Annotated in this window: 49 protein-coding genes and 1 tRNA gene (1 of these 50 running past the window's edge); 18 read left to right on the top strand and 32 right to left on the bottom strand. The window is 42.3% G+C overall.

All coding sequences use genetic code 11. The annotated features are described in order from the left end of the window. From FD44_RS01250 to yycF, 8 genes are all read right to left on the bottom strand, one after another. Positions 1-847: the 5' portion of a DUF2971 domain-containing protein gene (locus FD44_RS01250; RefSeq protein ID WP_225423052.1), read on the bottom strand. Its footprint begins 431 nt before the window's first position; the window shows 847 of its 1,278 coding nt (coding positions 1-847); it begins with the start codon at positions 845-847; its stop codon lies off the left edge, out of view. 106 nt (positions 848-953) lie between these two features. Further along, positions 954-1,433 carry a 23S rRNA (pseudouridine(1915)-N(3))-methyltransferase RlmH gene (rlmH, locus tag FD44_RS01245; protein WP_010619046.1) on the bottom strand — a complete coding sequence of 160 codons (480 nt, stop codon included), beginning with the start codon at positions 1,431-1,433 and terminating at the stop codon, positions 954-956. A gap of 620 nt (positions 1,434-2,053) precedes the next feature. Then, entirely contained in the window at positions 2,054-3,244 is a 1,191-nt protein-coding gene (locus FD44_RS01240) for a S1C family serine protease (protein ID WP_029327472.1), read from the bottom strand. A 223-nt stretch (positions 3,245-3,467) separates the two neighbouring features. Beyond that, positions 3,468-4,277, bottom strand: coding sequence for an MBL fold metallo-hydrolase (locus tag FD44_RS01235; RefSeq protein WP_033445153.1), 810 nt, complete (start codon positions 4,275-4,277; stop codon positions 3,468-3,470). Positions 4,278-4,372: 95 nt separating this feature from the next. Continuing rightward, positions 4,373-5,194, bottom strand: coding sequence for a two-component system regulatory protein YycI (locus FD44_RS01230; protein WP_010619043.1), 822 nt, complete (start codon positions 5,192-5,194; stop codon positions 4,373-4,375). A 29-nt stretch (positions 5,195-5,223) separates the two neighbouring features. Further along, positions 5,224-6,531 (bottom strand): YycH family regulatory protein, encoded by a 1,308-nt coding sequence (locus tag FD44_RS01225; protein WP_010619042.1) that lies wholly within the window; start codon positions 6,529-6,531, stop codon positions 5,224-5,226. Further along, complete coding sequence (walK, locus tag FD44_RS01220; RefSeq protein WP_010619041.1) at positions 6,518-8,401, bottom strand: cell wall metabolism sensor histidine kinase WalK; 1,884 nt, start codon at positions 8,399-8,401, stop codon at positions 6,518-6,520. The genes FD44_RS01225 and walK overlap by 14 nt, the downstream gene beginning before the upstream one ends. A gap of 24 nt (positions 8,402-8,425) precedes the next feature. Then, a complete protein-coding gene (yycF, locus tag FD44_RS01215) occupies positions 8,426-9,139 on the bottom strand; it encodes a response regulator YycF (protein ID WP_010619040.1) in 714 nt (237 codons plus the stop codon). A 365-nt stretch (positions 9,140-9,504) separates the two neighbouring features. Here yycF and FD44_RS01210 point away from each other — a divergent pair. Further along, a tRNA-Lys gene (locus FD44_RS01210) sits at positions 9,505-9,577 on the top strand. 374 nt (positions 9,578-9,951) lie between these two features. Further along, the gene (locus FD44_RS01205; protein WP_010619039.1) at positions 9,952-11,475 is read left to right on the top strand and encodes a ClC family H(+)/Cl(-) exchange transporter; all 1,524 of its coding nucleotides are present in this window, start codon (positions 9,952-9,954) and stop codon (positions 11,473-11,475) included. A gap of 40 nt (positions 11,476-11,515) precedes the next feature. Here the strand turns inward: FD44_RS01205 and FD44_RS01200 are convergent, their stop codons facing one another. Genes FD44_RS01200 through FD44_RS01185 form a run of 4 tightly spaced genes read right to left on the bottom strand, consistent with a single transcriptional unit; the run spans position 11,516 to position 14,960 of the window. Next, positions 11,516-12,391, bottom strand: a complete 876-nt coding sequence (locus FD44_RS01200) for a lysophospholipid acyltransferase family protein (RefSeq protein ID WP_010619038.1) — start codon at positions 12,389-12,391, stop codon at positions 11,516-11,518. A gap of 4 nt (positions 12,392-12,395) precedes the next feature. Beyond that, complete coding sequence (locus FD44_RS01195) at positions 12,396-13,346, bottom strand: glycosyltransferase family 8 protein (RefSeq protein WP_010619037.1); 951 nt, start codon at positions 13,344-13,346, stop codon at positions 12,396-12,398. 4 nt (positions 13,347-13,350) lie between these two features. Beyond that, positions 13,351-14,181: a glycosyltransferase family 8 protein gene (locus tag FD44_RS01190; protein WP_010619036.1), complete on the bottom strand. Its 831-nt coding sequence runs from the start codon at positions 14,179-14,181 to the stop codon at positions 13,351-13,353. Positions 14,182-14,186: 5 nt separating this feature from the next. Further along, positions 14,187-14,960, bottom strand: coding sequence for a 1-acyl-sn-glycerol-3-phosphate acyltransferase (locus tag FD44_RS01185; protein WP_010619035.1), 774 nt, complete (start codon positions 14,958-14,960; stop codon positions 14,187-14,189). Positions 14,961-15,192: 232 nt separating this feature from the next. Here FD44_RS01185 and FD44_RS01180 point away from each other — a divergent pair, with 232 nt between their 5' ends. Next, positions 15,193-15,741 (top strand): TetR/AcrR family transcriptional regulator, encoded by a 549-nt coding sequence (locus FD44_RS01180; protein WP_010619034.1) that lies wholly within the window; start codon positions 15,193-15,195, stop codon positions 15,739-15,741. Between the two features lie 103 nt (positions 15,742-15,844). Here FD44_RS01180 and FD44_RS01175 read toward each other — a convergent pair whose 3' ends face one another. The 15 genes from FD44_RS01175 to dnaA form a co-directional block, all read right to left on the bottom strand. Further along, positions 15,845-17,470 (bottom strand): peptide ABC transporter substrate-binding protein, encoded by a 1,626-nt coding sequence (locus FD44_RS01175; protein WP_010619033.1) that lies wholly within the window; start codon positions 17,468-17,470, stop codon positions 15,845-15,847. Between the two features lie 575 nt (positions 17,471-18,045). Continuing rightward, positions 18,046-18,315: a hypothetical protein gene (locus tag FD44_RS01170; protein WP_010619032.1), complete on the bottom strand. Its 270-nt coding sequence runs from the start codon at positions 18,313-18,315 to the stop codon at positions 18,046-18,048. Between the two features lie 62 nt (positions 18,316-18,377). After that, positions 18,378-19,550, bottom strand: a complete 1,173-nt coding sequence (locus FD44_RS01165) for an MDR family MFS transporter (RefSeq protein WP_010619031.1) — start codon at positions 19,548-19,550, stop codon at positions 18,378-18,380. A gap of 287 nt (positions 19,551-19,837) precedes the next feature. Then, positions 19,838-21,217 (bottom strand): replicative DNA helicase, encoded by a 1,380-nt coding sequence (gene dnaB, locus FD44_RS01160; RefSeq protein WP_010619030.1) that lies wholly within the window; start codon positions 21,215-21,217, stop codon positions 19,838-19,840. Between the two features lie 77 nt (positions 21,218-21,294). Then, positions 21,295-21,747 (bottom strand): 50S ribosomal protein L9, encoded by a 453-nt coding sequence (gene rplI, locus FD44_RS01155; RefSeq protein ID WP_010619029.1) that lies wholly within the window; start codon positions 21,745-21,747, stop codon positions 21,295-21,297. An 89-nt stretch (positions 21,748-21,836) separates the two neighbouring features. Further along, on the bottom strand, positions 21,837-23,861 hold the full coding sequence (locus tag FD44_RS01150) for a DHH family phosphoesterase (protein WP_010619028.1): 2,025 nt from the start codon (positions 23,859-23,861) through the stop codon (positions 21,837-21,839). Positions 23,862-23,993: 132 nt separating this feature from the next. Then, positions 23,994-24,233 (bottom strand): 30S ribosomal protein S18, encoded by a 240-nt coding sequence (gene rpsR, locus FD44_RS01145; RefSeq protein WP_010619027.1) that lies wholly within the window; start codon positions 24,231-24,233, stop codon positions 23,994-23,996. A gap of 40 nt (positions 24,234-24,273) precedes the next feature. Beyond that, positions 24,274-24,822 carry a single-stranded DNA-binding protein gene (gene ssb, locus FD44_RS01140; protein ID WP_010619026.1) on the bottom strand — a complete coding sequence of 183 codons (549 nt, stop codon included), beginning with the start codon at positions 24,820-24,822 and terminating at the stop codon, positions 24,274-24,276. A 48-nt stretch (positions 24,823-24,870) separates the two neighbouring features. Continuing rightward, positions 24,871-25,167, bottom strand: a complete 297-nt coding sequence (gene rpsF / locus FD44_RS01135) for a 30S ribosomal protein S6 (protein WP_010619025.1) — start codon at positions 25,165-25,167, stop codon at positions 24,871-24,873. 236 nt (positions 25,168-25,403) lie between these two features. Continuing rightward, positions 25,404-27,857, bottom strand: a complete 2,454-nt coding sequence (gene gyrA, locus FD44_RS01130; protein WP_413052693.1) for a DNA gyrase subunit A — start codon at positions 27,855-27,857, stop codon at positions 25,404-25,406. Between the two features lie 108 nt (positions 27,858-27,965). Next, a complete protein-coding gene (gene gyrB, locus FD44_RS01125; protein WP_010619023.1) occupies positions 27,966-29,912 on the bottom strand; it encodes a DNA topoisomerase (ATP-hydrolyzing) subunit B in 1,947 nt (648 codons plus the stop codon). Between the two features lie 16 nt (positions 29,913-29,928). Further along, on the bottom strand, positions 29,929-31,065 hold the full coding sequence (gene recF, locus FD44_RS01120) for a DNA replication/repair protein RecF (RefSeq protein ID WP_010619022.1): 1,137 nt from the start codon (positions 31,063-31,065) through the stop codon (positions 29,929-29,931). Between the two features lie 8 nt (positions 31,066-31,073). Further along, positions 31,074-31,292, bottom strand: coding sequence for a S4 domain-containing protein YaaA (gene yaaA, locus FD44_RS01115; protein WP_010619021.1), 219 nt, complete (start codon positions 31,290-31,292; stop codon positions 31,074-31,076). 266 nt (positions 31,293-31,558) lie between these two features. Then, complete coding sequence (gene dnaN / locus FD44_RS01110) at positions 31,559-32,698, bottom strand: DNA polymerase III subunit beta (protein ID WP_010619020.1); 1,140 nt, start codon at positions 32,696-32,698, stop codon at positions 31,559-31,561. 279 nt (positions 32,699-32,977) lie between these two features. Continuing rightward, positions 32,978-34,318, bottom strand: coding sequence for a chromosomal replication initiator protein DnaA (gene dnaA / locus FD44_RS01105; RefSeq protein WP_010619019.1), 1,341 nt, complete (start codon positions 34,316-34,318; stop codon positions 32,978-32,980). Positions 34,319-34,809: 491 nt separating this feature from the next. Between dnaA and rpmH the strand changes: the two genes are divergently transcribed. The 6 genes from rpmH (at position 34,810) to mnmG (ending at position 40,637) form a co-directional block, all read left to right on the top strand. Then, complete coding sequence (rpmH, locus tag FD44_RS10265) at positions 34,810-34,944, top strand: 50S ribosomal protein L34 (RefSeq protein ID WP_010619018.1); 135 nt, start codon at positions 34,810-34,812, stop codon at positions 34,942-34,944. 91 nt (positions 34,945-35,035) lie between these two features. Beyond that, entirely contained in the window at positions 35,036-35,398 is a 363-nt protein-coding gene (rnpA, locus tag FD44_RS01100; protein WP_010619017.1) for a ribonuclease P protein component, read from the top strand. Beyond that, on the top strand, positions 35,395-36,228 hold the full coding sequence (locus FD44_RS01095) for a YidC/Oxa1 family membrane protein insertase (protein ID WP_010619016.1): 834 nt from the start codon (positions 35,395-35,397) through the stop codon (positions 36,226-36,228). Before rnpA ends, FD44_RS01095 begins: the two co-directional genes overlap by 4 nt. Positions 36,229-36,381: 153 nt before the next feature. Next, positions 36,382-37,101: an RNA-binding cell elongation regulator Jag/EloR gene (gene jag, locus FD44_RS01090; RefSeq protein WP_010619015.1), complete on the top strand. Its 720-nt coding sequence runs from the start codon at positions 36,382-36,384 to the stop codon at positions 37,099-37,101. A 167-nt stretch (positions 37,102-37,268) separates the two neighbouring features. Further along, positions 37,269-38,660 carry a tRNA uridine-5-carboxymethylaminomethyl(34) synthesis GTPase MnmE gene (gene mnmE / locus FD44_RS01085; protein ID WP_010619014.1) on the top strand — a complete coding sequence of 464 codons (1,392 nt, stop codon included), beginning with the start codon at positions 37,269-37,271 and terminating at the stop codon, positions 38,658-38,660. Positions 38,661-38,723: 63 nt separating this feature from the next. Continuing rightward, complete coding sequence (gene mnmG / locus FD44_RS01080; protein WP_010619013.1) at positions 38,724-40,637, top strand: tRNA uridine-5-carboxymethylaminomethyl(34) synthesis enzyme MnmG; 1,914 nt, start codon at positions 38,724-38,726, stop codon at positions 40,635-40,637. 53 nt (positions 40,638-40,690) lie between these two features. Here the strand turns inward: mnmG and FD44_RS01075 are convergent, their stop codons facing one another. Continuing rightward, positions 40,691-43,258 (bottom strand): YfhO family protein, encoded by a 2,568-nt coding sequence (locus tag FD44_RS01075; protein ID WP_010619012.1) that lies wholly within the window; start codon positions 43,256-43,258, stop codon positions 40,691-40,693. Positions 43,259-43,381: 123 nt separating this feature from the next. After that, positions 43,382-44,290 carry a LysR family transcriptional regulator gene (locus FD44_RS01070; RefSeq protein ID WP_413052692.1) on the bottom strand — a complete coding sequence of 303 codons (909 nt, stop codon included), beginning with the start codon at positions 44,288-44,290 and terminating at the stop codon, positions 43,382-43,384. A gap of 174 nt (positions 44,291-44,464) precedes the next feature. Here FD44_RS01070 and FD44_RS01065 point away from each other — a divergent pair, with 174 nt between their 5' ends. Continuing rightward, positions 44,465-45,943: a vinyl phenol reductase gene (locus FD44_RS01065; protein ID WP_010619010.1), complete on the top strand. Its 1,479-nt coding sequence runs from the start codon at positions 44,465-44,467 to the stop codon at positions 45,941-45,943. A gap of 103 nt (positions 45,944-46,046) precedes the next feature. On the opposite strand, the gene FD44_RS01060 is transcribed toward FD44_RS01065, so the two are convergent. The 3 genes from FD44_RS01060 to FD44_RS01050 all read right to left on the bottom strand — a co-directional run bounded on the left by FD44_RS01060 (position 46,047) and on the right by FD44_RS01050 (position 48,418). Then, positions 46,047-46,547, bottom strand: coding sequence for an acyl-CoA thioesterase (locus tag FD44_RS01060; protein ID WP_010619009.1), 501 nt, complete (start codon positions 46,545-46,547; stop codon positions 46,047-46,049). A gap of 63 nt (positions 46,548-46,610) precedes the next feature. Then, positions 46,611-47,798, bottom strand: coding sequence for a multidrug effflux MFS transporter (locus FD44_RS01055; protein ID WP_010619008.1), 1,188 nt, complete (start codon positions 47,796-47,798; stop codon positions 46,611-46,613). A gap of 14 nt (positions 47,799-47,812) precedes the next feature. After that, positions 47,813-48,418, bottom strand: a complete 606-nt coding sequence (locus FD44_RS01050; RefSeq protein WP_010619007.1) for a pentapeptide repeat-containing protein — start codon at positions 48,416-48,418, stop codon at positions 47,813-47,815. A gap of 130 nt (positions 48,419-48,548) precedes the next feature. Here FD44_RS01050 and lepB point away from each other — a divergent pair, with 130 nt between their 5' ends. The 8 genes from lepB to spxB all read left to right on the top strand — a co-directional run bounded on the left by lepB (position 48,549) and on the right by spxB (position 57,617). Continuing rightward, the gene (gene lepB, locus FD44_RS01045) at positions 48,549-49,151 is read left to right on the top strand and encodes a signal peptidase I (protein WP_010619006.1); all 603 of its coding nucleotides are present in this window, start codon (positions 48,549-48,551) and stop codon (positions 49,149-49,151) included. 107 nt (positions 49,152-49,258) lie between these two features. Continuing rightward, entirely contained in the window at positions 49,259-50,593 is a 1,335-nt protein-coding gene (locus FD44_RS01040; protein WP_010619005.1) for a C1 family peptidase, read from the top strand. A gap of 543 nt (positions 50,594-51,136) precedes the next feature. After that, complete coding sequence (locus tag FD44_RS01035; protein ID WP_010619004.1) at positions 51,137-52,351, top strand: NEAT domain-containing protein; 1,215 nt, start codon at positions 51,137-51,139, stop codon at positions 52,349-52,351. Further along, positions 52,348-53,151 (top strand): NEAT domain-containing protein, encoded by an 804-nt coding sequence (locus FD44_RS01030; RefSeq protein ID WP_010619003.1) that lies wholly within the window; start codon positions 52,348-52,350, stop codon positions 53,149-53,151. The genes FD44_RS01035 and FD44_RS01030 overlap by 4 nt, the downstream gene beginning before the upstream one ends. A 13-nt stretch (positions 53,152-53,164) precedes the next feature. Further along, entirely contained in the window at positions 53,165-54,049 is an 885-nt protein-coding gene (gene isdE, locus FD44_RS01025; RefSeq protein ID WP_010619002.1) for a heme ABC transporter substrate-binding protein IsdE, read from the top strand. 4 nt (positions 54,050-54,053) lie between these two features. Then, entirely contained in the window at positions 54,054-55,016 is a 963-nt protein-coding gene (locus FD44_RS01020) for a FecCD family ABC transporter permease (protein WP_010619001.1), read from the top strand. After that, entirely contained in the window at positions 54,997-55,752 is a 756-nt protein-coding gene (locus FD44_RS01015; RefSeq protein ID WP_010619000.1) for an ABC transporter ATP-binding protein, read from the top strand. The genes FD44_RS01020 and FD44_RS01015 overlap by 20 nt, the downstream gene beginning before the upstream one ends. Positions 55,753-55,865: 113 nt before the next feature. After that, positions 55,866-57,617: a pyruvate oxidase gene (gene spxB, locus FD44_RS01010; protein WP_010618999.1), complete on the top strand. Its 1,752-nt coding sequence runs from the start codon at positions 55,866-55,868 to the stop codon at positions 57,615-57,617. The last annotated feature ends 54 nt before the right edge of the window (positions 57,618-57,671 follow it).

Genomic DNA, 57,671 nt, shown 5'->3' with positions numbered 1-57,671 from the left:
TAAAACTTTGTGCATTCTCATATGCCACTTTTTTAAACTTATGATTACTGCTATTTCCTTCAGAATCCCTTAAAGTGATTGACTCATCATTCTTATACTCTATTGCAATCCCCTCATAATTAGTATAATCATGCCACATCCGTCCGTCTGAATAATCATCTGTAAATGAAGCAATGTAGCAGTTTTCTAATGCCATATTCCTTAATCCTTCAAAAAAACTGTCCATCAACTTTTCACTTATTTGATAATTAACGAATTGCTGACTATTAACATCCAACTCATTTTGGTAACATAAAGGGTCACTAGTAAATTTTGACAAAATATCTACACGACTTGTTTCTTCGCATGGTACTTTATTGAGTGTACTTATTATCTTCTGCACACTATCCAATTTTTTCACCATTTGTTTATTCTTTTTTTCAAGTTCTGTTTTCTTATTAACAAATGCTCCAAATTGCTGCGAGTAAAAAATAGTTAAAAATAAAATATACTGAGTAATTATCTTACGCAACTGACGTTCATATACTTTTCCTGACGCTGCAAAAAGCGCTATTAAAGCCCTCACTCCGCCTATATTTAAATATCCTTTAAATTCCTCTCCATCATAATTATAATTTCTACTAGTGAGATTCGTTTTTAATGGGACCATGGCTGGTACATATTCATCAAATTTTTCGCCAACGATTCCTTGATTAAATGAAATATGTTTGTAGAACATAGCAAAGAAACCTTGCCACAATGCCTCATTTCCGTCAAAATACATTGGATATCTGCCTTCATACATATCATCTTCAACACTAGCCGGAGCAAAATAGATGGATTGTTTTTCTAACTCTTTAAATTTCAAAAGAGTATCAATATTTCTTAATCTAAAAATAACTTCACCTTCTATAACAATTTTGAATCACCAGTTTCACCATATTTCCGGTAAAGCCTTACATGTTTGCAAACCTTCACTTATGATACGGGCTTCCCTCGTTAATCATAAATGCCCGGTATACCTGCTCCGTCAGCACCAGTCTCATCAATTGGTGAGGAAGTGTGAACCGGCCAAACGAAATCTGTGTGTTGGCACGTTTAAGGACCTCTGGTGTCAATCCGAGTGATCCACCAATGACAAACGTGATATCAGAATGTCCATAAGTAGTTAATTGCGCGATCTCGGCAGCAAATTCCTCCGATGAACGTTCCTTCCCTAAGATTGCGAGTGCGTACACGTACTCGCGGTCTTTTATTTTGCCCAAAATACGTTCGCCTTCCTTAGCCATCACGTCATCCATCTGGGCCTGACTCAAAGATTCAGGAGCCTTCTCATCTGGAACCTCGACAATTTCAAACTTACAAAAACGTGATAATCGTTTTGCATATTCAGCAATTCCCTGTTTAAAGTATTTTTCCTTCAGTTTACCCACACCAATAATTTTAATATTCATCATAGACTCCTTAGCCATTATTTCTGCTTTCATTTTACGCTATCCACCGAAAAATGGAACTATCAACAAGTTATGCACAAAGTTATCCACAGACTTAATTCACACTTTATTTTAATTGTAACCGTCAACATGCTTCAAAAACGGCATTTATAATAGACCCCTAAAAATAGTTATCAACAGGTTAAACAAAACAAGCGTTCCTATGTTACAGTCAAACACTTACGGCCACAAGGGATTAAGGAATTATCCCCAGTTGTTGACAAAGTTATCCACATTAGCCTGTGGATAACTTAAAAATTGAGCAAAATAAAGTTATACCAGTATCATTTTTAAAATATACACAAATTTTGACTTATCCACAAAGTTATCCACAGGTTCCTCTGATTTATCTCACCCGAAGTTTTACCCTTATTCCACTATTTTTATTCGGACTTTTCGTCTCTTTCACGCTGCAAATACACTTGATTCCGCAAGCATTCATTTTCCTAGTTCGGAAAACAGACAAAAAAGCCCGATAGACGCGCTCGTCTATCGGACCTTTTTTATGCTAAAACCAATCGATTGTGTGACTCAAAATGCCGTCTATCGCCAGTTTTTAGAAATTTTATTTTATGCATCATTTATGAAGCAGTTTTATTAAGCGTTACCGTCTCAGTCTTCTTGTTTCCGTTGTGGTAGTAGGTCACTTTGACCTTATCGCCAACTTTGTAATTATACAGAAGATCACGTAGCGTCGTATTTTCAGTTACCTTTTTACTCCCAAGGGCCGTAATGACATCGTACTTCTTAATGCCGGCCTTGCTTGCGGGCGAATTGCTGCTTGGCGCTGCCATCACAACGGCACCGTAAGAAACGCTACTTGGTAATTTAAGCGTTGATTTTTGTTGGGTCTTAGAGATTTCCGACAAATCAACGTACTTGATTCCCAATGCTGGTCGGGTAATCTTACCACTCTTAATGAGTTGATTAATAATCTTCACAACTTCATTACTTGGAATGGCAAAGCCCATCCCTTCAACGCTAGTACCTGAGCTGTCAGAAGCTAACTTCATCGAGTTAATCCCGATAACTTGGCCACCTAAATTAATCAGTGGACCACCCGAGTTACCTGGGTTGATAGCGGCATCCGTTTGGATAACCGTTGCAGTCCCATTCGTTGTTTCAACCGTTCGCTTCTTAGCTGAAATAATTCCTTGTGTCAATGAGGTTGCGTACTCTGAACCAAGTGGCGATCCAATCGCAAGCGCTGTTTCACCAACCTTGATAGCTGATGAATCACCAAACGTGGCAACCTTATTGATATCGCTTGAATTAACCTTAATAACGGCTAAATCAGTCACGCTATCCTTACCAACAATTTTGGCTTCCTTCTTCTTACCAGAACTAGTAATGACTTCTAGCGCGTTTGAACCAGATACCACGTGGTTATTTGTGACGATGTAAGCCGAGTTCCCAGATTTCTTATAAACGATACCTGAACCCTCTGAACTTTCCTCTAAGGAGCTGCTAGAGGACGATGATGACTCACTGCTACTCTCGCCAAACAAACTTCCCAATCCATCGCTACTTGAACTTTCTTTTTGCAAATTGATAACCGAAACAACGGCACCCTTCACATTTTTGAACGCAGTTTCAGATTTAGAACTAACGTTAACCTTCACGTTGCTCGTCGATGCTGTACCACCACTGTTTGAGCCACTAGGAACTGAAGTTGTATTCACGTGATTATTAAAGTAGGTCATTCCCCCATAGGCAATGCCCCCACCAAGTAAACCGGCAATTAATGCTGTTATGGCAACCTTTGTTAGCATACCGCCGCCTCGCTTAGCACGAGTTGGTTGATCTTGGTTATCTAAGTTTTGGTTCTCATTATTATTATTATCCATATTGATTCGGCTTTCGCCTGACCTCCCTTTGGATTTAGCGCAAAAGAAAAACGCCCTTATTTAAACCTTTTACAAGTCTATATTACCGTTAACTTGTGAAAAATGTTTGAATAAAGTCGCTAAATTCTCGTTAAATTATTAAATTTTATTAAAGAGAAACAATTCCTGATGCCTTATCAGGATCCGTATCGAGTAACTGAAAGTCGTGTCCCACGCCGTAATCGTGGTTCGCCATCATTGAAGCCACCGTCAAATGGGCAAGCGTCTTGATGTTATTTTCCTGACTTAAATGGCCAAGGAAAATGCGCTTCGTATGGTTGCCAAGCACATCCATCATCACGTTAGCGCTATCCTCGTTGGACAAATGCCCCTTATCACTTAGAATCCGTTGCTTCAATGGCCATGAATAGCTTCCCTGACGTAACATTTCAAGATCATGGTTACATTCCAGCAAGTAGCCATCTGCGTCCTTAATCGTGCCCTCAACGTGCTCTGAGACCATTCCCGTGTCCGTCAAGATGACAAACGACTTCCCATTATGATGAAATGAGTAAAATTGAGGTTCGGCTGCATCATGAGACACGCTGAAACTTTCAACGTCCAGGTCACCCATTGATAGAGTGGTATCTGGTGCAAATAGGTTCTTTTGGTCAGCAGCAACTTCCCCGATTCGGTTAGCCATCGCATCCCAAGTTCCCTTGTTGGCGTACACGTTTAGTTGTGGATAGCGTCGTGCTAAAATGCCAACTGCTTTGCGGTGATCACTGTGTTCGTGGGTCACAAACAGAGAATCGACATCATTCAGACTTTTGCCAATTGATGCCATTAATCCTTCAATTTTCTTGCCGCTTAATCCGGCGTCAACCAATACCTTGTGCTGACCCGTTTCAATGTATGTGCAATTGCCAGTACTACCGCTGGCTAATACGCTGACTTTTAGTCCATCATTCATTGTCATTAAGTGCTCCCTTTTATGTAAAAAGCCGGGACAATGGTTCTGCCACCAGCTCTTATTCCGTTATCTTTAATTATGGCTCGATTATACACTATTTTTTAATCAGTCGTTACCGATTTGGCTGACGTTTCACTTTTAAGAATGGCACCAGTAAACGCATTAACACGTCTCAGGTACGTCCCCGTCGTGTTATTGGTCTTCATCGCAATAATCCAAGTTGGCACGTACACGCTACTTTCCTGAATGGACAGTAGTTTTGTATATCCAAGTTTCGTCCACTGAATCTGTGCCCCGTTTGGAATTTCATTATATTGATACAACCAAATTAAGGCCCGTTGTTCGGAAATTGTGTCGGTTTTTTCACGTAAAGACTGGACGTCACTCAAATATCCTTGAGTATATCCGGTGATTTCGTTATTGCTAACTTTAAAGCGAACTTCACCCATTTGAGAATAAATGGAACCATTGGTCACATCTTGCACGTAAATTATCTGATTTTTGGTCGATAATTGCTTGCTGTAATGGTATTCCTTCCCATGAGAAACCTGACTAGAATCCTTCATCATGATGTCAGTTGCCTTTTCTGCCGTTGAATTACTGATGGCAACTGGGGTCTTGAACGTGCTGGTCAACTGGTCATCACTGTAACTCGTTGATTGACCAAGCAGTGAACCGGCCTTATCTTCCAAATCATTATTATTACTACTCGAAATGTAGTATCCATCAGAACTTTTTGCAGATGGTTGGCTAAATTTAATTTGATCACTTTTCATTTCCTTGATGATGGTCCCATTTGAATCGCCAGTTTGGGCACTGCCACTTGTTTGAACAGTCCCACTTTGCCTAAACGACACAAATAAGAAAATATCAATCGCAACAAAGATCACTAAGAATATCCATTCAATTCGTCGAAAATCCACACAATTTCCTCCTTTCCTGATTGCTCAAATTAGTTACTCAACAATGACTCGTAAGTCCGCCATTTTCCCTGATATCTCACGTACCAAGTTGGGTTTAAGTCAACGACTTCACTTGACGCTTTATTCTGCTTCCATTCATAGCCTAGTTGAATATTATCAACATCCGCTTCCTTAATACCCGCCTGTTTCAGCTGATCCAGCATCGATTGGGTTGTCGGCAGGTCCTTATCTTTCTGTCTTGAAGGAACCGGCACCTGTAATCCGTACAGCGAGAAGTTGTAACGTTTGATGCTTTGACCCTGCAACTGAATGCGTGCAGTCCCATATTCTGCTTGATTAAAGATTGGGAAGCCTTCAACGAAGCCACGGTAGGCAACGCTACTCGTTTTTTTATTGTAATAGTAGAATCGCGTGTTATCTAACGGAATGCCAATCTTTTTCAGGTCACCATATGATCGCAGCAACATGTTTGTATACGTATTAATCGACTTCATTGAGCTGTAATCACCGTAAGTGACAAATCCCGTTTTCGTATTCACTTGCAAACGATGGTAAGAGCCATCATCATACGTTGTCACATTTTGACGTTTCTTAATTGAAATGTTGTCATTATCTGAACTCATCAGCCGGTTAACAAAGTTATTGGCATCCTGTTTGTTAATCATGTAGCTATACCGCGGCATTTTTAGGCCTTTGTTAATGAAAACAGTTGGTTGATCACTGACCATCTTGAGATTAATTGGATACTTAATTAAGTTTGTTTTTAAAACGCTGCGTAATTTACTCAATTTTTGACCACTAACAGTAACCCGATAAATTCGATAACCGTTATCGTTTAGAAGATAAATGTGCTTCGCATCGTCCATTTTGATTTGAATTCGGTTAAATTTTCGATTGCGAACACCCTTCAACTGGTTCTTAAAGACGCGATTGAAAACCTTCACGGTAATGCTACTATCGTAATTCATCATCACGGTGTCCGGCCGGCGCAATTGCGCTAAATAGTCGGACTTAGAGCGTGATTTAACTAAAACCATTCGATTCGATTTCCAAGTACTCATTCGGTCCCGAATTTCAGTCACTAAATTAACCTTGTGATTATTCACCAAATTTTGATTGCCACCAACATCCGTTGTGATGACCTGAACTGGCAAATAAATATCACGAATTGATTTCGTACTCAAATCCCGTTGGGTACTCGTACTCGTCACGGTATCTTCCTTGTTACGTTCATACCTCACTGGATTATTTGTCCAAATAAACCACGACAAAATCATGCTAAGAACGACCGCAACCAGGAGCGCCACTGGTAAAAATATTTTTCTAGTTACTTTCATCCCAAAGGTCCCCCTCGTACGGTTCATAAGGTAGCGTAATGTAGAAAGTTGAGCCTCGGCCTTCGTGACTATCAACCCAAATTCGGCCACCCAGCATTTGGACAGTTTCTCGTGAAATTGCCAACCCTAGTCCAGTTCCACCTTGTGCTCTAGCCCGGGCCTTATTAACTCGATAGAATCGATCGAAAATGTGGGTCTGATCCGCCCGCGGAATTCCCAATCCTTGGTCACTGATACTGATGATGACGTTGTTATGGGTTTCCACCAAACGGCAGGTAATGACGCCACCATCTGGCGAATACTTGATGGCGTTATTCATGATGTTATCAAGAACCTGAGTAAATCGGTCCGTGTCAATTTCTACCCATAAATCGCGTTTGGTAAAATTACGCTTGATTGAGTAGTTCTTTTCCGGTTCTTCCTCATCGCTCTTCTTTTCGTTACTCGTAATAATCATGTCGAAGCGATCGAGGACATAGTTAAATAGCTCGTTCAAATTGACGAGTTCTAAATTCATCTTTTGTGTTCCGGAATCCATTCGTGACAGCGTTAATAGGTCATTAATCATTCGAATCATTCGGTCAGTTTCTTCCTGGGTCACCTTTAAAAACTTGGGTGCAATCTTCGGATCCTTCCAGGCACCGTCAGATAAAGCCTCGACGTAAGAACGCACGCTTGTCAGCGGTGTCCTTAACTCATGAGAAACGTTTGACACGAATTGTTTTCGATCCTGATCAATCTTTTGCTGCTCAGTGACATCATGAAGGACACAGACGAGTCCGCTAATGAAGCCAGATTCCCTTTGAATCAATGAGAAGTAAGCCTGCAAAATTAAGTCATGTTCATCAGTTGAAAAATCGAGAATAATTTCGTCTGGATTTTCGAGGAGATCTCGCAATGAGTATTCCTTGCGAATATCCAGGATATCTAGGATTGATTTGCCAACAGCATCATCATTTTCTAGATCCAAGAAATCATTCGCCATTTCATTAATCGTGATGACGTTTCCTCGTCGATCGGTTGCTAAAACACCGTCAGTCATATGGGACATAACGGAATCCAAACGACGTCGCTCTGATTCAGTTGATTCCTGAGCTTCTTCAACTCTGACAGACAGGTTATTAACGGCGCCAGCAAGTTGTCCGAGTTCATCATTTCCATATACGTGAACTTGGCCAGAGTAGTCCCCTCTCGCAATTCGCAAAGTCTGTTTCTTCATTTCATCGATGGGCCGGGTAATTGCTCGCGAAATAACGATTGCCAGCATTAAGCCAAGGACAATCGCAATCAGTGCCGCAAAGACGTAGATCAACGTAATTGTATTGATGTTGCTATAAACGCTATCTAAACTAGCCCGCATGTAAATAACCCCGACAGGCGTGTTGTTATTGCTGCCGGCAGTTTGGCTCCGAATAATCGGTTTTACCGTCATATAGTAGTGATTGTCCCCACTATCAACGGTCGTCCGGTCAATTCCCGCACTTCTTGTATTATAAATAACGCTCTTAATCCCACTATCAGTCGTTTTCTGGCCGACAACGGATTGATCGTTAATTTCATTTGTTCCACGGATGGTTCCCTTACTATCAATGACCTCAATTTGCGCGTTATTAGGCGCATTCACGTCTTGCAAAATAATTCTAATTCGCTTATTTGCGGCACCAGAATTACTGCGCACTAACTGATCTGCCAACGAAGTGCTAACGTACGGCGGTAAGGTCATCTGTGATTTAAATGTATTAATATTTTGTCGTTCAAGCTGTTGAACGAAAATTGCCCCAACAATTTCCAGGGTCACTATCAGCATTAGCGCAAATACGAGCGCAATTTTATAATGAATGGACTGATACCAACGCAGTTTTGTATTCACGCTTTTTTGACTCCTCCGTGCAAATTAGCTTTGTTCGTTATCTGGGTTGCGTAAGTAATACCCTACGCCCCGGCGAGTCACCAACCATGTTGGGTGACTCGCATTATCTTCAATCTTTTCTCGTAAACGTCGAACCGTCACATCAACCGTTCTGACATCGCCAAAGTAGTCGTAGCCCCAAACTGTTTGCAGTAAGTGCTCACGGGTCATTACTTGACCTAGGTGTAATGCCAAATAGTGTAGTAGTTCAAATTCACGATGGGTTAATTCGATATTTTCGCCACGTTTTGAAACGGAGTAGGCGTCTGGATGAATAACTAAGTCCCCAACTTCAATATCTTGGGTTTCATTATCATCTGCCTGAGCGTTAGAAACCGTATTTTGACGACGCAAATTAGCTTTAACACGCGCAATCAATTCACGATTTGAGAATGGCTTGGTAACATAATCATCAGCACCAAGTTCGAGTCCTAGCACCTTATCTAACTCAGAATCTTTTGCAGTGACCATGATAATTGGCATGTCGTGGTTCTTTCTTACCTGACGGGCAACTTCTAGTCCATCAATCTTTGGAAGCATTAGGTCTAAAATAATGAGGTCTGGGTTAACATCCTCAACTTGTTGGATTGCTTCTTCACCGTCAGAGGCAACATATACCTCGTAACCTTCTTTAGTTAAATTAAATTTCTCAATATCAGTAATTGGTTTTTCATCATCGACAACTAGAATTTTCTTCATGGATGTTCCTCCTTAAAGGATTTTCATTTCTCGTTTTAAATTTTTAATTTCAAATTATCGTTTCGCTCATTCCGATTAAGTCACTCTGCCAGGAGCGTCCAGCTAGAATGAATAAACATCCCTAGATCACCATTTTCGGCCATTTAGGATAGATTTTTATTCCAATTTTTAAAATAATTAGAATTAAAGTCATTATAGCACAGACTACCTACTGACGCATAAACTCGGCATTTCTTGGGTCATTTGTCGTCAAATTGTACGGAGATTGTAAATGAATTTTTAAAAAAAGGTGTTGCGTTGCTAAAAGCTACATGGTAATATTATTATCGTTGTTAACGAGCAAGTTTTGTTAACGCAAATTATATGGGCAGTTAGCTCAGCTGGCAGAGCAACGGACTCTTAATCCGTGGGTCCAGGGTTCGATCCCCTGACTGCCCATCATATAAAAACACTAAACAGTAATCACGCTGCGTTAAATCGCCGTGATTGCTGTTTTTTTATTTCAGCTACTTTGAGTTTAAGCCCATCAGATTAATTTTGGGTTAAATAATCCACTTACAAGTTATATACTACAATCAGAAAGAGGTGTTTATGATGAATGAAACCAAGAACCCGTATTGTCACGAAGGAATGGTTTGTGAACCCGGCTGTGGTTGCGCCAGCTCTGATGGTATTTGTCACTGCCCCATGATCAGTGAAGATAAGTGCGCCTGTGACGGCTATTGTGGAAATCCAAATAAGTCCTAATCAGCTTCCACGCGTGTGGTAAACTTATTTATAAGCTTATTCACGAAACGGACTTGACTATAGTTATGGAACGAAAAAAAATTGATCGATCAAAAATTAAAATTGTGGCCGACAGCTTCTTAGTCGGTCTTTTTGCCGGAATTGTGGTGAGCTCCTTTCGCTGGCTCATTCAGCACGGCCTCCTCATTTGGAAAAGAATGTACCAACTATCTGTTAATTGGCCAAACGCCCTATTCCTCTTAGTTGTGATTTTGCTAGTTGCTGGTATCGTTGGGCACCTCATCAAAGGTCATTCACACATTATGGGTTCAGGAATTCCGGAAGTGGAGTTGCAACTATCAGGGCAACTTTCACTCAAGGCTTTCCCCTTACTCTGGCGCAAATACATAGCGGGGGTCCTTATGATCAGCTCTGGCGGCATGCTGGGACGAGAAGGACCCTCAATTCAACTGGGTAGCCTGGTTGGACAATGGTACGCAGAAGGCCGCCATTTAGATGAACAACGGTGGCGGTTAATGATTGCTGCAGGTGCCAGCGCTGGTTTGTCAGCCGCATTTGGAGCTCCTTTGGCGGGGGCCATGTTTATTTTGGAAGAAGTCGCGCATAGCTTTTCACTTTTACTTTGGTTGAGCGCACTAAGTAGTGCACTTGCTGCTGACCTAGTTTCCGAGCAAGTCTTCGGTCTAAAACCCGTCCTAGATGTCGTTTACACGCACACCCTGCCCCTTCAATACTTCTGGCTTCTAATCCCCTTAGGAATTCTGTTGGGTCTTTTAGGACGTCTCTATCAAGTTGTGACGTTAAATATGCCACGTCTCTATTCAAAAATTCCATGGTTGCCGAGGCGCTACCACGGCGGCATTATGCTTCTCCTGATTTGGCCATTAGGCATTTTGTGGCCAGCCGTCATTGGTGGAGGAAACGACGTCATCAAGCTTTTAGGGACCCACCGCTGGACACTCCTATTTTTACTCGGTGTCGTGCTTGTCCGCTTTATCTACTCGGCCATTTCCTTTGGTTCGGGCGTTCCAGGTGGCATTTTCTTACCAATCCTCGCCCTTGGCGCTGCAATTGGTGCGCTAATCGCGACGCTTGCCGTTAGTTTTCATTTGATGCCAAATATGTACATCCCCAACCTCATCATCGTCAGCATGGCGGGCTATTTTGCCGGTATCAGTAAATCTCCTTTTACCGCGATTATCCTCATTACCGAAATGGTGGGCTCAATTATTCACTTATTGCCCCTCATCATCGTTGCGCTAATCGCCTATTTAATGGTCGATTGGCTGGGTGGTTCGCCAATTTACAACGCACTGGCTTCTCAAATTGCTCTCAAAAATCAAATTAGCACCCCGGCTGCAAAGTTAGATGAACTCACCATTACTATCTCACCAGCAAGTTTAATCGCTGGCAAAGAGGTTCGTGGTGTTGACTGGCCCGCCGGCGTGATTCTAACGCGTGTGCATCGACATAATCGTGAACTCGTTGCAAATGGTGACTTAACCCTCGCTGTTGGTGATCAGCTGACACTTCTATTTGATAGTAACCATCGGCCAAAAATCAATCAATTTAAGGAAACGTACCTTTAACCAAATTAAAACGCCACTACATTTTTGTAGTGGCGTTTTTTTAAGCCTCCTGCGGAATCCAACCCGCAATATCACCAGGCGTAAATTCGTAGGTCAATTTTTTCCCATATGCGCGCTCGTACGCCGCACACTTTTGATCATAATCCTGTTGCATCATCGCCAAACTATTTTCATGCACATTTTTAGTCGCATCGGGATAGATTGGTTTCAGGATATGCATGATGAACTGCACCTCGTTGAAATCAACGCTAACTTGCTGATGGGTATCCACAATTTCAACGAAACACGAAATGATTGGAACATTGAATCTCGCAGCGTAATAGTACGCCCCACGCTTTGGTGGCCGCGGCTTACGATAGTTAAACCACATTTCCTGTTCCGGATAGATTAGGATAAAATGCTTCTTTTCTAAAATATCTGCCAACATATTTGGAAACGGTCGCGCCATGTACTGGGTACTCGTACTCATTGGAATCGTATCGTAAAAATTCATGACGAAACCAACAAATCCCTTCATTTCAAGGTTAGTCGCTTCACTCACGATAAATAGTCGTGACTTACCACTCACCCGCATGGCCTTACTGACAACCGTATTTTCGATTGGACTAAAGTGATTGCTCGTGACAATCGCTCCACTTTTAATCGCTTGAATATTCTCGCTTCCGACAACCTTAGTCGTGCGCATAATCCACTTTGAGGCCACTCGTAGCATGCTTCTTGCGGCAACATTTTTAACCTTATACCGCCAATTTTCATAGTAATGGAGGTAATGATTCACCACTTTTTCTTGCTGCTGCATGGTCATGACCGGATCATTGGTTTCCACTTTGTCGTTAAATCGCTGTTCAGCGACTGCTTGTTTAATATTTTGAATGACTTCTTCGCGGTTTCCCGCCACTAATTTGCTAGCATCCATGTGCCTACTCCCCTCCGTTCAACACCTTTTTAAAGGTAATCTCCTCATCAGGAACACTATTTGCCATTTTAATTAGACTCACCAAATTGGTTTGATCTTGCTGAACGTCTTTTGATGAGTAATGCTTTTTCATTTCTAAAAGCTCATCATAGAAGCCTGATTTACGGGCGGTTTCCCAGAAAAATGTTTCATGTGGAACATTTTCATAGTGCGTTGGCTTCTTGAATAAGTTGTAATGAATAATTTTAGGATCAGCCGTCAACATCTCAGGAACCGCTGTTTGATCATTCCACTTTGGATCCAAATAGAGGGTCTTTTGGTAAGCTAATGCGTTCAAATAGTCCTGATCCGGTGCAATGACACTAAAGTGGTAACGATTAAACAGTTCTAAAAACTGTTTGCTAAAATTAGTTGCCCTAAATTGCTTTAAATTAAGCAAGAGGACACCGGAATTAACATACTTGCCAGCGGGAACGCCCACCGCATTGTTATCGTAGTTGACGCCTTCCGGAATACTAGCGGTAAATGTATCCGGTGCTGCGGCAATTAAATTATCGCCCAATTCCATTTCATATAGTTCCGAAATATCGCCCGGTGCCAACATATCCGCATCCAAATAAATGGCCTTATCAAATTGCGGGAACATGTCCGCAATAAATAACCGGAAGTAAATGGTTAACGTACTATAGTCGCCACGTAATTTTGCGTTATCCGCCGTCATTTGGCGTTCTAAGACGTTTGCCATTGGGACAAATTCAAGTGTAAAGGATGCTGTTTCTTGCTCTTTAAGGCGTTTCTGATTGCGCTCAGTTATATCTTGGTACAGAATAATTGCTTTGTAATCGTATTTTGGTGATGCAGACGCAATTAGTGAATTGATCATGACGCCCAAATAGGGAACGTACCGATCATCTACTGAAAAAAATAATGGAATCGTCTCTCTTATATCTTGCATATCGCTAAAGCCTCCTCAGCTTTGGTTGTAATTCTTGATACTCAGCCAGAATATCATCATAGGCGTGCAGGTTCAGAACCTCGTGCATTTGGTCAACTTGCCAAGGCTTTACCTTCTGCGTGTGAATCCAAGGCCAAAATCTAAAACTCGTGGTAAAGTGCTGAAAAACGGTGTTCTTTCGGAGTCGTTTCTGTTCATTGAATCGCTTTGATACGATTTTCTTGGATTTTGCTAGTTTATTAAGTGCTGATTGATCTGGCATGAAGAGCCACTTAGTTGCGCACATTTGCCGACATTTTTCGAATAATCTTGTCTGTCGAATTTGCGCCAAATTCAGGAGCAAAACGCCAGAGTTCATATAGTCCAGAGAATCGGCTCTTCGATGAAATAACCACTTTCCATATCGATCTAAGACGCCCATCACTTCAGTTTGACCCATTTCCTGATAATAGAATGAATGAAAATCTTGGTGACAAATAATATCAGTATCTAAATATAATAGTTTATCAGGTAAAGACGGAATCAAATCAGCGTAGAGTCTGATCATGCAATATGGCGTAAACATGGTGTTCATATTGGCTGTTGGTGGATTGTCCATGAATTCTTTCGTCACATCCACCTTTGTCACGGTGCTATCGGGACGTTCAAGCTGAACCCGCTCGTTTAGAAATTGAATCGTCGCATCATCAATCGCGTGATACGTTAGTTGCGTCGTCTTGATTGCCGCCGTTAACACAAAAATATGCAACGGCTCTTTCGTATGCTTCAATAGCGAGATGATTGAAATTAAAAGTCCATCCGCCATCTTGTCGTTCCCACAGTATAAAATGTTCAACTATCTCACCCCCTTTGATAATGAACGGTTTCATAATGACTTTCTTTGCTTCTCATAACCATACAATCATGAACTTCCTGATTCAACTTCTTGCGTTGGTCCTTTTTGTTCAGTGTTTGATCCGGCAAAAATGGGCCATCCACATAGACTGTTAATCGCGGTTTCGACCCCCAGCGCCGCTTTTGGTACGTCGTGGTCATCGCAAACGCAGCTGCCTGCGATTGAACCGGGTAGTGAAAAGCGCCATCCGGAAATGGTCTAATTTTCGTGTAGTACGGCCAAACGTGCGCTTCCGGATAAATAGTCACAGCCTGATTCCGTTGAATGAGCGACTCAATTTCCCGATTAAATTGACCCATTTGGTGAATCGAATCTGGCAAAATTAGCGCACCCGCAATTGGGATCAATTTTCCAAGAACTGGAATGCCTAGATTTGCCATGCCTGCCATCATGTAGGTTCGTTTAGGCGCCATGACCTGCAGGGGTGTGAAAACATCCCCAACCGGCTGCGTGTGATTCCCATAAACGAAGTAACCCTGATGACGGTACGGTTTCAGTACTTTCTGGTTCTTCACTGTCACATGGAGTCCCCACTTACAATAGAAAACGCCAAACAGCCAAAACAAGCCGTACAGAAACCTTGATAACCAGCGGAATCCCCAACTATTGTGCGACCAACTGTACGCACTAGGTAGTTTTTGATCCTGATTTTTGCTGGTCACAAAATCATCCGTAAATGACTGATAATAGTAAGTTTTTGGCGCCTTTTTCCCTCTCAAACCGTTATCTCACCTCCCAACGATTGGTATGTGTATCAGACTAAGCTTAGCCGCAAAATTCGTCAACCTGCGTTGCTGAATTCACCTTAGTATATTATCCCAAAAGTCAGAAATTTCAAGCCTAATTCCCTATTCTATTGGGATTTAAGCTACATAAACTAACAAGTGTTAATTAACGCGACATATATTATAATATTGTTGACTAAAACTTTAATTAGGAAGGCTTTTACTTATGACTGATTTGCGTATTAGACGAACTGAAATTGCCATTAAAAGAAGTTTCATTGATTTAGTAAATCAAGAGGGATTTAACGCTATTTCCGTTACCAAAATTGCCGAAAATGCGATGATTAATCGGCTCACCTTTTATAAACACTATGCCGACAAGTACGACCTGGCTGAAAAACTAATCAAAAGCCTTTCGGCCGACTACCGCCAAGCCGTTGAAAAACGCATTCAACTAATGGATAGTGGTCTTGATTTTGGGGAAATCATTAAGATAATGACCCCCGAGTTAAAGCAGGTTTTCTTGAATCAACGTGACACCATCAAGGCTTTAAATACCATTCAAATTGGTTCTTTAACGCTTCAGAGTGAAATTAAAACCATTATTTCAGATAATATCGACCAATTGACCCATCACGAATCATCGGTGCTGGAAAAGGCAATCACCCTCTCCCTTTTTCTAACGATTATTAATTACGTTTTAGAACAGGAAAAGATTCCCAATTACCATGAAATCGGCCAAATATTGCAGAACATGCAACACTATTTTAGCTAAACAAAAACCACTTAGAGCTCTCAGTCAGCTAAGTGGTTTTATTTATCTATTTAGTTTTCTCAAACTCGTGCCCTAGTTTGAGCTTTCTTACCAATCGTTTAGTCTACTTCCAGTAGGCGTATTTGTACTGTGCTTCCGTGATCATTGAGTAATCCATGCCACCGACCTTATCACTCACTAGGTAGGCCTTAGCTTGTTGATAAAGTGGAACCAAACCAGCATTTTCTGTCACGTAGGTATCTGCTTTCTTCATCAAATCCCAACGTTGCTGAGTCGTGTGGTTCGAAGTATCGTTAATCTCTTTAATCATGTTTTGATACGTCTTGTCGTCCCACTTTGTGAAGTTGACGGGGTTTGATCCATCAGCCATTTGGAGGAAGTCTAACGGATCGTACCAATTGGTTGACCAGCCATCAAGATCGATGTCGTAGTCCATCTTAGCGCCCTTGGCAATTTGTTGCGCCAAAGGTAATGATTGAACCGTCACGTGAAGTCCTGGCATGTACTTTTCTGCTTGTTGTTGCAGGTACTGGGCGACATGCTTTTCATCATCTGTATCAGCAGATAGGATTTGAAGGTTAACAGTTTTCTTTCCAAGTTGCTTCTTGGCCTTATTCCAAAGGACCGTTGCTTTTTTAGGGTTATAACTCAGCAAATTACCAACTTCTTTGGTGAAGTCTTCACCCGTCTGAGGATCCTTGGCATCCCCCTTTGGAATTAGGCTGGTTGCCGGGGCTGAACCGTCTTGAAGGACGTTCTTCGTAATTGATTCACGATTGATGATGTATGAGAATGCCTTACGAACGTTCGCATTATGCGTAACGGCCTTCTTATCGTTGAACTCCAAGAAACGCATTGACCCGTTTAACGTGGTCTTCAAACTCTTGTTGTTCTCGTTATTTTTAACGTAGGTCCCACTCAAAGCCGTTTCCTGAACCTTGCCAGACGTAAACAGGTTTTGAGCTGTGCCAGGTTCCTTAACAACTTGAACGGCAACCTTATTAATTTTCACGTTTTTAGCATCCCAATAGTGGGTGTTTTTAACGTATTCCCAGTCGTCAGATGTTCCGTTCCAGTTAACTAGCTTGTAGGCGCCGTTGGTCACTGTTTTAGCTGATGAGGTTCCATACTTACTGCCATACTTCTTGAAGGCGGCTGTGTTAATTGGGTACCCTTTTGAAGCTAAAATATCGTTCAACCAAGGTTGTGGTTTTGATAATGTGATTTGCAGTTTCTTCTCGCTAAGTGCCTTAACCCCTAAGGCGCTCGGCTTCATTTTGCCGGATTGAACGGCATTGTAATTCTTGAAATACTTAAAGTCACTCGCAATTTGTGACTTAGATGTTGGATCAACTTCATGTTCAAATGACGTCACAAAGTCCTGTGCGGTAACCTCGTCGCCGTTTGACCATTTGGCATCCTTTTTCAAATTGTAAGTATAGACCGTGCCATTATTGGTTGGCTTAACTAACTTAGTCGCAACGCCAGGAATGACGTTGCCCTTTTTGTCGTAAGCATAAAGCCCCTCATACGTTTGGCCAATGATTGCGGAACTGAAACGGTCCCCCGATAGTGCAGGATCCGCCGTAGCAGGATTCCCACCAAGTGTGACGTTTAATGTTTTGTTTGAATTAGTTGAAGTTGAATCGGCGTTGCCACTCGTACAACCTGCCAAAATTAATAATAAACTACCAAGTGCAACCGTTAATAGCGTGTTTTTCTTGTTCATGTGATATTTCCCCCGTTAAGTTCAAATAGTGATTAGTCAACTTGTAGCATCGCAAAACCATGCCAGATCGGAAGCTGCGGCGGACTCTATTTAACCCTTTAACTTGTGCTTGTTTCATACTCTCCATCATGTTGACCTCTCTTCTTTGTCTTAAATTGGGGTACTAAAAAAGTCGCCCCTGGTCCATTAAGAACCAAGGGCGACTGTCGCTTTACCACCTTTTATTTGAAAGCCGCTCACACGACTTTCCTCTGGGAGTTCGTATTCAAACTCCGGTGCGGTAATGGGCACCAATCAGCACTAATCTTCTTAGTACAACTTCGAGACTCGTTTCACCATTTCAAACCGGTTTAGCTTCCATTAACCTAAACTTGCTGAGCGTGTTTGACTTGATTACTTTTCTCTTCATCGTTATTCATTATTATGAAAATCTATGCTGATAAAGTTACCTCTTTTGCATAAAACTGTCAACAATTAATTATAATATTCATTTAATCAACCCATTTATACATTATTAAAATTCAATGAGTTAGCAGGCTTATCGACACTTTATACAAAAAATGAATTTTGATCTTTTACTGTCGTGAAAATGGAATGTGGTGCTTTGGCTGATTAATTTTTTGGACTCGGACTTTCGTTGTTACCTTGTGGGTCGTTGTGCCCTCATTTTGCACGGCAACTGAATGGCCCTCAGTGGCAACCAACGTTGTTTGGCTGGCATCCGGTGTCACATAATTTGTCGAAATTTCAAACTGATTTTGCTTAGAACTGGTCATTACAAAGAAAGAGCTACCGATAATAATTCCAGCGGCAATCCCCACGATTCCCCGAAAAATTCGTTTCATACTCCTCTACTCCAATCAAGATGCTAAAACAAGTATAGCACCGCTGTGTTTCAAAATTAACACTAATAGACTTCCGTTTCATTTCTTTTTAAATGGACGATAATCAAATTTAAAATTAATAGGCCAAAATTGGCAATTGCCGCAATCAGAAACAGCCATGAGTAACTCAATCCCTCAATGACTAGTCCACCAAACAAGGGACCAATCGCCTTACCAAATGAGGCCCAGGAGTTGAGTAAGCCTTGATACTTACCTTTAACCGCCACTGGTGTCAATTCGTTAATAATTGCTGGCATGGCTGGAAACGCCGTTGCTTCCCCCATCGTTAGAATCACCATCGCCAATATAAAGTGCATATAATCATGGGCAAACATCAGCGTCACAAACGAAATCGCAACAAAGAAAATTCCCGCATACACTTGAATGTAGATATTTTTCATGTAGTGCGCCAACCGATTAAGAATGAGTTGGAAAATTACAATTAATCCTGCGTTTAAAGTCCATAATAGACTATAATTTCGCATCGGAATTCCCATTCCGGTCATATAGACGGACAAGTTGGATACCCATTGTTCGTACATAATCCAAATGATGACTAAGGTGAAAAAGAAGGTATAAATCACCCAGTTATTTGCCTTTGGAAGTCGAACGAGCTGTTTGGCGCCGTCTGGCTTACGGCGTTTGGCAAGGGCTGGCACCTTATAGTAAACGGCCACCACGATAAACAATAGGACGTACAGCACCGTTGTAATCACAAATAGCAGCGACATACTGATATCGTATACGAAGCCAACCAGTGACGTTCCAAAAACGACCCCCAAATTTTGCATAAAATAGAGCATGTTGAAGACGTAGCGGCCATCTTTTGAATGGATCGTGGTTCCCAAAGAGTTGACCTGGGTGATGATCCATCCCGTCCCGAATCCAATTGCGACAAGCCCAATCGGATACGCCGGCCAACCATGGAGGAAGATTAGCGTTGCCATTGCCAAACCTGAAACGCCCACTCCAAGTAGCGTCAGAAGTTGGGGATTCAGTTGATCAAACAAGCGGCCACTAATATAACTGCCAATCACGTTCGCAATCGAATACATTAAGAGAATGACACCAACCTCTGTCAGTGATTTGCCAAGCGCATTATGCATGTAAATGGTCGTTAACGGCCAGATGAAACTCGTTCCAATACTATTGAGCATGGCGCCCGTTAGTAGCCACTTTAAGCGTGATTCATGCACAAAATCACCTCCATCTTTTGTTTTCCTTAATTAAACCTTTAATAAGTCATGGTTTATTTGTCACATTTTCTTCAAACTTTTTGATTATACTATGTTCATAAGTTAGAAATAAGTTTCTAACCTTCCCCCAAACACTTCTTTTCATGTACTCCTCCTCCCCTTGGAATATATAGAATTGAATCATATATAAAATCAACAGGTTAGCCCGAGAGGCTGGCCTGTTTTTTTGTTTAATTCGGTAAAAAAAGGCTGGTCGCAAAGCGCAATGCTTTGCCCAGCCTTTAACCTTAACCTCGTTGATCAGGGACGTTTGAAATCGATGAGAACTTGTTGTACGACTTCACGAAGAGTAACTTAACTGTTCCTCGTGGACCCGAACGGTTTTTCTCAATAATAACTTCAACCGGTCCAACGTCCTGCACCTCGTCACCACCGTCGTCATCATCATCGTCACGATCATAATAATCATCCCGATATAAAAATGAAACGATGTCGGCATCTTGTTCAATTGAACCAGATTCCCGAATATCAGAAAGCACTGGTCGTTTGTCCTGACGCTGCTCAACCCCACGTGACAATTGGGAAAGCGCGATAACTGGAACGTGAAGTTCTTTGGCTAATTTCTTTAATTGCCGTGAAATAGCGGAAACTTCTTGTTGCCGGTTTTCAGCACCCGTACTTTCAACTAGTTGGAGGTAATCAATGACGATTAGTCCAAGTTCACCATTTCGATCCTTTTCCAATCGGCGACATTTTGCCCGAATTTCGGACATTTTGATGCCGGCCGTATCATCGATGTAAATGTTTGCTTTGGAAAGGCTTCCCATCGCAACCACCAAATTTTGCCATTCTTCTTCAGTTAGCTGACCCGTTCTTAAATGGTTGGCATCAATACTGCCTTCAGCACAAAGCATCCGGTTAACCAGTGATTCAGCACTCATTTCCAAACTAAAAATGGCCACTGTTTTGTCAGTTTTTGTTCCCACATTTTGGGCAATATTTAACGCAAATGCAGTTTTACCAACGGCTGGACGCGCCGCTAAAATCATTAATTCATCTTCATGAAGCCCAGTTGTAATCTTATCTAAATCACGATAACCCGTTGAAAGACCGGTAACCGTGTCTTTTTGTTGGGCAAGTTTATCGATTTCTTCAAAGGTGCTCGTCAAAACATCCTTGATTGGCTTAAAACCAGAGGAATTTCGATCCTCAGCCACGTTCATGATGCTTTGTTCAGCCTGCGCTAGCAGGTCATCGACAGATTCATCTTGCGAGTAACTTTGCGTCACAATGTCGGTTGCTGTTTTAATTAACCGGCGGAGAATTGCCTGCTGAGAGACGATTTTTGCGTAGTAAATAGCGTTAGCTGCCGTTGGAACTGAAGATGCCAGTTCGGCGATGTAGTTCACGCCACCGATGTCCTCCAGCTGATTACGGGTGGTTAGCTCGTCGCTGACAGTCACCGCATCAATTGCCTCATCCCGATCATTTAGATCAACCATGACAGCAAAAATAAGCTGATGAGCACGGCGGTAAAAATCATCCGGTTGGAGGTATTCCATCGAATCCACTAGCGCATCTGTGCTTAGAAAAATAGCACCTAAAACGGCTTTTTCTGCTTCTATATTTTGTGGTGGGGTTTGATCATTAATAATCTCGTTATTCATTCTTGTTCTCCTAAATCTAAACGACAAAAATCTCAAAACCAGCGATTGATTTTGAGATTCTTCATCAAAGGACCAGCTTATTTTTCAGAAACGTGTACCCGAATTTTTGCGGTCACATTTTGGTGAAGCTTAACTGGTACATTCGTATATCCCATTGCGCGAATTGGTTCGTTTAATTCAATCTTGCGCTTGTCTAGCTTTAAGCCAAATTGTTGGTTGAGTGCCTGCGCAATTTGCTTACTAGGAATTGAGCCAAACAATCGGCCATCAGTTCCGGCCTTTGCTTTTAGCTCAACAACCGTCTTATCACTTTCAAGCCGTTTTTGTAGCTCTTTAGCTTCCTCAAGCTGCTCTTCTTCGTGCTTAACTTCGGCCTTTTGTTGACCTTCAAGTTGACTCATTGCGGATTTAGTAGCGGATTTCGCCTTACCATTTTTAATTAAAAAGTTTTGGGCGTACCCATCCGGAACATCCTTAATTTCGCCGCGTTTTCCTTTGCCACGAACATCCTGTAGAAAGATTACTTTCACAGTGATCCACTCCTTCTTAATCATCTACGCCGACCGTTCTCGGCTCTGTTTAAAACTTTATCATATAATTGAACGTTGTGACACTAAAATTATTCAGCATCGGAATCAGTTTCGGTTTCGTCATCCTCAGTTAAAATATCGATTAATCCCTGTTTAACTTCAGCAACCGTTTTATCTTCAATTTGGGTTGCCCCACTGGACAGGTGACCACCACCACCCATTTTTTCCATAATCAATTGAACGTTGTAGTCACCAAGACTTCGGGCTGAAACGCCCACTCGACCGTCGTCACGCTTTGTGATGACAAACGAGGCATCGACACCCGTCATTGATAGGAGGCTGTCTGCGGCCTGATCAGCGGTCACTGAATCATAAATTTGATCCTCTTCACCCGCAATAATTGCTTTATCTTTATCGATAAATTCAACCATTTCAATCAAATGATTCCGTTGTAGGTAACTGTCCACGTTTTCCTTCATCAGTTCTTGCATTTGAACGGAATCTGCTCCCGCAGACCTCAAGTAACTCGCTGCGTCAAAGGTTCGGGTTCCTGTTCGTAGTGAGAAGGATTTAGTATCAATAAAGATCCCAGTCAACATGGCAGTTGCTTCAATTTTGTTAATTGGTTCTTCTTCTTGAGACTGGTACTCAAACATTTCAGTAATCAGTTCACAAGTTGATGACGCATAAGGTTCGATATAAACCAAAATTGGATTCTCGGGGAATTGTTCTCCTCGACGATGATGGTCAATGATCATCACCCGGTTTTCTAGCTTATTATAGAGCTCTGGTGCGATTGAAAGGGATGTCTTGGAATGATCCACCATGATCAGCAGACTTTGCTTAGTCGCCTTTTCTACGGCCTCTTCTGGTGTGATGATTGAATCAGTAATTTCAGGATATTCTTTCAAGGCTTCCAGCAACCGTTTAATATCAGAATGGACGTTTTCTTGATCAAGAACAATCCAGCAATCCTTGTTATTCATTTTGGCAATTCGCCTAATCCCTAGACAGGCCCCAACGGAATCCATGTCTGGGTGCAAATGTCCCTGAACAAAAACTTGATCAGACTCATTCATGAGCTCTTGCAGTGCTTGCGAAATCATCCGCGCACGAACCCGCGTCCGCTTCTCCATTGGGTTCGTCTTTCCGCCATAAAAGCGGGCTTCTTCATCCTGAGGCTTAACAACCACCTGGTCACCACCTCGACCAAGTGCCAAATCAAGGTTACTTTGTGCCTGGTCAGCCAATCGATTTAGATTTAAATCATCATAGGCAATCCCAATACTTAAGGTCAACGGGAAGTTTTGTTTAGACGTGCTTTCCCGAATAATGTCCAGAATCTTAAACTTGTCCTCTTCAATTGCCTTTAGCGTCTTCGAATAGGTCAACAAGAAGAAATGATCATCATCAAGTTGCTTGATGTACATCCCAAAGTCTTGTGCCCACCGCGATAATTCATTGGTTACATAGTTACGTAAATTTGAAATTTCTTGGTCAGTCATTGACTGAGTGATTTCATCATAGTTATCCAAAAAAATCTGTCCTAGCGCTAACTTTTCATCGTTATAGAGCTGTGCAATGTTTTCATAGTGGGTAATGTCCATGATGTAGGCAACGCCCAATTCTCGTTGAACCACTAGAGAAATCTTATAGTCTCCCCACGAAACAGTAGAGTTTTCGCCATCTTCGGCATGGTCACTAATTAATTTTGCCAGTGACTCATCCACGTCCTCAATTTTTTTACCCAGCACGATTTGATCACCAAAGTAATTTTGTAAGTAGGGATTTACCCACTCGATTTCATCGTTTTTGCTGAAAATAACGATTCCAACGGGCATTTCAATCAATGCTTCTTGTTCACCATGTTTAATTCGATAAGATAAATCTGATATATAACGATTGGTATCTTTTCCAATTTCACTCATTGTGTTAAAGGAGAATATTAACCCCAATAAGACGGCGAACACACCGATAACCCCTAAAATCCAACTGTAAATAAAGGCGAGCCAAAGACCCACCAGCGACAAGACGCCAATGAAAATGGTAATTCCTCGTAATCGTTCATTCCGTAAGAACTCTGGTAAATTATCCCAAGAAAATATTCTTTTCATATTTACTCCTCTTATGTTTCAATGGTAGCTTTATTTTAGCACATTCACACCGTTCAAAAAAGCAAGCGGAGAAGTCCCTCTAAAGGCCAAAAAAGAGGTTAAAGCTTTTCAGCTTTAACCTCTTAATATTGACTAGCCTTCTTCTGAAACGAAAGGCATTAAGCCCATGATTCTTGAACGCTTGATAGCAATCGTTAAACGACGTTGGTTCTTGGCACTAGTACCAGTAACACGACGTGGTAAAATCTTGCCTCGTTCTGAAACGAAACGTTCTAGTAAGTTAGTATCTTTGTAATCGATGTATTCGATATGATTTGCGGCGATGAAGTCAACCTTACGGCGACGACGGCCACCTCTTCTTTGTTGAGCCATGTGTTTTCCCTCCTTGATTAACCAAGATCAAATCTTGATCTTAGAATGGTAAATCATCATCAGAGATATCAATTGATTGTCCATTATTTGCAAATGGATCATTTTGGTTGCTGTTATCAGCTGATGGGGCACTGTTGTTGGTATTGTTACCAGCAGCAGGTGCTGACCCACCTTGATTAGGCGTGCCAAATGGATTGGTATCTCCTTGAGGAGCATTATTATCACTAGGAGCACTGAAATTGTTGTTACCACCCGCATTATTTGAAGCCGAACGTGGCTCTAATAGTGCAAAGTTTTCAACAACAACCTCAGTCACGTAAACTCTTGTACCTTGTTGATTTTCGTAATTTCGAGTCTGAATGCGACCTTCAATACCAACTAACGACCCTTTGTGGGTGAAGTTGGTGAAGTTCTCAGCAGACTTTCTCCAAATAACACAGTTGATAAAGTCCGCTTCACGTTCGTTGCTTTGATTGGTAAATTGCCGATCAACAGCCAACGTAAAGTTTCCTACTGCTGCACCACTTGGTGTGTAACGTAAATCAACATCTCTTGTCAAGCGTCCCGTAAGTACTGCTCGGTTGATCATAACTGTTTGCTCCCCTCATTAATTATTGATAATTGAATTATCGGTAAATTAAGCTTCGCGCTTAACGATCATGTGACGAAGAATATCATCATTGATCTTTGAAAGACGGTCAAATTCGTTCAATGCTTCTGCATTAGCAGTTGTTAAGTTAACGATATGGTAAACACCTTCGTTATAGCCACCAATTTCATAAGCAAGACGACGCTTTTGCCAATCTTTTGAATCAATTACGCTAGCATCGTTGTCAGTCAAGATCTTGTCGAAACGTTCTACTAAGGCAGTCTTAGCAGCGTCATCAAGGTCAGGACGAATGATGTAGGTAATTTCATATTTAGTAGTTTCCATGAAAATTACACCTCCTTATGGACTTCAGACCCATCCTCTTGAGATTTAGATGAGTAAGGAGAGTTACCGTCAAATTGACGGCACTCACAGATAAATAGTATATCATGATAAAAATCAAAGTGCAATACGGGACGTTGCAAGAGATGTTATTTGCGTTACTCCCTTAATTACGAAATTGACTAGCTGACTGTATTAAAAAAGATTAGAACATTTTTCGTTCTAATCTTTTTTTGAAATTATTCGTCTTCTGAATCTGATTTTGGCGTCTCCGCTGTCTCATCTTCATCGGTTGGTTGTTCATCAGCTGGCGCTTCTTTTTCAACGACAGCCATCGTTGCAACCTTTGTATCCTCATCAATTCGAATCAAGTGAACTCCGAGTGTTGCTCGTCCCGTCTCCGAAACCTTCTCGACACCGAATCGAATCATGACGCCTTTATTCGTCACAAGCATAATATCTTCATCACCTGAGACAGTTGCAAGTCCTGTCAACGGTCCGTTCTTTTCGGAAACGTTAACGGTCTTGATTCCCTTACCGCCACGACCCTTAATTGGGTAGGCATTTGCAGGGGTTTGTTTACCAAATCCTTTTTCGGAAATGACAAACACTTTACTATCTGGTTGAAGAATATCAGCACCGATAACGTAATCGTCATCACGCAGACGAATTCCTCGTACTCCGGCAGCTGAACGTCCCATTGAACGCACATCACCAGACTTGAAGCTAACGGCATATCCCAAATGAGTTCCGATAATCATGTTATCGCTATCGGTAATGATGGCGATGTTCATCAGCTCATCATTTTCTTTAAGGGTGATTGCCTTTAGTCCATTACTCCGAATATTGGTGAATTCGTCAACTGGCGTCCGTTTAACAGTTCCGTGAACGGTTGTGAAGAACAGATAGCGCTGTTCATCCCCGCCGCCAGAAATATTAATCACGGCTTGCACTTGCTCACCAGTATTAATACCCAGCAGGTTAATCACTGGAATTCCCTTTGCGGAACGACCGTATTCAGGAATTTCGTAACCCTTCATTCGGTAAACTTTTCCAGCATTCGTGAAGAATAACAGAACGTCATGGGTTGAGGCAGAAACAAGGTGCTCGATAAAGTCATCGTTATGCACGCCCATTCCTTGAACCCCACGGCCACCACGGTTCTGCGCTTTAAACTCTGAAGTTGGTAGGCGTTTGATGTACCCGGTATGGGTCAACGTGATAATTACGTCTTCCTCAGCGATTAGATCTTCATCTTCAAGACTCAAGACTTCGCCAACCATCAATTCTGTCCGACGTTTGTCACCAAATTTGGATTGAACATCTAGTAATTCTTGATAAATGATTTCGTTAACCCGATCACGACTAGCCAAAATTTCTTTATAACCAGCAATGTCTGATATCAAACCGTTATATTCTTTTTCAACCTTATCCCGTTCCAAACCAGTTAATCGAACAAGACGCATGTCCAAGATTGCTTGAGCCTGCTTATCAGTTAACTTGTACTCGTTCATTAACCGATCCTTGGCAACTTCACCAGTTTGAGAATTACGGATGATGCTAATAATGGCATCAATATGGTCTAGCGCAATCTTCAATCCTTCAAGGATATGTGCTCTAGCCTCAGCCTTCTTCAATTCAAAAGCAGTCCGTCGCTTAATAACTTCAACTTGATGTTCAAGATAGTAAACAAGAATTTCCTTCAAACTGAGAATCTTTGGGGCACCTTTAACAATTGCCAACATGTTGAAGCTAAAGGATGTTTGCATCATGGTCATTTTGTATAGGTTATTCAAAATAACTTCAGCACTTGCATCACGACGAACATCAATGACAATCCGCATTCCTTCACGATCAGATTCATCGTTTATATCAGTAATGCCCTCAATTCGCTTCTCACGAGCTAACTCAGCAATTCGCTCAATTAGCTTGGCCTTGTTGACCATGTATGGAATTTCAGTTGCAATAATCCGCTGTTTGCCGTTCTTTTGCTCTTCAATTTCGACCTTAGCACGGACGATAATTGATCCACGACCAGTTTCATAAGCTTTCCGAATCCCAGATTTTCCCATGACAACGCCACCAGTTGGGAAATCAGGCCCTGGAACAGCCTCCATCAAATCGGCAGTTGTTGCATCAGGATTATCCATCAAAATATGAATCGCGCTGATAACCTCTGATAAGTTATGAGGGGGAATGTTTGTTGCCATCCCAACCGCAATTCCTGACGCACCGTTCACTAATAAGTTAGGGAAACGAGCAGGAAGCACAGAAGGTTCGCGTTCAGTTCCATCGTAGTTATCTTGGTAATCGATTGTATCTTTGTTGATATCGCGCAACATTTCCATCGCGATTTTGCTTAAACGCGTTTCGGTATAACGCATCGCCGCAGCACCGTCACCATCGACAGAACCAAAGTTTCCGTGACCATCAACAAGCATATACCGATAACTAAAGTCCTGCGCCATTCGAACCATTGACTCGTAAACGGCAGTATCTCCATGGGGATGATACTTACCTAAAACGTCACCAACAACTCTGGCAGACTTTTTGTAGGGTTTATCAGGTGTCACACCCAGTTCGTTCATATCGTACAAAATCCGTCGGTGAACGGGTTTCAATCCATCTCGGACATCCGGCAGGGCACGCGCAACGATAACACTCATTGCGTAATCCAAAAATGACGTTCTCATTGTTTTGGATAAATCAACGTCCTCTATCCGCCGGCTTGGTAATTCTTCATCAGCCAAATTTGCAACCTCCAGTCTTAATTCAAATCCAACTCAATTTAGGTTGGTTACTTAGATGTCCAAGTTTTGAACAAATTTTGCATTTTCTTCGATAAATTTACGTCGTGGCTCAACTTTGTCACCCATCAGCATGCTCAATACTTGATCTGCCTGAATGGCATCTTCAGAATCAACTCTAAGGAGACGGCGATTTTCTGGATCCATTGTCGTTTCCCAAAGTTGTTCAGCATCCATTTCACCAAGACCTTTGTATCGTTGAATTGCAGGCTTTGGTGATGGTGGCAATTGTCCCAAGACTTCTTGTAATTCTTCATCTGAATCAATATAACGCTGCATCTTTCCTTGTCGAATTCGGTACAGCGGTGGCTGTGCAATATACACGTAGCCAGCCTCAACAAGTGGCCGCATGTAGCGATAGAACAGGGTCAATAGCAAGGTTCGAATATGAGCCCCATCGACATCGGCATCGGTCATGATGATTAGCTTATGATAATTTGCCTTTGAAACATCAAATTCATCACCAAACCCGGTTCCCATAGCTGTAAACAGTGATCGAATTTCTTCGTTAGCCAAAATTCGATCCATGCTAGCTTTTTCAACGTTCAGAATTTTTCCACGAATCGGTAAAATTGCTTGCGTCAAACGGGAACGTCCTTGTTTGGCTGAACCACCGGCAGAATCACCCTCGACGATAAATAGTTCAGAAATTGCGGGATCTTTACTTGAGTTGTTTGCCAACTTACCAGGTAAATTACTAATTTCAAGACCACTCTTTTTACGAGTCACTTCACGAGCTCGTTTAGCGGCAACTCGGGCTTTTGAAGCCAAAGAACCCTTATCAACGATAATTTTACCGACAGTAGGATTTTCCATCAAATAGTCCATCAAGTACTCACTGAATAAGTGATCCGTAACGGTTCTAGCATCTGAATTTCCAAGTTTTGTCTTAGTTTGACCCTCAAATTGAGGATCTGGATGCTTGATTGACAGGACAGCTGTCATCCCTTCACGCACATCTTCACCGGTTAAATTATCTTCGTTTTCTTTTAACAATCCCTTTTTGTGGGCGTAATCATTAACAACTCGAGTTAGAGCCCGCTTGAATCCTTCTTCATGGGTCCCACCTTCATAGGTGTGAATGTTATTCGTAAAAGTCAGCAGGTTTGAATGAAAATCATCCGTATACTGCATCGCAACTTCGACCGTAATCCCCTTTTCCTTACCCTCAACGTAAACGGGTTCTGGGAAAAGCGTGGTTTTATTTTTGTTTAAATATTCAACGTAATGCCTTAAACCGCCCTCATATAGAAAATCTTGTTCGGTTGGCTCTTCCGGGCGTTCATCCCGAATCGTGATTTGTAGTCCCTTATTCAGAAAGGCAAGTTCACGAATACGGGTTGTTAACGTATTAATGTCAAAAGTCGTCGTTTCACGGAAAATATCTGGATCCGGAACAAAATGAACCGTCGTCCCATGAATATTTTCTGCTAGGCCTTCATCAATGACCTTCATTTCGGTATGAACGTGCCCATAAGCAAAGTCCATATAGTAACGCTTACCATCACGAACGACTTTAACGTCTAATTCAGTCGACAACGCATTAACAACTGATGCACCAACACCATGAAGACCACCAGAAACCTTGTATCCGCCGCCGCCAAACTTACCACCAGCATGCAGAATCGTGAAAACAGTTTCCAAAGCTGGTCGACCAGTTTTTTCTTGTAACCCAACTGGAATTCCACGCCCATTATCCATCACGGTAATGCTGTTATCTTTTTCAACAGTCACGTGGATTTCGTTTGCAAATCCGGCTAAGGCTTCATCGATACCATTATCAATAATTTCCCAAACGAGGTGGTGAAGTCCTTGAGAACTCGTTGAGCCAATATACATACCAGGTCGCTTACGAACAGCCTCTAGACCTTCTAGTACTTGGATTTGACTGGCATCATATTCTGCTGCACGCTCTTTTTTTGTTTCTTTTTCGTCTGCCAAATGCGTTGCCCCCTTATTAATTTGACGTTTCATCCGTTTTTTCTTCGACTAATTTGCCCGTTTCAATGTGAAATACCTTTGGATCATGAATTAGCTGTCTGGCGACGCCGCTTAAGCTAGTGGTTGTCAAAAAGGTTTGCACCTTATCTTGAATCGCCGTTAGCAAATGCGTCTGCCGATTGTCATCTAATTCTGAAAGAACATCGTCCAGCAGCAAAACCGGATATTCCCCAGTTTCAGCCTTCATCAAATCGATTTCGGCCAATTTCACGCTGAGTGCTGCTGTTCGCTGTTGCCCCTGAGAGCCATAGGTTGAAACATTCTTGTCATTCACAAAGAATTGCAGGTCATCACGATGTGGTCCAAACAATGTTGTTCGCTGAAAAAGCTCTTTTTCACGCTTCTCCTCAAATAACTTCTTTAATCCCTCATAGATTGTATCCGTAGAAACTAACTGTTCTTTTTCAAGTGGTGTTATGTACCTAAACGTTAACCGTTCGCTTCCCTGTGAAATTTCTTGATGAACCTCTGCTGCCCAGTGTTCCAACTCTTTTAGCAGTTTCAACCGTTCCCAAATAATTTCAGCCCCATATGCTGCCAATTGATCAGACAGCACGTCTAGAAATACTAAATCGGATTCTTTGTGGCTGCGCAACTCCTTTAAATAGCGGTTTCGCTGCTTCAAAATCGTCCGATATTGTGACAAATTATAAAGATAGCGAGAATTCATCTGGCCAAATTCCATATCAATAAAACGACGCCGAACCTGTGGCGACCCCTTAACTAAGGATAAGTCCTCGGGTGCGAACAGGATGACGTTTAGTTGACCAATATACTGTGATAATTTTGCTTGTTCCAAATGATTAATCTTGGCCCGTTTGCCGGACTTTCCTAAATCAATTTCAAGTGGCACTGAGGTGGTCTGCTTTTGAACTCGTCCAACAACCTGAGCTGCTTCGGCATCCCAGCTGATGAGTTCGCGATCACTATTAGTCCGGTGGCTACGCGTTAGCGCCAAAAAATAGATTGCCTCCAATAGGTTCGTTTTACCCTGAGCGTTTTCACCCAGTAGAATATTAATCCCATTTTTAAAGGTGACATCTATTGCCTCATAGTTTCGAAAATGATGTAAACTCATGTTCTTTAAATACATGTTTCACCCTACTTTGAATGAATCGTAAATGATCCAACATCAGGTACAGCAACCGTATCGCCTTCGTAAAGCTTCTTACCCCGACGATCATCGCGCTCACCGTTCACTAAAACATCATTGTCATGCAAAAACCATTTTGCTTGACCGCCCGAACTAATGACTGCTTCCGCCTTGAGTAACTGTCCTAATGTTATATAGGGTGTATCAATGGTAACGTCTTTTTTCATCTTTCCACCCACCTTTTCACATACGAATATTATACCCTTTATCAGACCGATTGTACAGTTTACGACACCATATAACGCTCTCTGCGCATTTTTATGAAATTTAAGGTTCTGAATATCAAACTGTCTAAAATTCCTGAGAACGAAAAATAACGGCTTTAAAATTAAAATTAGGTATTTTTCAACTTTTCAGCTGGAAAATTTAAAACCACACAAAAAGCCACCAAGAAATGAAATTTCTGGTGGCTTTTCGCGATTATTTTCGTCGTTTAGAACGTTCTAACTGGCGTAATCAATTGAATGAAGTTTTCATCATCCTCAGTTGGAACTAAGGTAAATGGTCGTAACGCTGAGGTAAACGAAACTTTAATGGTTGATTGACCAAATGAATGAAGGGCGTCCTTCATGTAATCTGGGTTGAATGAAATTTCTATTTCCGAACCTTCCACAGTGTTAGGAACTAATGCTTCTTCAACTTTACCAACATCGGGTGAGTTGCCGTAAATCACAACTGACTTTTCGCTAGGCTTAATGATTAATTTGATGACGTTATTGCGCGATTCATGTGAAAGAAGGGATGCTCGCTCAATTGCAGCAAGCAAAGCGGGTGCTTCGAATTCAAGTGTCGTCTCCGCTTCTTTAGGGATGAGTCGGGATGTATCAGGGTAAGTTCCTTCTAACAAACGTGTGTAGAAAGAGGTTTCTCCCAAGATGAATAGGGCCTGATTTTCAGAAAGGCGCATTTCAACTTGATCGTATTCGTCACCAATCATTCGGGAGAGTTCAACTAAACTCTTACCAGGAATAATAACATCATACTTAGAAGTCGATCCCGTTTGTAAGTTAACTTTTCGTTGGCTTAATCGATGACTATCGGTAGCAACCGCCAAGAATTGATTTTCATCCAAGACAAAATGGACCCCAGTTAAGATTGGCCGGCTTTCTTGATTAGAAACGGCAATAACCGTTTGACTGATTAATTCGCGGAAAACCGCACCATCTAATTTGATGGCATCAGTTGTATCAATTTCAGGTAGGTGAGGATAGTTGTTGGCATCTAGCCCATTAACATTAAAGGATGCAGAACCAGAAGTAATCTCAGTTTGAAATCCTTCAGTTACTTCTAATTGGAATGTTTCTTCTGGTAGTCGTTTGATGATTTCACTAAAGAATCGGGCAGGTAACACAATGGCACCCGTACTTGCGATTGCTAATGCGTTATCTTCATCGCTCGCAGAAATGGTCGTTTCAATTGAAATATCAGCATTAGATCCAGTAAGTGTCAGACCGTTATCTGTGGCAACTAGTTTTAGTCCCGTTAATATTGGAATCGTTGTTTTTGATGAAATGGCGCGTTGGACGTTTGATAATTCCTTGATGAAAACTGAACGGCGAATTGAAAATTTCATAATAAGTGTGTCACTCCTTAGGGATGTATTTATATTAATTAATAAAAAGATAGTAGTCGTAGTAGGGCAGTTGATACGGTGGATAACTATGTAGAAGTGAGCCCCACCGTGAAAATTGGCCTGTGCATAACTTGTGGATAACTTTACAAAAAAATTACATTTATCCACAACCGCGAGAATTAGCAAATAAAGTTACTATTCCCATGATAGCCTAAAATACGAAAAAAAAGCAGTCATTAATCCCAAATTTTTAATTTAGGATAAGTGATTGCCTTTTTACTATCTTTTAAGTTCATTTTTTAAGTCAGAAATCTCGTTTTGAAGATTGGTATCATTTTTAAGAGATTCAGTGATTTTTTCGTAAGCATGGATAACGGTTGTGTGATCCTTACCGCCAAACTCAGTCCCAATTTTAGGAAGCGAATTGTCAGTCAGTTCCCGGCAAAGGTACATGGCAATCTGCCTCGGCATCACGATTGATTTCATTCGTTTCTTTCCTTTAAGGTCGGCAAGTGAGACGTGATAGTAGCTTGCAACGGCATTTTGAATAGACAGAATGGTAATCTCAGCGTGAGAGTTTCCAAGATTGAGACTCTTTAACGATTTAGCGACTAGATCCGTTGAAATAGGGGTGTTTTTGAGTTTGGAATAAGCGTGAACTCGTGCCAAAGCACCCTCTAATTCACGAACGTTGGAGTCAATTTGACCAGCGATGTAGCTCAGTGTGTCATCTGGGATATCAATATGATCAGCGTTGGCTTTATTTCGTAAAATGGCGATTCTAGTTTCCAAATCAGGAGGCGTAATATCAACGGATAATCCCCATGCAAATCGGGAAACTAACCGATCTTGCAGCTTTGGAATTTCCCGTGGTAGCCGGTCAGAAGTCAATACAATCTGTTTGCCATCATCATATAGGGAGTTAAAGGTATGGAAAAATTCCTCCTGAGTTCCCTCTTTATCAGCAAAAAATTGAATATCATCGACTAATAAGAGGTCGGCATTTCGATATTCTTGACGGAATTGTTCCTGTGTCTTGGTTTGAATAGCGTTAATAAAGTCATTGGTGAATGCCTCACTGGTCACGTATTTAACGCGAGTGTTGGGTCTATCGAGCATCATTTTGTTACCAATGGCGTGCATCAAGTGGGTCTTGCCCAAACCAACACCACCATAAAAGAAGAGTGGATTATACATTGCACCAGGTTCTTCTGAAACAACTAACGCAGCGGCGTGAGCCATTTGATTTCCTTTACCAATAACAAAGGTATCAAACGTATACTTGGGATTTAGTTTCGTTTCCTTCATAAATGTCGGAACATTCTCATTAGCGTTATCGCTGGTTGTTTTGCGAGTAGCAGTTTCAACTGGATCTATGTCGACAACAAAATCTGGCTGAATATCCTCATGGGTTGCTTGGTAGGCAAATTCAACCAGCTCCTGTGTCAGATTACTTTCCCAATAATCTTTATGTAGGGCAGACGGCAGCTTGATCGTTAGCTGATGATTAATTAATGAAATAGGTTGAGCGCTCGCAATCCAGGTCGAATAAGTGACGGGTGTCGAGACTTTTCGAAAACTTTCGGCGATTGCTCCCCATACTGTTTGAAGATCAAGCAATTTTTTTCCTCCTCCTATGTGAAATAGTAAATTCAGTTTAGCATGAAGTTTTAGAGTTTTCCACAGGTAAACGAACCTGTTCATAAATGTTTCACAGGCTGTCGAAAAGTTTTCCACAGGGCTGTTGATAAGTCAGAAGTTTTTCAATAATCTTCAAGTTATCCACAGAACGTTGTGTAAAAGGAAGTGCATAGCAACAAGTGTTTCACAAGTTATCCACAGTATTAACAAGGTGAGGAGGCTCTTTTTCCAGTGCCTGTGAATTGGGGGATGAGCCTGTGAGTTTCCAGTGGATAATAATAAAGATATGCACAAGTTATCCACAGGCTCTGTGCATGAAACAAAATTTAAAAATTAAAAAATCACAGAGAAATCTAAATTAGCCCTTTGAAGTTTGGCTATAATATGATATTATATTCAGGAAATGCATTTAGGAAATCTATGATGTAAATAAATCAGCTCAAAAAGCTAGTTAAGTAGGAGGTGTCCTTATGAAGAGAACTTACCAACCAAAGCGTCGTCATCGTGCACGTGTTCACGGCTTCCGCAAGCGTATGAGTACCAGCAACGGTCGTAACGTATTAGCTCGTAGACGCCAAAGAGGCAGAAAAGTATTATCTGCATAAGGCCACTGACCGTTCAGTGGTCTTTTCTTTTTCACTGAATTTGGTCGGGCCTTTTTGTATCAGATGATTCGACACATTTTGGAGATGTATCATGCGAAAATCATACCGTGTAAAAAAAGAAGCGGAGTTTCAAAAAGTTTTTGAAACGCGTAACTCGGTCGCAAACCGCCAATTTGTTATCTATACTATGGATAAAAAAGATCAGCCCCATTTTCGGGTTGGAATTTCAGTTGGCAAAAAGATTGGGAATGCGGTTCACCGTAACTGGGTCAAGAGAAGAATTCGGCAGACACTGTTAGAATTGAAACCAGATTTAAAGCAAGATGTCGATTTTTTGGTAATTGCTCGTCCTAGGGCTGACCAGTTATCAATGGAAGAAACTAAACATCACTTGATCCACGTATTGAAGTTAGCAAAGCTACTTGACTCTAATTATAGTGAGGAAAAACAGTGAAAAAATATAGACGTATCCTATTGATGCTGGGACTCGTTGGATTAGTTCTCCTGCTATCCGCTTGTAGTAATAAGCCAATCACAAGTAATAGTACGGGAATTTGGGACGGTTTAATTGTCCTAAACTTCTCGCGAGCTATTATCTGGTTGTCTCATCTATTTAACGGTAGTTATGGATTGGGAATCATCGTCTTTACTATTTTGGTCCGAATCGTCATCTTACCTTTGATGATCTTCCAGACGCGAAGTATGCGAAGAACCCAAGAAGTCCAACCACAACTTAAAGCATTACAAAAGAAATACTCTTCTCGTGACACGGAAACAATGCAGAAACTTCGAGAAGAACAACAAAAATTATATTCTGAGGCTGGTGTGAATCCAGTTGCGGGGTGCTTACCATTGATTGTGCAATTGCCAATTATTTGGGCGCTGTATCAAGCTATCTGGCGGACTGAGGTTTTAAGAACAGGTTCATTCCTGTGGTTAAAACTCGGTGACAAAGATCCTTATTTTGTCCTTCCAATCTTGGCTGCAGTATTTACCTTCTTCAGTTCGTGGCTTTCAATGAAGTCACAACCAGAAAGTAGCGGAATGACGACGATGATGACGGTCGGAATGCCGGTCGTTATCTTCTTCACCGCCTTAAATGTTCCTTCAGCCCTTTCACTTTACTGGGTCATCACCAACGCCTTCCAAGCTGGACAGACGTTGACGATTCAAAACCCATGGAAGATTAAGAAGGAACGGGATCAGAAGCAACAAGAACAGTTGGATCATGAACGAACTGTTAAAAAGGCGATGAAACGAGCTCGAAAGAGTCGTCGTAAATAATCGTTTAGAAAATTCGAAAGCTAAGACAAAGTAACTTTTGTCCTAGCTTTTTATTTTTTGTCCAATTAAGCCGCTATTCATGCGTTTAATATGATAAAATCGAATCTGGAAATCATTGATAAAAGAGTTATCGAGCAATTAGGAGGAAATTTCATGACGGTTTTTAAAGGCGCAACGGTTGAGACAGCAATTGAGGCTGGCCTTTCAACTATGCAGCTAGATCGTGAGCACGCAGACATTTCAATCGAGGTTCAGCCTCGGCACGGATTCTTGGGAATTGGCAAACGACAGGCGGAAGTAAGCATCATCAAGCGGGCACCTAAAAAAGTCGTTGATGATAAGCCAGTTAAACAGGCTGTTAAAAAGCAGCCGAAACGAATGAAAGTAGCCACCCAAAAGCCACAGCATAAATCTGAGTCAAATGAGCAGGCAATTGATGAGTTAGAGGGTTACTTGTTGGACATTGTCTCTCAACTCGGAGTGGATGCCACCACAGAAGTAGACCTGCAGCAGCGCAAGGTGACGGTTCGATTTACGACCGAAGCGGAAGGTCTCTTAATTGGGAAGCACGGACGGACAATTAACGCACTACAAAGCCTGGCACAGATTTTCTTGAACCATAAGGGTGCAGCGCATTTAGACGCGGAATTGGACGTTGCTGGTTACCGTGAGCGACGAGCTGAGACGCTTATCCGACTTGCTGATAATATGGCTCGCGAAGTCGTTGCGACGGGCAAGCCCGTGTATTTAGACCCAATGCCTTCATTTGAACGCAAACAAATTCATTCAACACTTGGACAAAACCACCACGTTATTACATATTCAGCTGGCAAAGAGCCACGGCGCTCAGTTGTCATTGCCCCAAAATTGTAAACCGAACAGCTGGGTTTTAATTGACAAAGTAGCGAATCCATTTTATATTAGAAGCAATCATTCTTATCTTAAAAGATAAAGTAGTCAAAGTGCTTTATCCATGCTATTAGGTGGCATGGAGTGGGCACTTTTTTTGTGCAGTCATGAGCAATTAGGAGGTACAAAGTATGTCAACGACAACTGAATTTGATACGATTGCAGCCGTTGCAACGCCACCTGGCGAAGGCGGTATTTCCATCATTCGAGTGAGTGGTGAGGACGCAATCAGCATTGTAGAAAAAGTATATAGAGGCAAAGACTTGGCAAAGGTTGCCAGTCATACCATTAATTATGGTCACATTATTGAACCAAAAACCAAAGATGAAGTAGACGAGGTTATGGTTTCAGTAATGCGGGCACCTAAAACGTACACTAAAGAAGACGTGGTAGAAGTTAACTGTCACGGTGGGTTAGTTGCGACAAATGAAATCTTGCAGCTAATTTTGAGTAATGGCGCACGAATGGCCGAACCAGGTGAATTTACAAAACGGGCCTTTTTGAATGGCCGATTAGATTTATCTCAGGCAGAGGCAGTTATGGACTTGATTCGCGCAAAAACGGACAAGTCGATGAAGGTTGCCCTGAACCAACTAGATGGCAGTTTGTCACGGCTAATTAAGAATTTGCGCCAAGATATTTTGGAAGTGTTGGCTCAAGTTGAAGTTAACATCGATTATCCAGAATATGATGACGTCGAAACGTTAACTACCAAATTACTGAGAGAAAAAGCAACTGAGGTTCGTCAGTCAATTGAGCGATTGTTAAAAACCGCAAAACAGGGAAAAGTGCTTCGTGATGGATTAGCAACTGCCATTGTGGGACGTCCTAACGTTGGGAAATCAAGTCTTTTGAACCATTTGCTTCATGAGGACAAGGCAATTGTCACTGACGTTGCGGGAACGACACGGGATGTTATCGAAGAATTCGTTAATGTTCGCGGTGTTCCGTTGAAATTGGTTGATACGGCAGGAATCCGAGATACCGAAGACAAAGTTGAAAAAATTGGTGTCGAACGGTCACGAAAAGCAATCAATACGGCAGATTTGGTATTGGTCGTCATTAATGCGAGTGAGCCACTAACTGATGAAGATCGTAATTTGCTTGATATTACGGATGATGACAAGCGACTCATCATTTTAAACAAGACCGATTTGGAGCGAAAAGTGTCCAATGAAGATTTGGCTGACTGGGCAAAACCGGAAGATATTATCGGGACCTCCGTTCTAACCAACCAAGGATTAGATCAACTTGAGGAACGAATCGCAAGTCTATTCTTTGATGAGGGTATTGAGAGCAATCAAAACAGCGTTATGGTGACAAATGCTCGTCACATTGGCTTACTTAATCAGGCCAACGATGCTTTAGGAGACGTGCTTCACGGTATCGCAGCAGGGATGCCCGTTGACCTTGTGCAAATTGATATGACCCGTTGCTGGAACCTACTGGGTGAAATTACGGGTGACAGTTATCAAGACGAACTGCTTGATCAGTTATTTAGTCAATTTTGTGTCGGAAAGTAAGTAAAAGTGTCACCCAAACAATCAAAAATGTTTCACATGAAACAATTTAAAAGGAGAAAAGAAATGACTGGGGTAAAAGCCTATAGTGGCGAGGAATACGATGTTATCGTCGTTGGTGCTGGGCACGCAGGATCAGAAGCGGCTCTTGCAGCTGCCCGAATGGGGAACAAAACCCTTTTGATGACGATTAATTTGGACATGGTCGCCTTCATGCCATGTAATCCATCAGTTGGTGGGCCGGCAAAGGGAATCGTTGTTCGCGAAATTGACGCCCTTGGTGGCGAAATGGGACGCAACATCGATAAGACCTACGTTCAGATGAGAATGCTGAATACGGGTAAGGGTCCAGCCGTACGTGCTTTACGAGCACAGGCTGACAAGCATGCTTACCATGCGGAAATGAAAAACACCATCGAAAATGAACCGAACTTGACCTTGCGTCAAGGAATCGTTGATGAGCTAATCGTTGAGGATGGCGAGTGCCGTGGCGTTATCACAAATACCGGTGCAAAGTATCACGCAAAGGCGGTTGTGGTCAGTTCCGGAACTGCCGCTCGCGGGAAGATTATCATTGGCGAATTGATGTATTCTTCTGGCCCTAACAACTCACAACCAGCGATGAAACTATCTGAAAACTTAAAGGATCTGGGCCTTAATTTGGTCAGATTCAAAACTGGAACACCACCACGGGTTGATGGAACAACCATTAACTATGATGAAACAGAAGAGCAACCTGGTGATGAAGATGTGAACCACTTTAGTTTTGAATCTTCAGATGAAGACTATCTTTCACTGAAAAATCAACTCTCATGTTGGCTCACGTACACGAACGAGACGACTCATAAAATTATTCGGGATAATCTCGACCGGGCACCCATGTTCTCAGGTGTTATCGAAGGGGTTGGCCCCCGCTACTGTCCTTCAATTGAGGATAAGATTGTTCGTTTTGCGGACAAGAAGCGGCACCAACTATTTTTGGAACCAGAAGGTCGTCACACCAAGGAATGGTACGTTCAAGGTCTCTCAACTTCGATGCCAGAGGAAATTCAGCAGAAAATTCTTCACTCCATCAAGGGATTAGAAAATGCCGAAATGATGCGTCCCGGATATGCAATTGAGTACGATGTCGTCTCACCATACCAATTAAAGCCAACCCTGGAAACTAAGCTCATCAAGAACCTCTATACCGCTGGCCAAACCAACGGAACTTCTGGTTACGAAGAGGCAGCTGGTCAAGGACTGATTGCCGGAATCAACGCTGGATTACGTGCGCTAGACAAGGGTCAATTTACCTTGAAACGATCAGAGGCTTATATTGGCGTTATGATTGATGACCTTGTTACAAAGGGAACCAACGAGCCATATCGTCTATTGACGAGTCGAGCAGAGTATCGCTTGATTTTACGTCACGATAACGCTGACATGCGGTTAACTGAAAAGGGCTATGATCTTGGCCTAATTTCGGATGACCGACTTGCTAAGTTTGAAGCGAAGAAGCAAGCAGTTGAAACAGAACTTGAGCGCCTCAATAGCGTTCGAGTTAAGCCATCAGCTGAAGTTAATGCATTCGTTGAGTCTCATAACGAAAAGGCATTGAAGGATGGCGTTTTGGCCGCAGAATTTCTTCGTCGACCACTCGTTTCATACAATGACTTATTGAAATTTATTCCAGCATCAGCAGAACCTCTTGACCGCCGCGTTGTGGAGCAAGTTGAAGTTCGAATTAAGTATGCTGGGTACATCAAAAAGGCGGAAGCTAACGTTGCCCGAATGAAGAAAATGGAAGATAAGAAGATTCCTGATCGAATTGATTATGATGCAATTGATGGTTTGGCCACTGAAGCCCACCAGAAATTGAATAAGATTCGACCAGTTACGATTGCCCAAGCAACTCGAATTAGTGGTGTTAATCCCGCTGATATTGCAATCTTAACGGTTTATATTGAACAGGGAAAAATCGCAAAAATCGCAAACTAAATATCAATCAAAAAATCGTCAATTCTAACTTAATAGAATTGACGATTTTTTGATTATTTTTTACGCCGAACTTGCCACGTAAACAGGCAGAGGCCGAGAAGAGAAATCGTTGAGATGATGGCTCCGGCTTTGAAGCCTGGGACCGTATACGTTAAATTGACGGCGTTATTGCCCTGTTTGAGCGGGATGCCCATCAAGTGAGAGGCAACCGATTTAATTTGAACCGATTTGCCGTTTACTTTCGCGGACCAGCCAGTTTCCTTTGGAATGGAAAGGAAGAGGATCTTATTTTTAGTTGTGCCAGTTGCCATTCCAGAGATGTGGGTTGGGGTTGAAACTGAATCTAATTTGAACTGGCGAATCCTCAGACTCCTGATAAAGGTGGCGTATTTTTTCTCGTCGTATGAGAAGAATTGGGTGTTGTGACTCAAGTGCTGATGCTTACTAGCAAATGAAATCGTCACGAGTTCATTTTTACGATGAGACCCGAACTTCATTAAATATCGGTGACCGGTAGCATGGATTCGAGGGGGCTGATTGATGCCGTTTATCCGGAGACTTGGATAAATGACATGACTTGAATAGCCAAATAGTGGTCCCGTTGTGGCAACCTTCAGGCGCAGGGTGTGCAAATAGTTAGTTGGATTTTCCTGCGACCTCGTGACCTGTTCGCTAAGAATTGTTGGCGGCAGAATCGTTTGCGCAGGGGCGTTAAGTTGCTTTAGTAAGCGTAATTGGTTTTGATAAATATTGGTTGATAAATTAACGGTTGCAAGGTTCTCGGGAGTTGAGAAGCCGATTCCAGCGTAATTGGGATTCCGCATTGGTGAAGGTTGATTCGGATAGTTGGTGTATTTCATCGCAAGTAAGGTATCGACGAGTGGTGAGATACCCTGTGAGGAAATTCTACGGACGTTTTTGCTGAATAAGCCAAGTCGGTGGAGCATATCGCGCGTTTGATTATCTAGCGTGGAGCTGTATGAGCTTACACCAAAATAGTTAAATAACAGCGAATCATTATAGTTATTATATTTAGTTCCCATCGCTGCATCGACCAGTGAACTTTGATTATTCAACCGGTAAAATGATTGATCTTTGTCCGTTAGTTTATCTAGCTGATTGTACTCAATTTGGAAGTATTTGGAATAGAGTTGCTGATTACCAAAGGCCATCCCATACATTGATTTGAAGAAGTTACCGCCGATTTCAGCGAACGAAATGAGGGTAATGATGGTCAATGTTGTGTAGGTTTGGCGCTTTAAAAATAGGAAAGTGGCCTCAATAATGATCAGCAGGCAGGTCAGCAGTGTTAAGTGAATCGGAGGAGCTAACCGCGTAATTGTGGAAGAAAAGTCGGGACCGACAATTTTGGCATCAATGAAGAATCCAATTTTGCCGAGAACGATAATGCCAATGGCTGTCCCAATCACCGCCAACTTTTGCATGTCGTTTAACACCTTTCCTGGGTGCGTTTGCCATGCTTCAAAAGCTAAAAAGACGCACACGAATGAAAAGTAAAAGACGTTTCGAAATGGAAAGCCAGCAGGTTGCTGAAGCATATGCCAGCCGGTATTGAGGACACGCACCCACATGCTTAAAAACAAAATACCCAGTAGACCCGCCGACATATTTTTGTAGTGCTGAGGAATTTCCTCAGTGTAGTAGTACGTAATAAGCAAAAGAAAGACCAGTATGCCCACATAGAAACTGGGATAGTGAAAAATACGGATGAGGTAGTTACTACTTGCGGGTTCAAGCTGTGACAGTGCGCCAAGCCCAAATGTCGGTAACAAATTGAAGCTGGCTGCATCAAAGGTGCCTTTTCCGGTAGCCAGCATCGCCTTAAAAGTGGGAATCAACAAGATGGCACTTACACCCCCAGTTAGCAGGGAGGCGCTAAAGAAGTCCCGGATCTTAGTCAATGACTGTTTCAAAGTGGCAGTAAAGCGGACTTCTGAATTTTTGAAAATAAGGTAGCAGAAGTACAGCACGGAAAATAGGCAAGTCATATAGCCCAAATAGTAGTTGGTCACGATACTTAATAAAAGTGTCACGATATATAAATCAAATCGATTTTTATCAATGAGTCGATGGATTCCAAGTGCCACTAAAGGCAATAAAATGAGGGCATCCAGCCACATAATTGTGTAAAAATTCATGGCAACAAAGCCACACAGGCTAAAGGCGGTGGAGAACCAGACGATTGAATAACTAGTTGACTGATAAACGCGTCTCAAAAAAATACTGGTTGTTAACCCGATTGATGCAATTTTAAAAATAATGATCACACTAATCGTAGTCGGTAATAGATTTTGTGGAAATAGTAAAACGAGTAAATTAAACGGACTCAATAAATAATAGGCAATTAGTGGCGTTACGTTGTCACCAAGCGATAACCCAAAGGAAAATAAGTGAACGCCATGCGTTAATAGTTGGTGCCGAAATGCAGATAAGAATGGTAAATACTGGGCACCCATGTCACTGAAGAGCAGGTTATGGCTGCCAAAAGGTGTGATTTTTTTTGATGCAAAAACGATACAAACCATGATAAACGGTATGACAAATGCTAGGCCGGATAACGACCATTTAGAATTAACGTGTTTTGTTTTAAATGACTCCAAGAAAATACCCCCGAATTTGCAACAAGTGTCAGTTTCCCCTGACCGAATGACTGAATTCATTACACCACTTGTTCGTAATTGATAATTGATTCTTTAGTAATCCATTAAAATTTTTAGGTAAAATTAGTCTTTTGGTAATGTTTTCAAAAAGCGTTTTAAATTTGGATTCTTATTTTCTGTATTATAAATCACCACGATCTGATAGGTTTGACTTTTGCTGTCAGAAATTGGCAAAAGGGTCAGGTTAGCCAGTTCCTGGTTGGTACCAGCAATGAGTCCTTGCGGGAAAAAGGCAAATGCTTGGTTAAGCGATACTAGTAGTGCCATTTGCTCAAGGCTCGTTACCCGTTTGATCTGTTCAAAGTTTGTGATGAAGGGGACGCTCGCAAGAAAGCTTTCCAACAAAAAGGTGGAGCTTTCCGGACTGTAGTAGAGAATGGATTTGTCAGCCAAGTCAGCTGGACTGAGCGCGGTTTGTTGGCTCAACGGATCGAGATTACTAACGCCCATGACCATTTCACCTTGAAAAATAGGTTTCTCCGTCAAGCGGGAGGTGGACGCCAAAGCGGGCCGCCCATATGAGATGGAAAGTGCAGCGTCCAGGCTGCCATTTGAGACACTTTCAGTTAAATGTTCGTTGCTCTCTTCTCGTACCGTTAAATGCAGATTGGGATGATTGGCGACGACGGGAAAGAGTGCATTTTCTAATAATTGTTTTTCAAATGCTGAAAAGTAGCCTAACCGCAACGTTTCCGGAGATTGTTGGTTCATTTGATTTAGCTCAGAGACGGCTGTTGAATAGTTATTGACGATATCTTGAGCGGATGAAAAAAAGAATTTTCCCTGCGGCGTTAGTTGGATTTGGTTCGCGTTTCTAGTAAATAAAGCAACACCAAGATCGGCCTCTAATTTGGAAATCTGTTTTGAAACGGCCCGCTGTGATAGAAATTCCTTATCAGCAACTTTGGAAAAGCTACCTAACTGAACGACACTAAGAAAGGTTTTTAATAAATTGATATCCAAATTATTCACTCCAGTAGGAGAACTAAAAGTTCGGGTACCGAACTTTTATCCCCGTTTTAATCAAAATGTAAACGCTTTATGATGTAGTCGAAATAGCAATTACGATCTTATTAATTCTACATGGGATGGGGATTGTTTTCAAATTAATGCTCAATTATTCACTATATAGATGGAGGTTTTACCATGACAATCAGTAAAAAAACAGAATATGATGTTGTCGTTGTTGGAACTGGTGCAGCTGGAACTTCAGCTGCCTTAGAGGCTGCCCAAAATGGCGCCTCAGTTTTACTACTTGAAAAAGGAAAGAGCACTGGCGGGAGTAGTAACTACACGGAAGGCTTGTTCGCCGTTGATTCATACCTTCAAAAGGAACAGGGAATCCATGTTTCTGGGACGGAAGTTCTCAAGGAAGAGGTCGAGTATTCTAAGTATCGCGCTGATTCTCGTATTTGGCGCCGTTACGTGGACGATAGTGCTGACACCGTCAAATGGTTGAAGGACCAAGGTGTCGAATACGAAGGCGTCCAAGCCATGGGTGCCGGTGAAGCGACTTGGCACATTTACAAAGGGATGGGCAACGCTGTTATTCACGATGCTTTACAACCTAAGGCGGAAAAGCTTGGCGTTGAGCTATTGACCCTGACAACGGCCACTAAGTTACATCGTGACGGTGAGGGCGCAATTGATGCCATCACAATTAAGGACGTTAAGTCTGGTGAGTCTGAAGATATCAAAACGAAATCAGTCGTTCTCGCAACTGGTGGTTACCTAAATAATCCAGAGATGATCAAAAATCTCACCCATTATGATGATTCACGTTTAATTCCTGTTAGTTCAGGCAAGGGAACTGGCGATGGATTGAATTTGGCCTGGAACGTGGGTGCTAAGCAATATGGAACAGGATTAGCAATGCTATTTGGCGGCTACCTAAAGGATCCAGATGAGCCAGCTTTCAAATTTATGGCATCCCAGATGAACACCGCTGCCGGTCAACAACCGCTTCTTTGGGTAAACGAAGATGGGAAACGATTCGTTGATGAATCCGTTGTTTACAATTTCTCATATGCCGGAAACGCGCTTTACACGCAAAATGAAACCTACAGTATTTTGGATCAAGGCGTGATTGATAAAATGGCTAAGGACGGTAACTTCATGGGCTTAGGCGTTTACGTCAAACGTGGTGAAAAGATGGTAAAGCTGCAGGATGAGATTGATGAAGCAGTTGCAGCCAACAAGCCTTTCATTTTTAAAGCGGACACAGTCGAAGAACTTGCTCAAAAGATGGGCCTATCCGTTAGCCAATTGACGGAGACGGTTAAAGACTATAATGGCTATTGCGAGAACGGCGTTGATGGTGACTTTGGTAAGGATGCCGAGTACCTTGTTCCCGTTGCAAAGGGTCCGTTCTATGGGTTTAAGTTGAACGTTGGCGCTTTCTGTACGATGGGTGGCTTACAAGTTACACCTGAAAATGAGGTTGAGGACGAGAAGGGAACTGTTATTGAGGGCTTATACGCAGGTGGTAATGATTCAGCTGGCCTTGCCGGAGATACTTATGGTCCAAACATGCCTGGAACCTGTGTTGGGTTCGCCTTCTATTCAGGCCGTAACTCGGGTCGAAATGCAGCAAAGTATGTTAAGACTGAAAAAATAAATAGTTAATAATATAGAAGGTGCCTTTTGGAGCCTGATTAGGAAAAGTAATAGTAAAAAGATGTGGCCGAGACAAAACTTTTGTTTTGTCTCGGCCACTTTTTAGTCGATATTACAATTCTAAATGATCCATCAAATCTTTCTGAACCGCACGACCAGCCTTCCGTGCCGCGTTGCGCTCATCATAACCAGCACAAATGAATTTTTGCTCGTCAGTAACTGGCACTATTTCCGGTAGGGCAGGATTTGGACTTTTGCTCAGCGTCACAAAGGTAGAGAAACAGGAGAAGGCTAAAAATTTCTCGCCGGTTAATAAGTGTTCTCCAACTCCTTTGACGAATACTTCAAGAGAGCGATGGCCAGCGCCGGTAACGTAGGATTGAAGATCCAAGCCATCCTGAAGGACAACTGGGTGAATGAAGTTGATGTGGTCGAGACTAGCGGTGACGGTCACTTGTCGGGAGGCTCGCTCGCAAGAAATGGAGGCACTATCATCAACCCATGACAGAATTCGACCACCAAAAACGGTTTCGTGCTCATTTAGATCAGATAAAAAGATTCGGTGACTTGCACTGGCGAACGTCTCGTTACACGTAAGTTGTTTGGCTGACATAGTAATTCCTCCAATTCGATATTAACTCAATTGTACCTGATTGTAGGTGGAATGCCAAAATCGTTAAGTCGTCTTTTTCTTTCGCCCCATCAAGCCTAATGCACCCAAATTGGTCAGCATAATCAATCCGGCCATTGGTGCATAGCCAGTTCCCAGAACGCCGACTAACGGTGAGGCGATGCTCCCGAAGGCATTTTGGGATAGACCCACCATTGCAGAGGCACTACCTGCATGGCGATCGGTGAGATTCATAATGATGGAAGTTGTTAACGTCAGCAGCATTCCGTTCATAATCACAAACACCCAGATCAATGCGACAACAACCATTAGTTGGGGCTTCATGGTGGCGCTAATCAGTAATCCGGCACTTGCCAAAATAGTGACAATTAAGGCCCCTCTAACCTGTGTACGGTCAGAGTAACGCGCCGTTAGCCAGCCGGGGATGTTGTTACCGAGAATCATTCCCAGCCCATTTAGCGCATAGAACAAACTGAAAATCTGAGGACTGAGGTGGAACGTTTTTTCAAAGATGAACGATGACGCCGAAATGTAACTGAACAAAGCACCATATATTAAGCCAGTTGCAATCGTCCAGGTGGCAAAATGGGGAATTGAGAAGACGCTGCCCATCCCCTTGAGGGACTGCCAAAAGTTGCCAACGGTTCGATGCTCAGTTGGCAGGGTTTCGGGTAAGCCAACCATGATGAGGACAACCAGGACGAAGCCGATAATGCCCAACAGGACGAACACTCCCTGCCACGGCATAAAATGGATCATCAGGCCACCAATAATTGGCGCAATGATTGGGAAGACCCCGTTAATTGAATTTAAAATGGCATAGAAGCGAGTTAATTTGTGGCCGGAGAATAAGTCGCGGGCAACGGCTCGAGACAGGACCTGACCACTTGCACCACAGATTCCCTGCACAAACCGCAAGATAATTAGTAGCGTAATTGATGACGTGAATGAAATGGCAAGTGAGGCTAGGCCAAACAGAAAGAAGCCTATGATGAGTGGATTTTTGCGCCCAAAATGATCACTTAGACCGCCAATAATAATTTGCCCAATCGCAAGTCCAATTAAGCAACTCGTAATGCTCAGCTGCGCCAGCGAAGTCGTTGTTTGTAATTCAGTCGTCATCTGCGGTAAGGCAGGTAAGTAAAGGTCAATAGCGAGTGGACCCGTGGCACTTAAGGTTCCCAACAAAATCGAGAACCAAAGTGAATTTTTTGGTGTGGCTGTTTCTGACACGAATGAGGACTCCTTTATCTATCACTGATTTTGACGCCTAAAAGGGTAATGATTTGAGTCGCTTGAAGTGGACTAATCGTTAGGCCAGCAATGCGGTCGAGCGTTAGTTGCAAGGTGTCGAAGTAGGATGCCGAAATGTCGACTTTGCTCAAATTAGAATCGGATAAATCGATTCCCGTTAGCTCGCAGCCCTTGAAAGTGAGGTGCTTTTTGACCTTGATTGCTTGAAAGGCCGAATCAATTAATTGCGACTCGTTAAATGTGACTGCTTCGATTCCTGTTTCACTCAAATTCAGGTAGGTTGCCTTGCAGGAATCAAAAGTGGTTCGTTTGAACTGGCTGCCAGTAAAGTCGGCGCCCATCAAAAGGCTGTCCTGAAAAACGCAATCGAAAAAGGCGTTATTGTGGGCGGTGATATTGAGCCAGTCGAGATGATCAAGCGTGCAACCACTCCATTCGGCATCGTCAAAGTTAGATTGCTCGAATTTGCAATGGCTGAGCGTGACGTTGGTCAATCGAATTGACTTATTGGAGTACGTAAACGTACAATCAACGTATCGGTAATTCGTTTCCACGTCATCCAGCGATAACGTCTGATGTTCCACGGTATTATTTGGCATGGTAACTCCTTAAAATTGAGTAAATTAGTTTTAGTAAAAGTAGGTTTAATGTTAATATTATACTGTTGGCCGTTTGTTGCCTAGTTAAATTAAAAATAAACGAAATAATAACGGGAGCATATATTATAAAATGAAAGTATTAAGAGAGATTTTTAGTTGGGTGATTCCAATTGCAATTGGGTTGTTGTTGGCACTCTTATTAAAGAACTATGTATTATCTCCAGTGAAGGTTGATGGCCCATCGATGCAGCCCAACCTAGAAAATAATCAACGGGTTTGGATTTTTAATCAAGCTAAGGTAAAGCACCTCAGTGTTATCGTGTTTGACGCGCACGGAGAAGATCCTAGCGCCAAGCCTGGCACGGATTACGTCAAACGGGTGATTGGATTGCCTGGGGACACCGTGTCCTACAAGAACGGTACAATTTACGTTAACAATAAGAAGATTAAGCAAAACTTTATCAGTGAGTCCGAGCGAACAAGTGGGACGACTGATGGTTCTGGTCACAGTTCATGGAACTTGAAGACACTGTCTAAACGATTTAAATGGGGTAACGGCTCAGTCACTGTACCAAAGGGAAAATACTTTGTCTTAGGTGATCACCGTAGCGTTTCTAATGATAGTCGCTATTGGGGATTTGTTGATAAAGACAAGATTGCGGGCGTTGTGAAGGTCCCAGTTTGGTCATCTACCAAGACGAAGCGAGCAAACGTGAACTCACTCGGTTACTAGAATTCTCATTAAAATTTAATAAAAGTGTTGCACTTGTAAATTTGCAGCGCTAAACTTGGTGCATCCCTAAAAAGGATGCACTTTTTTATTTGAAGGAGGCTGTTTTCATGAGCGAAAAATTACTTAATCGCACGCCCTTAAGCGACGAAAAGCGGGCTGCGTTACACGAAGATTTACATAAACGACCGGAGGCAGCGGTGATTAGCCGCGCCGTCATGAAAAATGGAATTAAACAGGCTTCAGAGGATACTGCCGCGTTAACGCGTTTGCACCGAACATTTTCCGTTGAATTAGAAACTGGAAGAGTGACGAATCAACGTCATAGTGGCCGTTGCTGGGAATTTGCAACGTTGAACACGTTGCGGCATGCAATGGGTGCTAAATATAAGGTCAAGGATTTTGAGCTTTCACAAAACTATCTGTTTTTCTGGGATAAGGTTGAACGCGCCAATATTTTCTATGATAATATTTTGAATACCGCTGAACTGCCTGCTGATGATCGGGCAGTCGCCGCATTCCTAGCTCGTCCAGGTGAAGATGGTGGCCAGTGGGATATGGCAGCCTCACTAGTCCAAAAGTATGGCGTTGTTCCGGATTATGTGATGCCAGAAACCGCGAACACCAATGATTCGAGTTCATTTGGTGAAGCGTTAGATTTGAAGCTGCGAAAAGATGCCATGGTTTTACGACAACTTGTTCATGATGGCAAAGATGAAACTGAAATTGCAGCGCAACGACAGGAATTTTTATCGGAAGTTTATCGAATGGCAGCCTACTCATTTGGCGAGCCACCTGTTAGCTTTGATTTGGAATATCGCGATGACGAGAAAAAGTATCACAGGGATGAGAATTTAACGCCACAAGCCTTCTATGATAAGTACTTCGATATCAATTTTGATGATTACGTTGTCCTATCAAATGCACCCGATAGGGATTTCAATAAACTGTATCGTTTGCCAAGTCAGGAAAACATCGTCGGCGGTCGGCCAATTCGGTTACTAAACGTGACGCTTGATAAAATGAAGAAAGCAACGATTGATCAACTTCAAGATGGCGAAACAGTGTGGTTTGGGAATGACGTGCTTGAGCAAATGAACCGTTCTGAAGGATTACTGGATTCGCAACTTTATCGGGAATCTGAACTATTTGATGTCGATCTTTCAATGACGAAGGCCCAACGCCTTGAATATGGGCAGGCAAATGTGTCACATGCGATGACCTTTACGGGTGTCAATCTTGTCAACGGGGTGCCTAACCGTTGGAAGGTTGAAAATAGTTGGGGTGAAAAGAACGGCGATAAGGGTTACTTCGTGATGGCTGATAGCTGGATGAACGATTATGTTTATGAAGTTGTGGTCAATAAGAAGTATCTAGATGCCGAAACCTTGGCGGTATTAGATCAGGAACCGACCATTTTACCATCGTGGGATTCGTTAGCGTAGAGTATACCTATTAAATCCATAAGGAAATTCTTAAAATAATAAAAAGTTGGCGGGAAAAGGTGTTATTTTCTTGTTTTATTAGCTATTTTCTCTTATAGTTTAGGCATACCAAGTTACCTAACAACCAATTTTGCTTCACATTACTTCATATTGAAGTATCATAAAGTAGGAATCCCCAATATATTCCTACGAAAAAGAGCTAATTGCTTAATTGCAATTAGCTCTTTTTGTGTTGCTTATATTAATGAAAAGAAATAGCTAATCACATTAAAATTTAGTTCTAATCGTGTTACTGTTTTTATAAAAAATATTTGTCTTCAAACAGATGGTAAAATAAAATATCAATTTTATTTATAATATTTAAATCACATATAAACATGCTAATTAGAATAGAAAGTCAGAATAATCGTGTATTTAATGACTTTTAACGAGCTATTATCCCGAATATATTTGTTAATTAGTATTCAAGCAAGCTATTAATATTCCTTTTTTGTGTTAATATTTAAATAGTTTTTATATTATATTTCAGGGGAGAACCAGAAGATGAAATCGAAAAAGTTAAGGATTATTCTAATTAGTTTGGTAGCAACATTATTTTTCTTGTTAAAAGTAACCGCTTCACAAAATGTTCAGGCGGCCAATTTGGCGGATGGAACGTATACGGTACCAGTTTCACTACTAAAACAAGGAACAGAAACAGCATCAGTAGCGAATCAATATTTTCCCAAACCGGCCATTGTCGTCATTAAAAATGGCAATTATTCAGTGTCACTTCCCTGTGTTAATGGCGCACAGTATATAAAAAATATGACAGCTAGAGGGGTAGCAGTTTCAAGTCAAAAAGTTGATGACACAATAACTAATGAAAATTTTACGTTAACTTCACAAGTTGGCATAGTTCCCGTGACATTCGATATAGAAGTCCCTGCGTTTCATTTAAAACTGAGTGAATCTGCAAGACTAAAATCTGCAAGACTAAAAATGGAATGGGAGAAAAACGACCTCATTTCAAAGCCGGCCGAACCAGAATCATCAACGCCCGCGCCAGTCCCAGACAAAACGGCAGAATCCAGTAGTTCGTCAAGCTTTAGCTCAGAAGTTGATGCGACTGCTACCGGACCGGAAGATGATGATTCTCAATCTAGCGCTTCCGCCGCTTCTGATCCAACCCAAACTTCGCTCACCTATACAGTCCTTCAAGCCGATAGCAATCAACCTTCCACGGCGGACCAGTATTACACCCACCAGGCAGCCGTTACTAAAAATTCAGATGGCAGTTATAAAGTCACCATGGTCGTTAGTTACGCCAAAAGTTTAGGGATGGGCAGTAAAGGAGTTGTGCCCCTCACTGTTGCAGGTCAAAAAGTGACTGATATTACGTATGGAAGTACCGACAAAAATCAAACGGTCACTTACATCTTTAACGTTGACTCATTAACTGATTTAGACAAAGTGATTGATGGGACGATTCACGTGACGGTTCCCAGCATGAATATTAGCCAAGACTTTGAAGTTCGGTTCAAATTTGCCGGCGCTAAAAGTGGAGCGGATAAACCAAAAACAGATAGTACAAAGGCGGATAGTACGTCAACCACTGATAGCCAAACACCAGATAAGAGTCAGTCTTCAAATACAGCCAGTGCCAACAAGTTACCCCAAACGGGTGAGCATCAGTCGCAACTCATTTCAGTCATTGGCATCTTGACGTCCCTTACATTTATTGGTGGTCTATTGTATAGAAGGAGTGCACAAAAATGAAACACCTTCATTGGTTATTAATTAGCGGGATTGCTTTGATTGCACTGGCACTAGGTCTGCACGTGGGCTCCGAATCGGTGCAAGCAAAATCGCTAAACTATCAGGCATTAACATACGGAACAACGAAAACTTCCATTGCGAGTGGCTACTTTGTCCATCCCGCCAGTGTAAAAGTTAAGAACCACAAGTACGTCGTGACAATGCGCATTAGAACGGCCAAAAAATTAACAAGTTATCCAGTAACGGTGACCAGCGTGAATGGCGGTAAGCCCAAAAACATTCGCAAAAACAAGGATGCAAAAGGGAACTCCAACTACTATTACACGTTTACCACAACCAACTTAAAGAAGAAAATTAACGCAAAATTGAAGATCAATGTACCAAAGGTGTACAAGGCGACGCACTTAATCACGTTTAAATTTAGTACAACGGGACTACCTAGTTTAGGAAAAAAAGCTGAGGCCACTACCGCGGTATCAACCAGTCAGGCAAGCGCAACGAGCAGTAGTGGCAGTCAAAAGGCAGCAACGAAAGCTGCTAGTTCAAGTCCCAAGGCAGCTTCATCAGCATCGTCCAAGCAAAAGACTAAAGTTAATTCAAATTCTTCCTCATCTCAGTCATCTTCCGTGGCATCCGCGCCAGAACCACGCAATCAAACGGCTAATCATCAAACGAGGAAGACGGCAGATTCGCCCGACAAGAGTAAAGCGGGCATTAATTTGCCATTACTCATTGGGGGCGTTTTAGCGATTATTGTGGTGGTTGGTGGCACGAGCCTCTGGTTACTCAATCGAAAATAAGGGGACGTTATAAGTGAAATCACCACGAAAAATTGCATTAATTACTATTGGAGTGATCGCAATAATCGGGTTTTCGGGTGGTATTTTTGCAATGCATCAGCAGTCAAAAGCGACTAAACAGCCCCGGATTGTTGCAACCACATATGCAGTGGTTCAAATTGCGGATCGACTCAAGCTGCCCTTGGTTGGGGTACCAACCACGAGCAATAAAATGCCAGCGCGATATAAAGCGGCGACTAGAATTGGCAATCCGATGAGTCCGAGTGCGGAAAAAATTGCATCCTTGCACCCAACGGCCATTTATTCAGTCACCACGCTGAAAGATCAATTTGGGAAGAGCTTTAAGCAACAACATTTGACGCCTCACTTCCTAAATTTGACGAGTGTTGCTGATTTAAAACAAACCGTTCAGAAAATGGGCAAACACTATCACCGGCAAACGGAAAGTCGCCAAGCAGTTGCTCAAATAAATCAAACAATCAAACAAGCCCGTCGAACTTCAAATGGGCACGCTAAACCACGAGTCTTAGTATTAATGGGGCTTCCCGGCGCTGGATACATGGTTGAAACGAATCAATCGTATATTGGCGATTTGGTGCGATTGGCTGGGGGACAAAACGTCTTTACATCGAAGTCCCAAGAAGTTATTCAGCCTAGCAATGAAGCCATCAAAAAGGCCAATCCGCAAGTTATTTTGCGACTTGAACATGCAATGCCAAAAATGGTGACAGCTCAATTTAACTCGGAGTTTAAGACAAATACTGTTTGGCGACAAACGGCTGCAGTAAAAAGCCAGCGCGTGTACGATTTGCAGGAGCCAGATTTTGATGCAACGGCGAATATGCACGCTTCAACAGCGCTAAAACGGATTTCAAATTGGTTATATCCAAGGGGTTAAGCTAATGAAAAAAGAAACGATTGCTTATTTAGTTGTTGTTATTGGATTAGTGATAACGAGTATGGTTGCCCTTATGAGCGGTGTCGATTTTTTGACACCGCTTGATTTGTGGCGGGCAATAAATGGAAATAATGCTGATGCAGTCAACACGATTTTGAATTTTCGCGCCCCGCGTTGGATTGCGAGTTTAATCTGTGGGGGGATGCTTGCGGCTGCTGGCGCATTGAGCCAATCAGTCTTCAGTAATTCACTGGCAGATCCAACTATTTTAGGTGTGACGAGTGGCGGTGATCTTCTCATTTTGCTGGGAGGACTGTTCCTGCCAACTTTTCCAATGCGAAATTTAATTTTGGCGTTTATTGGCGGTGGATTGGCATTATGGCTTCTAATAAATAAGCAGACATTGAGAACCCCATACAAATTAATTATCGTCGGGGTGGCGCTAAATTTGACGTTTGTTGGCCTTAAGCAGCTATTTACGCAGGGAATTAGTACTGGAATTGTAACGGGATTTAATGGCATTACGTGGCCAAAAGTGTTGACGCTATTGGTCATTGGCTGCATTGGTTTATTTGTGGCGCTTCTATTAGCGCCTTGGGCAAATTACCTCAAATTGCCGGATCAGCAATTAGCGAGTGTTGGCGTTCCGGCAACTTTAATTCGATTGAGCTTACTTACTTTGGTGGTCGTGCTCTCTGCGGGGGTGACGACTGCCGTCAGTACGATTCCCTTTATCGGCATTATTGTTCCCAGCATCGGGCGTAAATTAGTGGGACACGATTATCAAACGCTGATTCCATTTTCTATTTTGGGCGGCGCGTGGTTGTTACTGATTGTTGACACGGTTGGTCGGTTGGTTGTCCTACCAAGTGAAATCTCAGCTGCCACAATCATGACCATTATCGGTGGGCCATTCCTAGTCTTCTTGGTTCAAAGGAGGGGATTTAATGGAACTAAAGCAAGTTAATTTTTCTTATAACGCGAATCATCCCCTAATCAACCACTTCTCTGCGAAGGTGCCGCAAGGAAAAATTTTATCAATTATTGGACCAAATGGTGCTGGAAAAACGACGCTATTGCAACTATTGACGGGCCAATTAATACCGGATAGCGGCCAGATTTTGGTAGATAATCAGCCACTTGCTGATTTAGATGCGAAAGAACGGGCGACTAAAATTGCCATTGTTTCTCAACAGCATCACGTTTTGGATGAAATGACCGTGAGTGATGTTGTTAAAATGGGCCGGCGACCATTCCATTCACTTTTAGCTACAATTAGTGATGAAGAGGTTGCGCCATTTTTGGAACAAGTTCAGCTGACGAAAATGGCGACTCGGAATATTGCGTCACTATCTGGTGGGCAACAGCAGCGGGTCTGGATTGCAATGGCGCTTGCACAGGAGCCAGAATACCTATTTCTTGATGAGCCGACAACGTACTTAGATGTTCGGTATCAGACTGAGCTGATGGCCCTCATTCAGAAGTTACAAGCCGACAAGAAAATGACGGTGATTCTCATTTTGCATGATATCAATCAGGCGATGAAGATTAGTGATGAAATTTGGCTGTTGAAGAATGGCCAATTAATCGCGTCTGGTAGACCAGAACAGCTATTAAACGAGTCACTGCTATCAGCAGCCTTTGGGATGACGGTTCACGTTGTGACGGTTCCTGGATACGGTCAGTACGTCGTTCAAGTGTAACGGGTCATATTGCTAAATTTATTGAAAGCCTTTTTAATTGAATCTTTTACAGGTTAAGATTAGAATGATTGCACTTACAAAAAGTAAGGGAAAGATTTCTGGGAGGTCTTATCATGGTAGAAACAATTAAATCAGGGATTGCAATGTTAAAGACACTTGAAAGTTGGGACGTTGATCACATTTACGGAATTCCAGGGGGCAGCATTAATAGCCTCGTTTACGCATTACGGGATGAAGAAACAGCGGGTCATATCAGATATATTCATGTTCGTCACGAAGAAGTTGGTGCATTGGCAGCTGTTAGCGATGGTCGTGTTACAGGTAAAATTGGCGTTGCTTTTGGCTCAGCTGGCCCTGGCGCAACCCACCTCTACCAAGGCGTTTACGATGCCAAAATGGATAAGGTGCCAACGTTATTTATTGTTGGCCAGGTTGGTCAAGCACAGATGAACATGGATTTCTTCCAGGAACAGGATGAGGCGCAACTGTTTGGGGATGGCGCAGTCTATAATCGAACGGTCATGACGGCGGAAAGTCTGCCACACGTGGTTGATGAAGCCGTTCGTCAGGCCTACGTTAATCATGGACCAGCAGTGGTCGTGATTCCTAATGATTTAGCAGATAAGGAAATTCCAGCTGATGGCTACTATTCTGCAGCTGCTAATTTCCGTAAGGCGGAAGCGCCTGCGCCAACCGATGAACAAGTTGATGACGCCTTGACGTTAATCAAACAGGCAAAGAAACCAATTTTATATATTGGACAGGGTGTCCGTGGCGCAGCCGATGAGGCAATGGAACTTTCCCAAAAGCTACAGTTGCCAATCGCTTACGCTGCTTTAGCAAAGGATGTCATTCCGTATGATTTCCCAGCTTTACTTGGCTCTGCCATGCGAGTGGCCTCAAAGCCTGCAAATGAAGCCATGGCTGAGACGGACCTTATTCTCTTTGTCGGTTCTAATTTCCCATTTGCGGAGATCTTATTTAATCCAAACGCCAAATTTATTCAAATTGACAGTAATCCTGCCGTTTTAGGGAAGCGGCATAAGACCGAAGTTGCGATGTGGGCGGACGCCAAAAAGGCCCTTCGCAAGCTTAATGATCGCGCGGAGAAGGCGGCAGACAGTGACTGGTATCAAGCTAATATTGCCAACGCAGACAACTGGCGTGACTACAATGAGCAGATGATGAACAAGACTGATGGCGAGCTGCGGTTCGAGCCAGTATTTAAAGAAATCAATCGGATTGCAACTGATGATGCCCTCTTCTCGATTGATGTTGGTGATGTCACACAAAATTCAGTTCGACTCATCAAGAATACGGGTAAGCAGCGTTCGTACACTTCTGGACTATTTGCAACAATGGGCTCGGGCCTACCGGGTGCCATTGCAGCCCAGCTTAGTTTTCCGGATAAACAAGTTTTCAGTTTAGCTGGGGATGGCGCTGAATCGATGGTCATGCAAGATTTGATTACAGAGAACCTTTATCACTTGCCAATTATTAACGTCGTGTTCAAAAATGAGGAATTAGGATTTATCGTTGATGAACAAGAGGACGATGAGCAGCGCCGTTTTGGGGTTAGTTTGGGGAACGTCGACTTTGCTAAGGTTGCGGAAGCCCATGGTGTTACTGGAATTTCCGTAACGAAACAATCGGAGTTACAGAAAGCCTTTGATGAAGCCCGCGAAATTACCAAACGGGGTGAACCGGTCTTGATCGATGTTCAAATTACCGGCGAACGACCAATTCCCGTTGAAAAATTGGAATTAGATCCAGATAAATTCACTGATGAAGCAATTAGCCGATTCCGCAAACGTTATTATGCACAAGAGTTGAAGACTTTAAAGGAATTTGAAAAAGAGTCATAAAATAAATAGCGGGGCTGGGACAAAACATTCGTTCCCAAATTGCAAGAACAAATT

Source organism: Secundilactobacillus malefermentans DSM 5705 = KCTC 3548 (genome assembly GCF_001436395.1).
Taxonomy (GTDB): Bacteria; Bacillota; Bacilli; order Lactobacillales; family Lactobacillaceae; genus Secundilactobacillus; species Secundilactobacillus malefermentans.
This window is presented reverse-complemented; position numbering and strand designations above follow the sequence as displayed.

Bases quoted from the DNA above. Each gene is read 5' to 3' on its own strand.
- ssb (WP_010619026.1), bottom strand. From the start codon at position 24,822: ATGATCAACCGAGCAGTACTTACGGGACGCTTGACAAGAGATGTTGAT.
- FD44_RS01050 (WP_010619007.1), bottom strand. From the start codon at position 48,418: ATGCCAAATAATACCGTGGAACATCAGACGTTATCGCTGGATGACGTG.
- FD44_RS01065 (WP_010619010.1), top strand. From the start codon at position 44,465: ATGACAATCAGTAAAAAAACAGAATATGATGTTGTCGTTGTTGGAACT.
- FD44_RS01015 (WP_010619000.1), top strand. From the start codon at position 54,997: ATGGAACTAAAGCAAGTTAATTTTTCTTATAACGCGAATCATCCCCTA.
- spxB (WP_010618999.1), top strand. From the start codon at position 55,866: ATGGTAGAAACAATTAAATCAGGGATTGCAATGTTAAAGACACTTGAA.
- rpmH (WP_010619018.1), top strand. From the start codon at position 34,810: ATGAAGAGAACTTACCAACCAAAGCGTCGTCATCGTGCACGTGTTCAC.
- FD44_RS01175 (WP_010619033.1), bottom strand. From the start codon at position 17,470: ATGAACAAGAAAAACACGCTATTAACGGTTGCACTTGGTAGTTTATTA.
- FD44_RS01225 (WP_010619042.1), bottom strand. From the start codon at position 6,531: ATGAAAGTAACTAGAAAAATATTTTTACCAGTGGCGCTCCTGGTTGCG.
- rpsF (WP_010619025.1), bottom strand. From the start codon at position 25,167: ATGGAAACTACTAAATATGAAATTACCTACATCATTCGTCCTGACCTT.
- FD44_RS01235 (WP_033445153.1), bottom strand. From the start codon at position 4,277: ATGACAATGAATGATGGACTAAAAGTCAGCGTATTAGCCAGCGGTAGT.
- dnaN (WP_010619020.1), bottom strand. From the start codon at position 32,698: ATGAAATTTTCAATTCGCCGTTCAGTTTTCATCAAGGAATTATCAAAC.
- yycF (WP_010619040.1), bottom strand. From the start codon at position 9,139: ATGAAGAAAATTCTAGTTGTCGATGATGAAAAACCAATTACTGATATT.
- FD44_RS01195 (WP_010619037.1), bottom strand. From the start codon at position 13,346: ATGCAAGATATAAGAGAGACGATTCCATTATTTTTTTCAGTAGATGAT.
- FD44_RS01150 (WP_010619028.1), bottom strand. From the start codon at position 23,861: ATGAAAAGAATATTTTCTTGGGATAATTTACCAGAGTTCTTACGGAAT.
- FD44_RS01030 (WP_010619003.1), top strand. From the start codon at position 52,348: ATGAAACACCTTCATTGGTTATTAATTAGCGGGATTGCTTTGATTGCA.
- FD44_RS01180 (WP_010619034.1), top strand. From the start codon at position 15,193: ATGACTGATTTGCGTATTAGACGAACTGAAATTGCCATTAAAAGAAGT.
- dnaB (WP_010619030.1), bottom strand. From the start codon at position 21,217: ATGAATAACGAGATTATTAATGATCAAACCCCACCACAAAATATAGAA.
- FD44_RS01060 (WP_010619009.1), bottom strand. From the start codon at position 46,547: ATGTCAGCCAAACAACTTACGTGTAACGAGACGTTCGCCAGTGCAAGT.
- FD44_RS01205 (WP_010619039.1), top strand. From the start codon at position 9,952: ATGGAACGAAAAAAAATTGATCGATCAAAAATTAAAATTGTGGCCGAC.
- gyrA (WP_413052693.1), bottom strand. From the start codon at position 27,857: ATGAGAACGTCATTTTTGGATTACGCAATGAGTGTTATCGTTGCGCGT.
- jag (WP_010619015.1), top strand. From the start codon at position 36,382: ATGACGGTTTTTAAAGGCGCAACGGTTGAGACAGCAATTGAGGCTGGC.
- rnpA (WP_010619017.1), top strand. From the start codon at position 35,036: ATGCGAAAATCATACCGTGTAAAAAAAGAAGCGGAGTTTCAAAAAGTT.
- FD44_RS01020 (WP_010619001.1), top strand. From the start codon at position 54,054: ATGAAAAAAGAAACGATTGCTTATTTAGTTGTTGTTATTGGATTAGTG.
- mnmG (WP_010619013.1), top strand. From the start codon at position 38,724: ATGACTGGGGTAAAAGCCTATAGTGGCGAGGAATACGATGTTATCGTC.
- FD44_RS01035 (WP_010619004.1), top strand. From the start codon at position 51,137: ATGAAATCGAAAAAGTTAAGGATTATTCTAATTAGTTTGGTAGCAACA.
- yaaA (WP_010619021.1), bottom strand. From the start codon at position 31,292: ATGAAAAAAGACGTTACCATTGATACACCCTATATAACATTAGGACAG.
- recF (WP_010619022.1), bottom strand. From the start codon at position 31,065: ATGTATTTAAAGAACATGAGTTTACATCATTTTCGAAACTATGAGGCA.
- FD44_RS01200 (WP_010619038.1), bottom strand. From the start codon at position 12,391: ATGGATGCTAGCAAATTAGTGGCGGGAAACCGCGAAGAAGTCATTCAA.
- FD44_RS01040 (WP_010619005.1), top strand. From the start codon at position 49,259: ATGAGCGAAAAATTACTTAATCGCACGCCCTTAAGCGACGAAAAGCGG.
- lepB (WP_010619006.1), top strand. From the start codon at position 48,549: ATGAAAGTATTAAGAGAGATTTTTAGTTGGGTGATTCCAATTGCAATT.
- rpsR (WP_010619027.1), bottom strand. From the start codon at position 24,233: ATGGCTCAACAAAGAAGAGGTGGCCGTCGTCGCCGTAAGGTTGACTTC.
- FD44_RS01170 (WP_010619032.1), bottom strand. From the start codon at position 18,315: ATGAAACGAATTTTTCGGGGAATCGTGGGGATTGCCGCTGGAATTATT.
- rlmH (WP_010619046.1), bottom strand. From the start codon at position 1,433: ATGAATATTAAAATTATTGGTGTGGGTAAACTGAAGGAAAAATACTTT.
- FD44_RS01240 (WP_029327472.1), bottom strand. From the start codon at position 3,244: ATGCTAACAAAGGTTGCCATAACAGCATTAATTGCCGGTTTACTTGGT.
- mnmE (WP_010619014.1), top strand. From the start codon at position 37,269: ATGTCAACGACAACTGAATTTGATACGATTGCAGCCGTTGCAACGCCA.